This window comes from Herbidospora cretacea, from assembly GCF_001570605.1.
GTDB classification, from domain to species: domain Bacteria; phylum Actinomycetota; class Actinomycetes; order Streptosporangiales; family Streptosporangiaceae; genus Herbidospora; species Herbidospora cretacea.
In genome coordinates, this window is record NZ_BBXG01000002.1 from 143,182 (window position 1) to 199,692 (window position 56,511).

57 protein-coding genes and 1 tRNA gene (2 of these 58 cut by a window edge) are annotated in these 56,511 nt (G+C 69.2%); 23 read left to right on the top strand and 35 right to left on the bottom strand.

Going from position 1 to position 56,511, the window contains the following annotated elements:
• The 4 genes from AW270_RS03160 to AW270_RS03170 all read right to left on the bottom strand — a co-directional run.
• Positions 1-457, bottom strand: partial view of an HAD-IA family hydrolase gene (locus AW270_RS03160; RefSeq protein ID WP_063819103.1) — the 5' portion only. Its footprint begins 236 nt before the window's first position; the window shows 457 of its 693 coding nt (coding positions 1-457); it begins with the start codon at positions 455-457; its stop codon lies beyond the left edge, outside the window.
• A gap of 5 nt (positions 458-462) precedes the next feature.
• Positions 463-582, bottom strand: coding sequence for a DLW-39 family protein (locus tag AW270_RS40430; RefSeq protein WP_218009074.1), 120 nt, complete (start codon positions 580-582; stop codon positions 463-465).
• 931 nt (positions 583-1,513) lie between these two features.
• Positions 1,514-1,888 (bottom strand): ATP-binding protein, encoded by a 375-nt coding sequence (locus AW270_RS03165; RefSeq protein WP_061290432.1) that lies wholly within the window; start codon positions 1,886-1,888, stop codon positions 1,514-1,516.
• Positions 1,889-1,925: 37 nt separating this feature from the next.
• Complete coding sequence (locus AW270_RS03170) at positions 1,926-2,438, bottom strand: DUF305 domain-containing protein (protein WP_061290433.1); 513 nt, start codon at positions 2,436-2,438, stop codon at positions 1,926-1,928.
• A gap of 370 nt (positions 2,439-2,808) precedes the next feature.
• Between AW270_RS03170 and AW270_RS03175 the strand changes: the two genes are divergently transcribed.
• Complete coding sequence (locus AW270_RS03175; RefSeq protein WP_439649037.1) at positions 2,809-6,921, top strand: HAMP domain-containing protein; 4,113 nt, start codon at positions 2,809-2,811, stop codon at positions 6,919-6,921.
• Here AW270_RS03175 and AW270_RS03180 read toward each other — a convergent pair.
• Both AW270_RS03180 and AW270_RS03185 read right to left on the bottom strand, forming a co-directional pair.
• Positions 6,890-8,134, bottom strand: a complete 1,245-nt coding sequence (locus tag AW270_RS03180) for a sensor histidine kinase (protein WP_061290435.1) — start codon at positions 8,132-8,134, stop codon at positions 6,890-6,892. The genes AW270_RS03175 and AW270_RS03180 overlap by 32 nt on opposite strands.
• Entirely contained in the window at positions 8,131-8,799 is a 669-nt protein-coding gene (locus AW270_RS03185; RefSeq protein ID WP_061290438.1) for a response regulator transcription factor, read from the bottom strand. Before AW270_RS03185 ends, AW270_RS03180 begins: the two co-directional genes overlap by 4 nt.
• A gap of 112 nt (positions 8,800-8,911) precedes the next feature.
• On the opposite strand from AW270_RS03185, the gene AW270_RS03190 reads away from it, so the two are divergent.
• Positions 8,912-9,418, top strand: a complete 507-nt coding sequence (locus AW270_RS03190; RefSeq protein ID WP_157521652.1) for a hypothetical protein — start codon at positions 8,912-8,914, stop codon at positions 9,416-9,418.
• Here AW270_RS03190 and AW270_RS03195 read toward each other — a convergent pair.
• The 4 genes from AW270_RS03195 to AW270_RS03210 all read right to left on the bottom strand — a co-directional run bounded on the left by AW270_RS03195 (position 9,366) and on the right by AW270_RS03210 (position 11,747).
• Complete coding sequence (locus tag AW270_RS03195) at positions 9,366-9,992, bottom strand: methyltransferase family protein (RefSeq protein WP_061290441.1); 627 nt, start codon at positions 9,990-9,992, stop codon at positions 9,366-9,368. The two genes, AW270_RS03190 and AW270_RS03195, sit on opposite strands and share 53 nt — an antisense overlap.
• Entirely contained in the window at positions 9,989-10,936 is a 948-nt protein-coding gene (locus tag AW270_RS03200) for a cation diffusion facilitator family transporter (RefSeq protein ID WP_061290443.1), read from the bottom strand. Before AW270_RS03200 ends, AW270_RS03195 begins: the two co-directional genes overlap by 4 nt.
• Positions 10,929-11,303, bottom strand: a complete 375-nt coding sequence (locus AW270_RS03205) for an ArsR/SmtB family transcription factor (RefSeq protein WP_275477742.1) — start codon at positions 11,301-11,303, stop codon at positions 10,929-10,931. The genes AW270_RS03200 and AW270_RS03205 overlap by 8 nt, the downstream gene beginning before the upstream one ends.
• A gap of 93 nt (positions 11,304-11,396) precedes the next feature.
• Positions 11,397-11,747, bottom strand: coding sequence for a hypothetical protein (locus tag AW270_RS03210; protein WP_061290447.1), 351 nt, complete (start codon positions 11,745-11,747; stop codon positions 11,397-11,399).
• 126 nt (positions 11,748-11,873) lie between these two features.
• Between AW270_RS03210 and AW270_RS03215 the strand changes: the two genes are divergently transcribed.
• Positions 11,874-12,185: a DUF5709 domain-containing protein gene (locus AW270_RS03215; RefSeq protein ID WP_061290449.1), complete on the top strand. Its 312-nt coding sequence runs from the start codon at positions 11,874-11,876 to the stop codon at positions 12,183-12,185.
• 103 nt (positions 12,186-12,288) lie between these two features.
• Positions 12,289-13,101: an SAM-dependent methyltransferase gene (locus AW270_RS03220; RefSeq protein WP_061290450.1), complete on the top strand. Its 813-nt coding sequence runs from the start codon at positions 12,289-12,291 to the stop codon at positions 13,099-13,101.
• On the opposite strand, the gene AW270_RS03225 is transcribed toward AW270_RS03220, so the two are convergent.
• On the bottom strand, positions 13,098-13,286 hold the full coding sequence (locus AW270_RS03225; protein ID WP_061291416.1) for a DUF5999 family protein: 189 nt from the start codon (positions 13,284-13,286) through the stop codon (positions 13,098-13,100). The two genes, AW270_RS03220 and AW270_RS03225, sit on opposite strands and share 4 nt — an antisense overlap.
• Positions 13,287-13,615: 329 nt before the next feature.
• Between AW270_RS03225 and AW270_RS37435 the strand changes: the two genes are divergently transcribed.
• Positions 13,616-14,017, top strand: a complete 402-nt coding sequence (locus tag AW270_RS37435; protein WP_218009075.1) for a ribosomal maturation YjgA family protein — start codon at positions 13,616-13,618, stop codon at positions 14,015-14,017.
• Here the strand turns inward: AW270_RS37435 and AW270_RS03230 are convergent.
• Entirely contained in the window at positions 13,968-15,914 is a 1,947-nt protein-coding gene (locus AW270_RS03230; RefSeq protein ID WP_061290452.1) for an MMPL family transporter, read from the bottom strand. The genes AW270_RS37435 and AW270_RS03230 overlap by 50 nt on opposite strands.
• A gap of 81 nt (positions 15,915-15,995) precedes the next feature.
• On the opposite strand from AW270_RS03230, the gene AW270_RS03235 reads away from it, so the two are divergent.
• Genes AW270_RS03235 through AW270_RS03250 form a run of 4 tightly spaced genes read left to right on the top strand, consistent with a single transcriptional unit; the run spans position 15,996 to position 18,027 of the window.
• On the top strand, positions 15,996-16,418 hold the full coding sequence (locus AW270_RS03235) for a MarR family winged helix-turn-helix transcriptional regulator (protein WP_061290454.1): 423 nt from the start codon (positions 15,996-15,998) through the stop codon (positions 16,416-16,418).
• A 42-nt stretch (positions 16,419-16,460) separates the two neighbouring features.
• On the top strand, positions 16,461-16,889 hold the full coding sequence (locus tag AW270_RS03240; protein WP_061290457.1) for a hypothetical protein: 429 nt from the start codon (positions 16,461-16,463) through the stop codon (positions 16,887-16,889).
• Positions 16,883-17,095, top strand: coding sequence for a helix-turn-helix transcriptional regulator (locus AW270_RS03245; protein WP_061290459.1), 213 nt, complete (start codon positions 16,883-16,885; stop codon positions 17,093-17,095). The genes AW270_RS03240 and AW270_RS03245 overlap by 7 nt, the downstream gene beginning before the upstream one ends.
• 44 nt (positions 17,096-17,139) lie before the next feature.
• Positions 17,140-18,027 (top strand): NAD(P)-dependent alcohol dehydrogenase, encoded by an 888-nt coding sequence (locus AW270_RS03250; RefSeq protein ID WP_245674551.1) that lies wholly within the window; start codon positions 17,140-17,142, stop codon positions 18,025-18,027.
• On the opposite strand, the gene AW270_RS41710 is transcribed toward AW270_RS03250, so the two are convergent.
• The 4 genes from AW270_RS41710 to AW270_RS03270 all read right to left on the bottom strand — a co-directional run bounded on the left by AW270_RS41710 (position 18,017) and on the right by AW270_RS03270 (position 21,614).
• Complete coding sequence (locus AW270_RS41710) at positions 18,017-18,340, bottom strand: DivIVA domain-containing protein (protein WP_061290464.1); 324 nt, start codon at positions 18,338-18,340, stop codon at positions 18,017-18,019. The two genes, AW270_RS03250 and AW270_RS41710, sit on opposite strands and share 11 nt — an antisense overlap.
• 6 nt (positions 18,341-18,346) lie before the next feature.
• Positions 18,347-19,426, bottom strand: coding sequence for a ZIP family metal transporter (locus AW270_RS03260; RefSeq protein ID WP_157521654.1), 1,080 nt, complete (start codon positions 19,424-19,426; stop codon positions 18,347-18,349).
• Between the two features lie 149 nt (positions 19,427-19,575).
• Entirely contained in the window at positions 19,576-21,072 is a 1,497-nt protein-coding gene (locus tag AW270_RS03265) for an aldehyde dehydrogenase family protein (RefSeq protein WP_061290467.1), read from the bottom strand.
• Positions 21,073-21,113: 41 nt separating this feature from the next.
• Entirely contained in the window at positions 21,114-21,614 is a 501-nt protein-coding gene (locus AW270_RS03270; RefSeq protein ID WP_061290469.1) for a PadR family transcriptional regulator, read from the bottom strand.
• A gap of 27 nt (positions 21,615-21,641) precedes the next feature.
• Between AW270_RS03270 and AW270_RS39395 the strand changes: the two genes are divergently transcribed.
• Complete coding sequence (locus tag AW270_RS39395) at positions 21,642-21,824, top strand: hypothetical protein (protein ID WP_061290471.1); 183 nt, start codon at positions 21,642-21,644, stop codon at positions 21,822-21,824.
• Here the strand turns inward: AW270_RS39395 and AW270_RS03280 are convergent.
• Positions 21,821-25,849 (bottom strand): nSTAND1 domain-containing NTPase, encoded by a 4,029-nt coding sequence (locus tag AW270_RS03280; protein ID WP_169807247.1) that lies wholly within the window; start codon positions 25,847-25,849, stop codon positions 21,821-21,823. The genes AW270_RS39395 and AW270_RS03280 overlap by 4 nt on opposite strands.
• A gap of 122 nt (positions 25,850-25,971) precedes the next feature.
• Here AW270_RS03280 and AW270_RS03285 point away from each other — a divergent pair, with 122 nt between their 5' ends.
• Complete coding sequence (locus tag AW270_RS03285; protein ID WP_157521656.1) at positions 25,972-28,185, top strand: FUSC family protein; 2,214 nt, start codon at positions 25,972-25,974, stop codon at positions 28,183-28,185.
• Between the two features lie 10 nt (positions 28,186-28,195).
• On the opposite strand, the gene AW270_RS03290 is transcribed toward AW270_RS03285, so the two are convergent.
• From AW270_RS03290 to AW270_RS03305, 4 genes are read right to left on the bottom strand one after another with little or no spacing between them, the layout of a single operon-like run.
• Positions 28,196-28,705: a CAP family protein gene (locus AW270_RS03290; RefSeq protein ID WP_061290477.1), complete on the bottom strand. Its 510-nt coding sequence runs from the start codon at positions 28,703-28,705 to the stop codon at positions 28,196-28,198.
• Between the two features lie 40 nt (positions 28,706-28,745).
• Positions 28,746-29,249 carry a CAP domain-containing protein gene (locus AW270_RS03295; protein WP_061290479.1) on the bottom strand — a complete coding sequence of 168 codons (504 nt, stop codon included), beginning with the start codon at positions 29,247-29,249 and terminating at the stop codon, positions 28,746-28,748.
• 36 nt (positions 29,250-29,285) lie between these two features.
• A complete protein-coding gene (locus tag AW270_RS03300; RefSeq protein ID WP_061290481.1) occupies positions 29,286-30,704 on the bottom strand; it encodes a multicopper oxidase family protein in 1,419 nt (472 codons plus the stop codon).
• Positions 30,701-31,051 (bottom strand): hypothetical protein, encoded by a 351-nt coding sequence (locus AW270_RS03305; RefSeq protein WP_157521657.1) that lies wholly within the window; start codon positions 31,049-31,051, stop codon positions 30,701-30,703. Before AW270_RS03305 ends, AW270_RS03300 begins: the two co-directional genes overlap by 4 nt.
• Positions 31,052-31,163: 112 nt before the next feature.
• On the opposite strand from AW270_RS03305, the gene AW270_RS03310 reads away from it, so the two are divergent.
• Positions 31,164-32,270 (top strand): sensor histidine kinase, encoded by a 1,107-nt coding sequence (locus tag AW270_RS03310; RefSeq protein WP_157521658.1) that lies wholly within the window; start codon positions 31,164-31,166, stop codon positions 32,268-32,270.
• A complete protein-coding gene (locus AW270_RS03315) occupies positions 32,267-32,929 on the top strand; it encodes a response regulator (protein WP_061290484.1) in 663 nt (220 codons plus the stop codon). Before AW270_RS03310 ends, AW270_RS03315 begins: the two co-directional genes overlap by 4 nt.
• Before the next feature lie 9 nt (positions 32,930-32,938).
• Here AW270_RS03315 and AW270_RS03320 read toward each other — a convergent pair whose 3' ends face one another.
• From AW270_RS03320 to AW270_RS03330, 3 genes are all read right to left on the bottom strand, one after another.
• A complete protein-coding gene (locus AW270_RS03320; RefSeq protein WP_061290486.1) occupies positions 32,939-35,092 on the bottom strand; it encodes an MMPL family transporter in 2,154 nt (717 codons plus the stop codon).
• A 12-nt stretch (positions 35,093-35,104) separates the two neighbouring features.
• A complete protein-coding gene (locus AW270_RS03325) occupies positions 35,105-35,650 on the bottom strand; it encodes a TetR/AcrR family transcriptional regulator (RefSeq protein WP_061290488.1) in 546 nt (181 codons plus the stop codon).
• A 304-nt stretch (positions 35,651-35,954) separates the two neighbouring features.
• Entirely contained in the window at positions 35,955-37,088 is a 1,134-nt protein-coding gene (locus AW270_RS03330; protein WP_061291420.1) for a glutathione-independent formaldehyde dehydrogenase, read from the bottom strand.
• Between the two features lie 157 nt (positions 37,089-37,245).
• Between AW270_RS03330 and AW270_RS03335 the strand changes: the two genes are divergently transcribed.
• Positions 37,246-37,659: a hypothetical protein gene (locus AW270_RS03335; RefSeq protein WP_061290490.1), complete on the top strand. Its 414-nt coding sequence runs from the start codon at positions 37,246-37,248 to the stop codon at positions 37,657-37,659.
• Positions 37,660-37,714: 55 nt separating this feature from the next.
• On the opposite strand, the gene AW270_RS03340 is transcribed toward AW270_RS03335, so the two are convergent.
• Positions 37,715-38,140, bottom strand: coding sequence for a hypothetical protein (locus AW270_RS03340; RefSeq protein ID WP_061290492.1), 426 nt, complete (start codon positions 38,138-38,140; stop codon positions 37,715-37,717).
• A gap of 167 nt (positions 38,141-38,307) precedes the next feature.
• Here AW270_RS03340 and AW270_RS03345 point away from each other — a divergent pair, with 167 nt between their 5' ends.
• Both AW270_RS03345 and AW270_RS03350 read left to right on the top strand, forming a co-directional pair.
• Positions 38,308-38,553 (top strand): DUF6343 family protein, encoded by a 246-nt coding sequence (locus tag AW270_RS03345; RefSeq protein WP_061290494.1) that lies wholly within the window; start codon positions 38,308-38,310, stop codon positions 38,551-38,553.
• Positions 38,554-38,565: 12 nt separating this feature from the next.
• Positions 38,566-39,330, top strand: a complete 765-nt coding sequence (locus AW270_RS03350; RefSeq protein WP_061290496.1) for a maleylpyruvate isomerase family mycothiol-dependent enzyme — start codon at positions 38,566-38,568, stop codon at positions 39,328-39,330.
• A 207-nt stretch (positions 39,331-39,537) separates the two neighbouring features.
• On the opposite strand, the gene AW270_RS03355 is transcribed toward AW270_RS03350, so the two are convergent.
• The 10 genes from AW270_RS03355 to dnaA all read right to left on the bottom strand — a co-directional run bounded on the left by AW270_RS03355 (position 39,538) and on the right by dnaA (position 52,492).
• Positions 39,538-40,101: a hypothetical protein gene (locus AW270_RS03355; protein ID WP_157521659.1), complete on the bottom strand. Its 564-nt coding sequence runs from the start codon at positions 40,099-40,101 to the stop codon at positions 39,538-39,540.
• A gap of 358 nt (positions 40,102-40,459) precedes the next feature.
• Positions 40,460-40,533, bottom strand: a tRNA-Ile gene (locus AW270_RS03360).
• Positions 40,534-40,615: 82 nt separating this feature from the next.
• Positions 40,616-41,395 carry a DUF3566 domain-containing protein gene (locus tag AW270_RS42050; RefSeq protein WP_439649038.1) on the bottom strand — a complete coding sequence of 260 codons (780 nt, stop codon included), beginning with the start codon at positions 41,393-41,395 and terminating at the stop codon, positions 40,616-40,618.
• A 128-nt stretch (positions 41,396-41,523) separates the two neighbouring features.
• The gene (gene gyrA / locus AW270_RS03370) at positions 41,524-44,043 is read right to left on the bottom strand and encodes a DNA gyrase subunit A (RefSeq protein ID WP_061290500.1); all 2,520 of its coding nucleotides are present in this window, start codon (positions 44,041-44,043) and stop codon (positions 41,524-41,526) included.
• Between the two features lie 37 nt (positions 44,044-44,080).
• Complete coding sequence (gyrB, locus tag AW270_RS03375; protein WP_082801270.1) at positions 44,081-46,027, bottom strand: DNA topoisomerase (ATP-hydrolyzing) subunit B; 1,947 nt, start codon at positions 46,025-46,027, stop codon at positions 44,081-44,083.
• Between the two features lie 334 nt (positions 46,028-46,361).
• Positions 46,362-46,871: a DciA family protein gene (locus tag AW270_RS03380; protein ID WP_061290505.1), complete on the bottom strand. Its 510-nt coding sequence runs from the start codon at positions 46,869-46,871 to the stop codon at positions 46,362-46,364.
• Entirely contained in the window at positions 46,861-48,033 is a 1,173-nt protein-coding gene (gene recF, locus AW270_RS03385; RefSeq protein ID WP_061290507.1) for a DNA replication/repair protein RecF, read from the bottom strand. Before recF ends, AW270_RS03380 begins: the two co-directional genes overlap by 11 nt.
• 48 nt (positions 48,034-48,081) lie before the next feature.
• On the bottom strand, positions 48,082-49,029 hold the full coding sequence (gnd, locus tag AW270_RS03390) for a phosphogluconate dehydrogenase (NAD(+)-dependent, decarboxylating) (protein WP_061290509.1): 948 nt from the start codon (positions 49,027-49,029) through the stop codon (positions 48,082-48,084).
• A 78-nt stretch (positions 49,030-49,107) separates the two neighbouring features.
• Complete coding sequence (gene dnaN / locus AW270_RS03395) at positions 49,108-50,244, bottom strand: DNA polymerase III subunit beta (RefSeq protein ID WP_061290511.1); 1,137 nt, start codon at positions 50,242-50,244, stop codon at positions 49,108-49,110.
• 598 nt (positions 50,245-50,842) lie between these two features.
• Positions 50,843-52,492, bottom strand: coding sequence for a chromosomal replication initiator protein DnaA (dnaA, locus tag AW270_RS03400; protein ID WP_061290512.1), 1,650 nt, complete (start codon positions 52,490-52,492; stop codon positions 50,843-50,845).
• A gap of 457 nt (positions 52,493-52,949) precedes the next feature.
• On the opposite strand from dnaA, the gene rpmH reads away from it, so the two are divergent.
• From rpmH to AW270_RS03435, 7 genes are all read left to right on the top strand, one after another.
• Positions 52,950-53,087, top strand: coding sequence for a 50S ribosomal protein L34 (rpmH, locus tag AW270_RS03405; RefSeq protein WP_155339926.1), 138 nt, complete (start codon positions 52,950-52,952; stop codon positions 53,085-53,087).
• Between the two features lie 68 nt (positions 53,088-53,155).
• Complete coding sequence (gene rnpA, locus AW270_RS03410; RefSeq protein WP_061290519.1) at positions 53,156-53,512, top strand: ribonuclease P protein component; 357 nt, start codon at positions 53,156-53,158, stop codon at positions 53,510-53,512.
• A complete protein-coding gene (gene yidD / locus AW270_RS03415; protein ID WP_061290521.1) occupies positions 53,509-53,787 on the top strand; it encodes a membrane protein insertion efficiency factor YidD in 279 nt (92 codons plus the stop codon). The genes rnpA and yidD overlap by 4 nt, the downstream gene beginning before the upstream one ends.
• Before the next feature lie 4 nt (positions 53,788-53,791).
• A complete protein-coding gene (gene yidC / locus AW270_RS03420; protein ID WP_061290523.1) occupies positions 53,792-54,742 on the top strand; it encodes a membrane protein insertase YidC in 951 nt (316 codons plus the stop codon).
• Positions 54,743-54,756: 14 nt separating this feature from the next.
• Positions 54,757-55,251 (top strand): Jag family protein, encoded by a 495-nt coding sequence (locus AW270_RS03425; RefSeq protein WP_061290525.1) that lies wholly within the window; start codon positions 54,757-54,759, stop codon positions 55,249-55,251.
• Positions 55,252-55,430: 179 nt separating this feature from the next.
• Complete coding sequence (rsmG, locus tag AW270_RS03430) at positions 55,431-56,108, top strand: 16S rRNA (guanine(527)-N(7))-methyltransferase RsmG (RefSeq protein ID WP_061290527.1); 678 nt, start codon at positions 55,431-55,433, stop codon at positions 56,106-56,108.
• Positions 56,109-56,307: 199 nt separating this feature from the next.
• Positions 56,308-56,511 carry the 5' end (the start) of a ParA family protein gene (locus AW270_RS03435; RefSeq protein WP_061290529.1) on the top strand. It continues 678 nt past the right edge of the window, so only the first 204 of its 882 coding nucleotides appear in the window; the start codon lies at positions 56,308-56,310; its stop codon lies beyond the right edge, outside the window.

Here is a 56,511-nt window from a genome sequence, read left to right on the forward strand (position 1 = left end):
TCATGTCCGGGTAGGGCCGACCGCGGTTGCAGTCCTCGGGCGACAGGGCGAGGTCGACCTTGTCGTACCAGCCCAGCGCGCCCAGCACGCGCCCCATGGTCCCCCGGGAGAACCCGGTGACGAGGGCGATCTTGATCCCGGCGCCGCGCAGCTTCTCCAGTGCCTCGACCGTCCCCGCGAGCGGCGTGACGCCGGCGCGCTCGATCGACCCCTCGAAGGAGTGCTCGAAGGTCAGGTTGGCGGCCTGAGCCTGCGCCTCGTTGTCGGGGAAGATCCCCCGGAAAACGTCGATCTTGGGGCATCCCCGGGACCGGTGCACATGCACCATCGCGCGTGCGTAGGCGCTGGTCCCGGGGACGATCCCCTGTGTCGCGATCGACTCGGCGAACGCCCGTTCGACCAGGGCGACGTCGCCGATCGTGGTGCCCGCCAGGTCGAGGCAGGCCAACTTGATCACGAAGATCAGTTCTCGCTGCCGGTCGCCTCGGTCCACAGGTCGAGCTCGGCCCGATCGGCCTGGACCTTGCGCCAGAACAGCAAGCCGACAACGGCAACGACTGCAAGAAGGAGCAGCTTCTTCATAGTGATGACCCCATTTCCCGGGTGTGACAAACGCCCGGTTCCGCCCCCGGGCCGCGCGCCGAATACAACACTTTATCCCCCTGGGGATTTTCGCCGCGAAAGCCGTACCGAGGAGGGCTCCGCTATCAGCGAAAGAGACGAGACCCCAGGTGAGCAACGAGCTTAGCCCCGCACCAACCCCCGCGTCAGCCGCACTGCACTCCCCCGAAGCCCCACGAATCACCCCGCCACCCACCACGCCTGGCCCGCCGACGCCCACCATGTCTTGTCGGTCAATGCCCTACCGCCCATGGCTCCAGGTCCGTGGCCGCCCTGGCACCCGACGCCTCCGGCATCGCCGCCCGCCCAAGACTTCAGGCCCGTCGCCACCCCGGCACCCCACACCTCCGGCACCGCCACCCGCCCAGAACTCCAGGCCCGTCGCCACCCCGGCACCCCACACCTCCGGCACCGCCACCCGCCCAGAACTCCAGGCCCGTCGCCACCCCGGCACCCCACACCTCCGGCACCGCCACCCGTCCAGAACTCCAGGCCCGTCGCCGCCCCGGGCACCCCACACCTCTACCCGCCCAAGACCTCAGATCCGTCGCCGCCCCACCGCCTGACCGATCTGGGCGTCCGACGCCGCTCGCAACCTCAGTCCGCCGACAGGCGCTGCAGACCCCCGCGCCGCACATCAGGCGCTTTCATTCCTCGTCAGACACCATTCTCTGTACGACATCACCACCAAAACGCCCAGAAATCCCCTCTGGCAACTCGGCCCGATTCCAAGGCCTCGCTCAGGTCCCAGCTATCGGAATGAACGCCCCGGCCCGTGACATCCCCAGCGCCCGCTGTCGGCTTTGGCCTCGCCCACATGCCGGAACACCGGTCAAACAGCCCGCAGCACCTCTCATCAAGCAACCGCAGCCAGGTCAGCACCGCGAGCAGTTCAGAGCTGCGGGACCCCGGCGCTCAGACGCACCGTCGTCCCCCCGGGAGCCGTGCTCACCACGATCGTCGTCAGCCGGTGCATCAGCCACAGCCCGCGCCCGCCCGTAGGCGTCGTCGTCGGCCCGACCGCTATCCCCGGCCCTCCGTCGGACACCTCGCACAGCACCCGTGCCCCTTCGAGCCACAGCCGGAGCACCCGCGGCGACTGCGCGTAGCGCACCGCGTTGGTCACGGCCTCGTGGACGGCGAGCACGTAGTCGTCGAGCCCCAGCCCGGACAGTCCCGCCGCCTGAGCGCAGTCGTGGACGGAGCGCCGAACCTCGGGCACGGTCATCTGGTCGAGTTCGAGGGAGAGCAGGAGGTCGCCGGTCACAGGCTTCGCCTCCCAGGATGTCGACTGACACCTAACCCTAGGCCAGCTGACGCTCGATCTCGGCGACCATTTCCTCCTGATCACGGACCAGGCGACGGGCGAGGTCCGCCGTCGGCGAGTGGTCGCCCACGGCCAGAACCACCCGGGACGTCGTCATTCCGGCGCCCAAATGGCGTGACATCAGGCCGAACCAGGTTCGGTCGAACGCCTCGCCGGTGAGGTCGCGCAGTTTGGCGAATTCCGCGTCGGTGATGTTCCCCGGCCCGATGGGGCGGGCGCCGGGGGGAGGCGCGGCCACCTCCCACATCGACAGCCAGTTCGTCATCGCCTGCAGGTCCGCGCGGCCCTGCGACCTGATCTCGACCGAGGTCGCTTTGACCCAGTCGCTGTACGCCCTTCCCTGCGCCATCTCGGCCAACTGCACCGTCTGCCGATACTGGGGAATCATCTCCAGGGAAAAACGCACGTCGGGATCTGCCGGATCCCCACCGGAACAGGCAACGACCAGCGTCAGCACGAGACTGGTCGCGAACAGCCGAATCGCGCTCATCAGCCGGAGGTACGCAGGATGACCCGGCTAGGTTCAGGTTCTACGGTGGAAAACACCATCAGGGCAGAACAATGGAGTTGGCGTGGACACGATCAAGCGTGAACGGGAACTCGATCTCCGTCAGCTTCTCGCCGGTCTGACAGCGGTCCGCGACGGCGACTTCGGCACCCGCCTCCCCAATGACGGCGACGACGGCCTGCTCAAGGAGATCGCGACCGTCTTCAACGGCATGGTCGACCAGCTCTCCCTGTTCACCAGCGAGGTGACCCGGGTCGCCCGCGAGGTCGGCACCGAGGGCCAGCTGGGCGGTCAGGCCGACGTGCCGGGCGTCTCGGGCACGTGGAAGGACCTCACCGACTCCGTCAACGCGATGGCCGGCAACTTGACCGACCAGGTGCGTGACATCGCCCAGGTGGCCACGGCGGTGGCGAAGGGCGACCTGAGCCGGAAGATCACTGTGGACGTCCGGGGCGAGATCCTGGAGCTGAAGAACACCCTGAACACGATGGTCGACCAGCTCTCCAGCTTCGCCGACGAAGTCACCCGAGTCGCCCGCGAGGTCGGCACCGACGGACGGCTGGGCGGCCAGGCCGACGTGAAGGGCGTGTCGGGCACCTGGCGCGACCTCACCGACTCGGTCAACTTCATGGCCGGCAACCTCACCGACCAGGTGCGCTCCATCGCCCAGGTCACCACGGCGGTCGCCAAGGGCGACCTGTCGCAGAAGATCACTGTGGACGCCCGGGGCGAGATCCTGGAACTGAAGAACACCATCAACACGATGGTCGACCAGCTCTCCAGCTTCGCCGACGAAGTCACCCGAGTCGCCCGCGAGGTCGGCACCGACGGACGGCTGGGCGGCCAGGCCGACGTGAAGGGCGTCTCCGGCACCTGGCGCGACCTCACCGACTCGGTCAACTACATGGCCGGCAACCTCACCGACCAGGTCCGCAACATCTCCCAGGTGGCCACCGCCGTCGCCCGGGGCGACCTCTCCCAGAAGATCACCGTGAGTGCGCGCGGCGAGATCCTGGAACTCAAGAACACCCTGAACACGATGGTCGACCAGCTCTCCAGCTTCGCCGACGAGGTCACCCGCGTGGCCCGGGAAGTGGGCACCGAGGGTCGGCTCGGCGGCCAGGCCGACGTGAAGGGCGTCTCCGGCACCTGGAAGGCGCTCACCGAGTCGGTCAACGTCATGGCCGACAACCTGACCGCCCAGGTCCGCTCCATCGCCGAGGTCACCACGGCGGTCGCCAAGGGCGACCTGACGCAGAAGATCCGGGTGGACGCCCGCGGCGAGATCATGGAGCTGAAGGAGACCATCAACACGATGGTCGACCAGCTCAGCGCCTTCGCCGACGAGGTGACCCGAGTCGCCCGAGAGGTGGGCACCGAGGGGAACCTGGGCGGCCAGGCCACCGTGCGGGGCGTGTCGGGCACCTGGAAGGACCTCACCGACAACGTCAACGTCATGGCCTCCAACCTGACCAGCCAGGTCCGCTCGATCGCCCAGGTCTCGACGGCGGTGGCCCGCGGCGACCTCAGCCAGAAGATCACCATCGACGCCAAGGGCGAGGTCGCCGCGCTGGCCTCGACGCTGAACACGATGGTCGACACGCTGAGCGCGTTCGCCGACGAGGTGACCCGGGTCGCCCGCGAGGTCGGCACCGAGGGCCAGCTCGGCGGCCAGGCCCGGGTGCCCAACGTGGCCGGGACCTGGAAGGACCTCACTGACAACGTCAACTCGATGGCCAACAACCTGACCAACCAGGTGCGGAACATCGCCCAGGTCACCACGGCGGTGGCCCAGGGCGATCTGACCAGGAAGATCGACGTCGACGCGCGCGGCGAGATCCTGGAGCTGAAGACCACCATCAACACGATGGTCGACCAGCTCTCCAGCTTCGCCGCCGAGGTCACCCGAGTCGCCCGCGAGGTCGGTTCGGAAGGCCGGCTCGGCGGCCAGGCCGAGGTCGAGGGCGTGTCCGGCACGTGGAAGCGCCTCACCGAGAACGTCAACGAGCTGGCCGGGAACCTGACCCGCCAGGTGCGGGCCATCGCCGAGGTGACCAGCGCGGTGACCTCGGGAGACTTGGCCCGGTCGATCACCGTCGACGCCTCCGGCGAGGTCGCCGAGCTGAAGGACAACATCAACTCGATGGTGAAGTCGCTCCGCGAGACGACCCTGGCCAACAAGCAGCAGGACTGGCTGAAGACCAACCTGGCCGGCATCTCCGGCCTCACCCAGGGCCACCGCGACGTGGCCGTGGTCGCCGAGCTGGTCATGAACGAACTGGCCCCGCTGGTCAACGCCCAATACGGCACCTTCCTCCTGGTCGAGGAGACCGGCACCCTCCAGGTGGTCGGCAGCTACGGCCACCGCGACCACGACCGCCGCTACGAGTTCGGCGAGTCGCTCGTCGGCCAGGCCGCCGCGGCGAGGGAGACGATCCTGGTCGAGGACATCGCCCCCGGCTACCTGACGATCTCCTCCAGCCTCGGCGCGGCCGGGCCGGTCAACCTGATCGTGCTGCCCATCGTGGTCGAAGACCAGGTCCTCGGTGTGATCGAGCTGGCCAGCCTCAACCGCTTCACCCAGATCCACCGCACCTTCCTGAGCCAGCTCGTCGAGACCATCGGCGTGAACGTCAACACGATCGTCGCCAACGCCAGAACCGACGCCCTGCTGGTCGAGTCGCAGCGATTGGCCACCGAGCTCCAGGTCCGGCAGGAGGAGCTCCAGGACTCCAACGCCGAGCTGGAGGAGAAGGCCGAGCTGCTGGCCCAGCAGAACCGCGACATCGAGACGAAGAACAGCGAGATCGAGCAGGCCCGCCAGGAACTCGAAGACCGCGCCCAGCAGCTCGCGCTGGCGTCCAAGTACAAGAGCGAGTTCCTCGCCAACATGAGCCACGAGCTGCGCACACCCCTGAACTCGCTGCTCATCCTGGCTCAGCTGCTGGCGCAGAACCCGGCCCGCAACCTCACTGCCAAGCAGGTCGAGTACGCCAACGTCATCCACTCGGCCGGCACCGACCTGCTCCAGCTCATCAACGACATCCTCGACCTGTCGAAGATCGAGGCCGGCAAGATGAACATCACGCTGGAGTCGATGCCGCTGCGGCAGCTCCTCGACTACGTCGAGGCGACCTTCCGGCCGCTGACCACGGAGAAGGGGCTGCGCTTCGACGTGGTCGTGGCGCCCGACGTGCCGCTGCAGCTCCTCATGGACGAGCAGCGCCTCCGCCAGGTGCTCAGGAACCTGCTGTCGAACGCGGTCAAGTTCACCGAACGCGGCTCGGTGGAGCTCCGGATCGAGCGGCCGCAGGACGACGTGCTCGCCTTCCACGTCGTCGACACCGGCATCGGGATCGCCGAGGGCAACCTGTCGCAGATCTTCGACGCCTTCCAGCAGGCCGACGGCACCACGAGCCGGCGCTACGGCGGCACCGGCCTCGGCCTGTCGATCAGCCGGGAGATCGCGGCGCTGCTCGACGGCGAGATCAGGGCGGTCAGCAGGCTGGGCGAGGGGTCCACGTTCAGCCTGTACATCCCGCTGGCGGAGGCGCTCCCGATGAGCCAGCCGCCGCGCCTCGACCCGCCGCGCCGGATCGTGCAGATCCCGCTGACCCGCGAGGGCCGCCACCTGCTGGTGGTCGAGTCGCGGCCGAACGGGCTGCTGGCCCAGCTCGCCGAGTCGGTGGTCGCCGACCTGGGCGAGTCCCACGGCCCGGTCTGGGTGTCCACCGCCAACGACCCCGACTCGGCGATGACCGCGCTGATGCAGGGCGGCTACCAGTGCATCGTGCTCGACCTGGGCATGCCGCAGGACGCCGCCGCCGAGTTCCTGCGCCGCCTCGACGAACACCACGCCCTGCGGGAGATCCCGATCCTGGCCCACCACACCCGCACGCTCACCCGCCCGCAGGAGAACCTGCTCCAGGGCCGGTCGAACACCCAGCCGCTGGAGCGCCTGCCCAGCCTCGACGAACTGCGCGAACGCATCACTCTCCACCTGACCGCGCAGGACCCGGGCGCGGTGCTGCCGCTCGTGGAGGCGAGCCCCGACGAGCGTCCACAGGCTGTGGACAACGTCGACACCGGCCTGGTCGGCCGGAAGGTGCTGGTGATCGACGACGACGTCCGCAACGTCTTCGCGCTGACCAACATCCTGGAACTCCACGGGATGCAGGTCCTGTACGCGGAGAACGGCCGCAAGGGCATCGAGGTGCTGAGCCGCCACGAGGACGTCGACCTCGTCCTGATGGACATCATGATGCCCGAGATGGACGGCTACGCCGCCACGGCGGCCATCCGCAAGATGCCGCGCTTCGCGCACCTGCCGATCATCGCCGTCACCGCCAAGGCCATGCACGGCGACCGCGAGAAGACGCTGTCGGCGGGCGCGAGCGACTACGTCACCAAGCCCGTCGACGCCGAGGAGCTGATCACCCGCATGCAGCAGTGGCTGGAGTACTAGGAAGGGTCAGCCGGAACAGCGCGCCGCGCGGGCTGTCCTCGATCGTGAGCGTCCCGCCGTGGGCGGTCACGATCTCGCGGGCGATGGCCAGCCCGAGCCCGGCCCCGCCCGCGTCGCGGTCGCGGGCCTCGTCGAGGCGGGTGAACCGGTGGAAGACGGTCTCCCGGTGTTCGGCCGGGATGCCCGGCCCGTCGTCGAGCACTTCGAGGAGGGGGCCTGGCGCGACCCGTACAGAGACGGCCTTTTCGCAGTGCCGGGCCGCGTTGACCAGCAGGTTCGTGATGACCCGGGTGAGCTGCGCGGGGGAGCCGCGCACCACCACGCCGGGGGCGATGTCCAGATTCGTCGGCACGGGAACGCGCAGCGCCTCCTCCGTCGCGAGCTGCCCCAGGTCGACCTCCTGGAGGCGCAGCGGCTCCCCGGCGTCGAGCCGGGCCAGAACCAGCAGGTCGGCGGCGAGCGACTGCAGCCGGGTGACGTCGGTCAGCGACTCCCCGGCCAGCGCCGGGGCCGCGCGCTGCCCGAGTTCGAGGCGGGTGCGCAGCGTCGCGATCGGGCTGCGCAGTTCGTGGGCGGCGTCGGCGACGAAGCGTTTGTGCAGGTCGACGGCGGTTTCCAGGCGGTCGAGGGTGCCGTTGACGGTCTTGGCCAGCGCCGCGATCTCGTCGCGGGCGTGCGGTTCGGGGACCCGCTGGTGCAGGTCGCGGGCGGTGATGTCGGCCAGCTTGGCGCGGATCGCCGACACCGGCGCGAGCGCCCGGCCGACCGAGAACCAGGTCAGCCCCGCCACCATGGCCAGCAGCAGCGGAATCCCGACGATCAGCACCCAGGTCAGCGTCTGGAGCGCGAGCTGGGTCGGCGCGAGCGAGGCCCGGACCGCCACCGTGGTGCCGGCGTCGAGCGCCCGGGTGGCGGTGACATAGCCGTCGCCGGTGCTGACCATTCCGGCGGGCAGCGCGGGGTCGGCCTTCGTCACCAGCACGTCGGGATCGCTGATGGTGAAGGAGCGGCCCGTCTCGCCGCGCAGGGGCGCACCGGGCGCGGCGATCAGCGTGGTGATCTGGTCGGCCCGCCGCCCCGCCTCGTCGGCGGTCCCGTCGACCAGGCTGGTGCGCAGCACCCCGATCAGCACGGCCGACGCCACGCCCAGGGCGACCGCGACGATGAGGGTGACGGTCACGGTGGCGCGCAGGCGCACCGACCAGCGGCTCACGGTTCCAGCCGGTAACCGGCGCCCCGGACGGTGACCAGCGACGTGCGGCCGAAGGGCGCGTCGATCTTGCGGCGCAGCGCGCTGATGTAGACCTCGATGATGCTCGGGTCGCCGTCGTAGGCGAAGTCCCACGCCTGGGCCAGCAGGTCGGCCTTGGAGACGACCTCCCCCGGACGTCTGGCCAGCGCGTGCAGCACGGCGAACTCCTTGGGCGTGAGGGCGATCTCCGCCTCGCCCCGGCGGCAGCGCAAGCCCGCCGGGTCGACCACCAGGTCCCCCACGGTCAGCGCGACCGGCCGGGCCGAACCGCCGCGCCGGACCAGCGCGCGGAGCCGGGCCAGCAGGACCACGTAGGAGAACGGCTTGGACAGGAAGTCGTCGGCGCCGGTGTCGAGCGCCTCGGCTTCGTCGTACTCGCCGTCCTTGGCGGTCAGGATCATGATCGGGGTCCAGTTGCCGTCGTCCCTGAGGCGGCGGCAGACGGCGTAGCCGCTCAGCCGGGGGAGCATCACGTCGAGCACGATCGCGTCGTAGTCGTGCTCCCCCGCCAGCCACAGCCCTTCGGCGCCGTCGTGCGCCACGTCGACCGCGAACCCCTCGTCGGCCAGGCCCGACTTCACCAGGTCGGCCAGACGTCGTTCGTCCTCCACCAGCAGCACGCGCATGGGGCCAGCCTGGCAAAAGGCACCTAAAGCGAACCTGAAGACGGGTGCTTCAGGCTGGCTTCAGGTACGCCGGGCCAAGGTGGCGATCATCCGAACGAAGGAGATGTTCCACATGAAACATCGACGCCTGGCCGCAGCCGGCCTGCTGGCCCTGGCCGTGATCTTCGGCGCGACGGGGGCGGCCAACGCCACCGACGACGCCCCCGACCCGGGCGGCACGGTCAGTTGCACCGTCGACGGCAAGGAGGTCACCCTCACGAAGGCGATCCCGGCGCTGCCCGCCAAACCCGGGGAAGCGGGGGATCCGGCCAAGCCCGGACTGACCATCACCACGGCCCCGGAGTTCGGCGAGACGGGCAAGCTGGCCGGATCGGCGACCATCGTCGTCCCGGCCCCCGGTGAAGCCGGCGGTCCGGTCGAGCTCGGCGAGGCGACGGCGGCGGTGCCCGCTGTGCCCGCGGTGCCCGTGGCGGCGCTGCCTTCGGGGGAGACGGACATCGCGATGGCCCAGCCCAGCGGCCCCTCGTTCTCCGTCGAAGGCCACGAGTCGCCGACCGGCGTCAAGATCACCTGTGTGCACTCGGCGGCTCCGGAGAGCCCCGTCGCGCCGTCGGAGTGACCTTCGGCACGAACCGACCCGTCCGGGCCGTATAAGAGGTGAACGCCGTTCCGTGGACGCGGGCCAGATAGGGCTCCTCGACCACCCGCACCTGGATCTCGACCGCGGCAACCAAGGAGACCAGCGCCGCGACCGACACCCAGGTCGGCACCAGCAACGGCAGCCCGGCCAGGGCCACGACCATCGCCGAGAAGACCGGGTTCCGCACCCGCCCGAAGATCCCGGTGGTCACCAGGTCGGTGCGCTCCCCGGCGTCGACGCCGACGCGCCATGAGGCGCCCATGGCGGTCTGCGCGGCCAGGGTGAGGATCAGCCCGGCGACCGCGAGCACGAGCCCCACGGCCATGGGCGAAAGCGCCGCCGGGGTGATCCCGGTCAGCTCCAGCACGGGGGCGGCGACGGTGAGGGCGATGCTCAGGATGAACAGCACCCCGCCCCACCAGCCCAGACGCAGCACCGGCTCTCGGATGCCGACGAAGCCGGTGCTGCCCGTGGCCCACCACTGGGCCCAGCTCCGATAGCCGAACGCCAGCGCCAGCCCCAGGCCGTAGACGAGTAAGGCGGCGAGGCTCATGCGTCCTTCCGGTGCACGGGCCCGTGGGGATCGGCGCAGTGGTCGTCGCCGATGGTCAGCACGTCGGGGTGGGCGTGGTCGACCTGGAGGGTGGTGTGCTCGATCCCGTACGCCTCGCGGACCAGTCTCTCGGCCGCGAGGCGGGCCGCGTGGCAGTCGGCGCCGGGGTTGACCAGGATGTGCGCCGAGAGGGCGGCGTAGCCGGAGGTGACCTCCCAGATGTGCAGGTCGTGCACCTCGACCACGTCGGCGATCTCGGCCAGCCGGCGCCCGGTCTCGGCGGGGTTGAGGCCCACGGGGGCGGCCTCCATGAACACCCGCCCGGCGTCGCGCACGAGCCCCCACCCGGCCTTGACCATGAGCAGCGCGACGACCAGGGCGGCCACGGCGTCGGCGCGGGCCCAGCCGGTGAGGTAGACGACCAGACCGGCGATCGTGGTCGCGACGAACGCGAACAGGTCGTTGAGGATGTGCTGGTAGGCGCCCTCGACGTTGAGCCGTGACCGGTCGGCCCGGCGCAACAGCCAGGTCGCGATCAGGTTGACGACGATGCCCGCGAGGCCGGTGAAGACGACGAAGAGCCCTTCGACCTCGGGCGGGACGATCAGGCGGCGCACACCTTCGTACAGGAAGAAGGCCGCCAGGAGCAGCAGCGTGATGCCGTTGAGCTGCGCCGAGATGATCTCGGCGCGTTTCAGGCCGTAGGTGAAGCCGCCGCGCGGCGGCCGGGCGGCGATCCGCATGGCCACGAGGGCGAAGAAGATGGCGAACGCGTCGGTCAGCATGTGACCGGCGTCGGTGATCAGCGCCAGCGACCCGGCGACGAAACCGATGACCACCTCGACGGCCATGAAGGCGAGGATGAGCGCCAGCGCCGCGCTCAGATAGCGCCGGTCGGCGTCCTGCGAGACGGCGTGGCCATGCCCGTGTCCATGGTCACTCACCGGCCCGCCCCTCCTTGCCGTCGTGGGTCATGTGGGTGATGGCCAGGTCGAACAGCAGGCGCACATGCGAGTCGGCCAGTTGGTAGTAGGCCATCCGGCCCGCCCGGCGCACCTTCACCACCCGGTGGGTGCGCAGCAGCCGCAACGCGTGGGAGGCGGCCGACATGCTCTGGCCGGTCGCCGCCGCCAGATCGCACACGCACATCTCGCCGCCCTCCAGGAGAGCGGCCATCAACCGGAGCCGGCCGGGGTCGGCCAGCAGCCCGAACACCTCGGTCAGATCGCCGACCAGCTCGTCGCCGGGCATGACCGAGCGCACATGGGCCACGCGTTCGGCGTCGACGCACGCGTCCGGCGCAAGTGCCACTTCCACATTTGAACGATTATTCATACGTTAACTGTAAAACAACGGGCCGCCCCCCGGAAGGGGGACGGCCCGCGGTTGGTTGTGGATTACCCGTCAGAAGCGGTTGTAGTAACCGCCCAGCTGATCGCGGTACATCGGGTCCTTGAAGGTCGTCTCGTCGTACTCGGGAGCGTCCTTGATCTCTTCCTTCGTACGCGCGATGAAGACCTTCTGCTCCTGCGGGTCGATCTCGGTGACCGTCCCGGCGGGGAGCACGACCTTCTTACCGAAGATCCACGGGCCCGTGTCGACCACCAGGTAGCTCTCGCCGACCTCGTAGTTCGACTCGTCCACGGAGCCGATCTTTCCGTCTGTCGCCTCGACCGTGAAGCCGGTCACGTCCAGGGTCGTGGTGGGATCCTGTACGCCCTGACGGTAGGTCCAGAGGTTGTCGTTCGGCTGCATTGCCTTCGCTCTCCTTTGTGGGGTTTGCGGTTGTGGCACCACACCAACTGCCCGGCCGACCGGGGCTAAACATGCCGTTTCGCCGCGATTGTCCCGGGCAACCCCTGGGTGAAGGGGGCGAGAGCCATGACGGAACCCGATGACCAGCGCATTCAGGATGTCGATCTCGACGCTGAAGACGAAGTAGAGGACGCCGACCACCCGATCGGCCTGGACGGCACCGACGAGGACTCCCTCGACCGGCGGCTGGCCGCCGAGCAACCTGAGGCCCATCTGCACCACGCCCGCGACGAGCGCGTGGGGGCCGGCCGCCTGGTCGACCCCGACGAGGGCGCCCGCGAAGACGTGGACGACGAGCTCGTGGGTGAGGACGCCGGGGACGACGACGGCCGCTACTCCGCCGAGGAAGCGGCGATGCGGGTGGAACGAGATATGTGATCTAAGCCACATATCCGGAAATGTCGAGTCATGATCCTCGCACTGGGGCCTCGTCCCATAACATCCGTTAAAAACCGAGGCTCCAGCCGCGAAGGAGAAGGACGTGACGTCCGAGGAGCAGGCGCCCGCCGGAATCGATCCGTCGGTGCCCAGCGTGGCGCGGATCTACGACTACTGGTTAGGCGGGAAGGACAACTTCGCGTCCGACCGCGCGGCGGCCGACAAGTTGCTGGAGTTCGTGCCCGACGCCCGCGAGATGTGCCGGGAGAACCGGGCCTTCCTGACGCGGGCGGTCTCGCTGCTCGCCAAAGAGGGCGTCACCCAGTTCGTCGACATCGGCAGCGGGCTGCCCACCCAGGACAACACCCACCAGGTGGCCCACCGGGTGAACCCCGAGGCCCGGGTCGTGTACGTGGACAACGACCCCATCGTGCTGGTGCACGGCCGGGCTCTGCTCGAGGACAACAGGCACACCCGGGTCGTCGTCGGAGACGTGCGCAAGCCCGCGGCGCTGATGGCCGACCCTGAGGTGACGGAGCTGATCGACTACAGCAGGCCGGTGGCGGTGCTGCTGCTGGCGATCCTCCACTTCGTCAGTGACGACGAAGAGGCCGCGGCGATCATGACGGCGATTCGGTCGGAGCTCGCGCCAGGAAGCTACGTGGTGATGACACACGGCTTTCCCGGCGAGCTGCAGAACGACACGCTCGAATCGGTGCAGGAGGTCTACGCCAAGACCGCTTCCGGCGGTGTCGTAGGCCGTTCCCGCGCGCAGATCGCGAGTTTCTTCGAGGGTATGGAGATCATCGAGCCCGGGATCGTGCCCAGCGAGGCCTGGCGCCCCGACGTTCCGTGGGACGTTCCGGTCGACTTCACCAAACACGGCGTGCTCGGAGTGGTCGCTCGGGTGCGCTAGGCCATCGCCGGCGCGCGAAGCGGAGTGGAGACGGTGCAGTCGGGCATCAGCAGCCCGGTGTCGTCGAAGAGGACGACGCCGTTGCACAGGAGGCTCCAGCCCTGCTCGGGGTGGGCCGCCACGACGTGGGCGGACGCGCGGTCGGAAGCGTAAGCGGACGGGCAGTGCGGGTTGTGCTGGCACATGATGGGCACCTCTTTCAGGTGGTGCGTTCGAAGGTGGTCGTCGATCAGTAGGGCAGGAGCCGACCTGACGGAGTGCGGAGGTCGAGGGTCGGCCTGGGCGCCTTCGGCTGCTTGGGCCGGATCTTTATCAGCTTCATCCTCATCACGATCCTTTAGCTGTAGGTCGGACCGACTCGGACGTGCACCCCTCCATCATCTCAACCGGGACCGACAGATTCCTGGTCTTTTTACGGCTTCGGGGTCCTTCTCCGGGCTGACAGCCGGCCCATGAACTATTTCGCTTCAATCGTGCTAACGGATGACCTTCAGGTCTTAAAGGTTCAACTCTCTTGTCGATCAAAGCCAGGCGACGCGCGGCGGTGGCCGCGTCCCTCGTGATCGTCGCTACCGGCCTAGCCGTTCGTGCGGTCTTCGAGGGTGGTTTCGCCAAATACTGCGGCACTTCGTTGTACTCATCCTTTATAACCACTTTTGCCGTTGCATGGTTCCCCAGGACGCGACCTTTTCTCGCGGCAGGGGCGTCAGTGATCTTCTGCTGGGCGGTTGAGTTCGCCCAGCTCACGCCCCTGCCGGCGGACCTGGCGGCCCGAATCCCCGTGTCCGCAGTGGTTTTCGGCACCACCTTCAATTTCCCTGATCTTTTCTGGTACGTCGTGGGCGCGCTCGCCGCGGCCGGATTTTTTACCTTGCTGGACCAGAGGAATTCGAGGGCTGCAGATTGCGATTCGTGACGATCTTTGACCTGAGGCGCGAAGGCCACCAGATCCGGTCGCCCGCGTCGATCGTCAGCGCCGTCAGAAGCACCGACCTGACCACGAACGTGTCGAGCAGGACGCCGAAGGCGACGATGAATCCGATCTCGGCCAGCACCACCAGCGGCAGCACGCCGAGCACCGCGAAGGTCGCGGCGAGCACCACGCCGGCCGAGGTGATGACCCCGCCGGTGGCCGACAGCGCGATCAGGGCGGCCTTCCTGGTGCCGTGTTCGGCCGTCTCCTCGCGGACCCGGGTGATCAGGAAGATGTTGTAGTCGACTCCCACGGCCACCAGGAACACGAACGCCAGCAGGGGCACGCCTGTTTCCATGGCGGCGAACCCGAAGACGTGCGTGAAGAGCAGGCCCGAGACCCCCAGCGTGGCCGCGAACGAGAGCACGACCGTGGCGATGACCAGCAGCGGCGCGACCACGGCCCGGAGCAGGACGCCGAGGATGACCACGATCACGGCCAGGATCAGCGGGATGATGAGCCGGGCGTCGTGCTCGGAGGCGATCTCGGCGTCGAGGGCCTCGGCCACGGTGCCGCCGACCTGCGCGCCGGGGATCTCGCGGAGGCGCTCCACGGTCGCGGGGTCCTTGACCGAGCCGTTGATGAGGGCGTTCGGCCCGGCGACGACCGGTTCGCCGACCGACAGCACGCCGGGGTCGGCGTCCAGAGCGGTCCTGACCTGCGCCGCCTGACCGGCGGGGGCGATGACGACGAGCGAGCCGTCCTGGGTGGCGGGGAAGTTCTTCTCCAGCAGTTCGGCGCCGATGACGGAGTCGGGGCGGCCCCGGTAGGTGTCGGCGTCGGCGAGCGGGCCGATGGTGATGACGCTCAGCGTGGCGGCCATCCCGGCCAGGACCAGCGTCGTGATGATCCACGTCCGGCGCGGGCGGCGGTCGACGGCCGTGCCGATGCGGGTCCAGACCTTGCCCGAGGTCAGCGGGACGCCGTACCGGGGGATCTGCGGCCAGAAGACGCCCCGCGGGACCAGCACCAGCAGGGCGGGCAGCAGCGTCAGCATCGCGACGAGCGCGCAGACCACACCGGCGGCGCAGACCGGGCCGAGGCCGCGGGTGGCGCTCTGGTCGGCGGCGAGCAGGCAGAGCAGTGCCGCGACGACCGTCGCCGCGCTGGCCACGATGGCAGGGGCGGCGCGCTTCCAGGCCACGGTCATGGCCGCGACGCGGTTCTCGTGGCGGGTGAGCTCCTCGCGGTAGCGGGCCACGAGCAGCAGCGCGTAGTCGGTGGCGATGCCGAAGACCAGCACGAGCAGGATGCCGCCGCTCTGGCCGCTGACGGTGAAGTCGGCGTACTTCGCCAGCAGGTAGGCCCCCGCCTGCGCGCTGACCAGGGCGGCTCCGGCCGAGAAGAACGGGATGAGCCAGAGCAGCGGACCCCGGTAGGTCAGCAGCAGCACGACGATCACCACGATCGAGGTCGCGATGAGCAGGGTGAGGTCGATGGAGCCGAAGACCTCGATGGCGTCGGCGCTCTGCCCGGCCGGGCCGGTCACGTAGGCGCCGGGCCCGGCGAGCTCGCGGAGCCGGTCGACCTCGGCGGTCAGCGACTCCAGGTCACCGCCCTCCAGGGGCACCACAGCCCGCACGACGTTGCCGGAGGCCTCCGCCTGCGGGAACAGCTCGCGGACCTCCTCGACCGCCTTGTTCTCGAAGACGATGATCGCCGGGATCTGGCCACCCTGTGAGAAGGCCCGTCTGGCCTGCTCGACCTGGGTCGACTCGGCGCTGGCCGGCAGGTAGGCCGAGGGGTCGTTGTTCCGCACCTCGTCGAGCTTCCCGCTCAGCATTCCGGCTCCGGCCAGCAACACCAGCCAGACCGCCAACGTCAGCCATGCCCGCTTCATTCGTCTCTCCTTTAAAAGCTAAGGGACCTTAGCATCAACTTCGCGGGATGGACCGCCGCGGTTGCATCGGAGAATCGATGTATGGAGGACCTGCCCGAATGGCCCACCGGACGCCTGCTGCTGGTCGCCGCCCGGTTGGTGGAGCGCGAGTGGAACCACGTCCTGGCCGGTCACGGCCTCACCCATGCCGGTTTCCTGGTGCTCCACACCCTGGCCGAAGGCCCTCTGGCCCAGCGGGAACTCGCCGCCCGCACCTATGTCGAGGAGCAGACCATCGGCCCGGTGCTCGAACGCCTCGCGCGCGCCGGACACGTCTCCCGCGAGCGCGACCCGGCCGACCGCCGCCGGATCGTGGTCACCATGACGAGCGCGGGCGCGGAGGTCTACGAGTTCCTCATGGCCACCGACGCCGCGGAGTCGATCATCTCGGTCCGGGATCTCGCGGCGTTCCGTGAGGACCTGGTCAGGATCATCACGAACATCCGCCCTACGCAGGGGATGTAAAGAAAACTAGACACGATGTACAAGATGCTTTACCTTCAAGGCATGACAATGCTGGAGAAACGGGCCTGGGTCTACCTGCTCGTCACCGTCGTCATCTACGCCGGTTACGTCGTGGTGATCCTCGGCCGGAAGGGCTCCGGGCCGCTGACCGACGTCGACTACGTGCCCGTCCTGCTGTGGTCGCTCGGGCTCTCCATCGGCTCCTCGATCGTGGTCGGCATCGTGGCCGGCATGATCGGCGAGCGGAGCACCCGGACCGACGTCCGCGACCGCGAGATCGACCAGATGGGCGAGCGGGTCGGCCAGGCGTTCACCGTCATCGGCGCGCTCGGCGCGTTCGTGCTGGCCCTCCTGGAGGCGCCCTACTTCTGGATCGCGAACGCGATCTACCTCGGCTTCGCGCTGACGATGATCGTCGGTTCGCTGGCCAAGGTCGTCGCCTACCGCCGGGGCGGGTTCCAGCAGTGGTGAAACCCACGAAGGTCACCAACTCCATCCGCGCCCTGCGGTTCGCCAACGGTGAGATGACCCAGGCCGACCTCGCCGACCGGCTCGGCGTCACCCGGCAGACCGTCATCGCCATCGAGCAGGGTCGCTACTCGCCGTCGCTGGAGATGGCGTTCCAGATCGCCCGTGTTTTCAACGTCTCCTTGGAAGAGGTGTTCCAGTACCCGTGAAAGCCATGGTGCACAGAACCTACGGCCGCTTAGAAGCGGTCGAAATGCCCGTCCCCGCCGTCAAGGACGACGAGGTGCTCATCCGCGTCAAGGCCGCCGGGGTCGACCCCGGCGCATTCCACCGGATGGCCGGGACCCCCTACCTCGTGCGGCTGATGGGCTTCGGGTTCACCCGGCCCAACCAGCCCGTCGCGGGCGGCGACGTCGCCGGGGTGGTCGAGAAGATCGGCGCGAACGTCACCCGCCTGAAGGTCGGCGACGAGGTCTTCGGCGCCGCCGAGGGAAGTTTCGCCGAGTTCGTCGTCGCCAAGGAGGGCATGCTGGCCCGCAAGCCGGCCAATGTCAGCTGGGAGCAGGCCGCGGCCGTGCCCACCTCGGCGGTCACCGCGCTGCGCGGCGTCAAGGTGGCGGGCCCGGCGAAGAAGGCGCTGGTCATCGGCGCCGCCGGGGGCGTGGGAACGTTCCTGGTCCAGCTCCACGAGGGCGAGGTCACCGCCGTCTGCAGCGGCGGGAAGGCCGATCTCGTCCGCGGAATCGGCGCCGCCCATGTCGTCGACTACACCAAGGACGACCTCGGCACCGGCCGCTACGACGTCGTCTACGACACCTACGGCAACCGCGACCTCAAGGTGCTGCGCCGGCGGCTCACCCCGAACGGAACGCTGGTCCTCCTCGGCGGCAGGCCGACGGGCCGGTTCGTCGGCATCGGCCGCACGGTCCGCGCGCTGCTGCTGGGCCCGTTCGTCCGCCACCAGATCAAGGCCCTGTTCGTCTTCCCGACCACGCAGGAGTTCGACGACCTGGGCGAACGCCTCGCGAACGGCACTCTGGTCCCCGTGCTCGACCGGACCTTCCCGCTGTCCGAGGCGAAGCAGGCCATCGACCACGTGATGGCCGGCCGAGCGAAGGGGAAGTCCGTCATCACCCTGTGAAAGTCGCCACCTCCCTGATCAGTTCGTTGACGCGGGAGGCCTGATGGTCCAGGCCCGCCCCCACCTCTCCCAGCAGTTCCGCCGCGGCCCGCAGCAGCTCCTCGGCCCGCCGCTCCCGGCTCTCCGCCGCCGCCATCACCTTGGCGGGATCGACCGTCACCATCGCGGACAGCCGCTCGTTCTCCTGGTGCAGCCAGCGCAGGCTGCTCTCCACCTCGTTGAGGAACACGTCGACCTCGGCCAGGTCGTATCCCTCGCGTAGTCGTCCGGTCGTGAACACCTTCGTACGCACGTCCTCCGGCGTCAGCACCATGCCGGGTTACCCCTTTCTCGCTACGGCGTCGACGAGATAGCTGCGTTGCGGCCCGGTCAGGTCGCCGACCGTGGACGACTCCCCGATGCCGTGAGCGGTCAGATCCCGCCCGTTCAGCCGGCCCCGCAGCAACCACCAGATCGAGGTGTGCTTGGTCAGCCGGTCGGTGCGGGCGAGGATCTCGGCCAGGCTGAGCCGCCCGGTGGTCAGCGCCCAGCGCAACTGGGTGCGGTCTTTGGGGGTGAAGTCGGGCGACGGCTCGGGGAGCGGCATCGGGACGGTGATCGGCCGCCGGATCATGGCCGCCACCTGCGCGGTCGCCTCACCGGCGGGGGCCGGCAACCACTGGGCGACGGCGAGAGTGGCGGCCAGCGCCGCCGCGACGCCACCGGCGGCCAGCGCCGCCCGCCGGGGCAGCCGCCCGCTCTCGCCACCCGCCAGGCGGAACCCGACGATGGCGGTGCGCAGCAGCACTCCGGCGACCGTGCCCAGCAGGATCGGCGTGGCCTGCGGCGGGACCGGGCTGGTCTCGGCGACGAGGATGCCGGCCGCCGGGCTGAGGCAGGCCAGGAACATCCAGAAGCCGACCTTCTTCCCCGCCAGATCGAGCATCGCGGTCAGCGCCAGCCCCTCACTGACCGAATGGACCAGCAACGCCAGCAGCACGACCGCCGAGGCGCCGGTCAGGGTCAGCGTCGCCCCCTCGATCGCCCGGTGGACGGCCAGCGCGACCGCCGTGCCGGTGCCGCCGAACAGCGCCGCCGTGGCGACCGCCTTCACCCGGCGGTGCACCCCGGCGGCGTGCCGGGCCGACTCCTTCGTGTGGTCGTGGGCGCACCCCTCCCGCGTGAAATAAGTGATCACCACGAATCCGAAGACGATCGACAGACCGATCACCCACAGGGGCACGTTCTGCTCGATCGCGTCATCGACAGCGTCAGGGACGATCTCACCCAGGGCGGTGACGAGCATCAACGCCGACGCGATCGCCAGCCCGACGCTCACCTTCATGGAACTCCGCCGGGCCAGCCACGACCCGGCAAGTGTGGCCACCGCGACGAGCACCGCCGCGAGCCATACGGACATGACCATTCAACACCTCTCCGCAGCACATATGACCTGCGATGATTACGGAGAGTAGATAGCCTCAACACGATCCGTTTACACATTTGATCATGTGTTCACACGCGAAACGGCCGCAGCGCGGCGAGCACTGCGGCCGTTTCGAGGGGGTCCTACGGGTGAAGCTGGGTGCACACCGCCTTGACCTCGGTGTAGGCCTCCAGGACCTCGTGGCCCATCTCGCGTCCCCAGCCCGACTGCTTGTAGCCGCCGAACGGCAGGGCCGCGTCGAACACGTTGTAGCAGTTGATCCAGACCGTGCCGGCCCGCAGGCGCTTGGCCAGCGCGTGGGCCTTGTTCACGTCGCGGGTCCAGATGCCGGCCCCGAGACCGTAGGCCGTGTCGTTGGCCTGGGCGGCGATCTCGTCGAGCGAGGAGAACGGCGAGGCGACCACGACCGGGCCGAAGATCTCCTCGCGGACGATCGCCATGTCGGAGGTGGTGTCGGTGATCACGGTGGGCTGGACGAAGTAGCCCTTGTCACCGTGGCGCTGACCGCCCGCGACGGTCCTGGCGCCCTCGGCGCGGCCCGACTCCAGGTAGCCCGTCACCCGGCGGAACTGCTCGTCGGAGACGAGCGGGCCCATCTGGGTGTCGGGGTCGAGGCCGGAGCCGAGCTTGATGCCGCGCGCGATGTCCGCGACGCCGGAGACGACCTCGTCGAACCGGCTCTCGTGGACGAACAGCCGCGACCCGGCGACGCAGCACTGGCCGTGGTTGAAGAAGATCGCGTTGGCCGCGCCGGGGATGGCCAGGGCCGGGTCGACGTCGTCGAAGACGACGTTGGGGCTCTTGCCGCCGAGTTCGAGGCTGACCTTCTTCAGGTTGCCGGCGGCGGCCTGCACGATCAGCTTGCCGACCTCGGTCGAGCCGGTGAAGGCGACCTTGTCGACCCCGTCGTGGGCGGCCAGCGCGGCCCCGGCGGTCTCGCCGTAACCGGGCAGCACGTTGACGACGCCCTCGGGCAGGCCCGCCTCGGCCATGATCTCGGCCAGCCGGAGAGCGGACAGCGGCGTCTGCTCGGCGGGCTTGAGGATGACCGTGTTGCCGGTGGTCAGCGCGGGCCCGAGCTTCCACGCCGCCATGAGCAGCGGGAAGTTCCACGGGATGATCTGCGCGACCACGCCGATCGGCTCTCGGAGGGTGTACGCGTGGAACTCCGACCCCGGCATGTAGGGCACGGAGAGGCTGATCGTGTTGCCCTCGATCTTGGTGGCCCACCCGGCCATGTAGCGGAACAGCTCGGCCGCGAGCGGGATGTCGGCGGCGCGGGCGACCGCGTAGGGCTTGCCGTTGTCGAGCGATTCGAGCTGGGCGAGCTCGTCGCCGTACTGCTCGATCAGGTCGCCGATGCGCCAGATGATCCTGCCTCGCTCGGAGGCGGTCATCCGGGACCAGGGGCCCTCCTCGAAGGCGGCCCGGGCGGCGCGCACGGCCCGGTCGACGTCCTCCCTGTCGGCTTCGGCGATGTGGGCGAGCGTCTCGCCCGTGGCGGGGTTGGGTGTCGCGAAGGTGCGTCCGGAGGCGGCGTCGACCCACTGGCCGCCGATGAACAACTGGCGGGGAGTCGAGATGAAGTCCTGAACGCTCTTTTCCAGGGTGACCGTCATCAGCGTCGGTTCCCTTCCTGCTAGACGTAGTCACCATCTGACTACTCGCTAGTGGACTCCGCAAGTTTCAGGGCTGCTACGGCCGTCTCATATCGCCATGAAGCGACGGCCTGATCCAGGCCCTGGGTGGATTCCCGCAGGCCGAGGAGGTGTGCCACGATGGGCCGCAATGTTTCGGCCTGGGCGTCGAGCAGGTTCCGGGGGTCCGTTCCGGCCCATTGGAGCAACGCGAGCTTCACCAGGAACTCCGTGCGGATGTCCCTGATCCGGCTCACCGGCGTGACCAGCCACTCGTCGGCGCGGGCGCGTCCGGAAGGGGTGGCGCGCAGGAGCCGCCGGGCCGGGCCGCGGCCGGGTTCGATGCCGACCGGCTCGGCCAGGCCCCGGGCCGTCAGCCCGTCGAGGGCGCGGTAGACCAGGGGCCGCGGGATGTGCCAGACCTGGCCGATGGGACCCGCGGGCGCGGTGAGGCGGGCGAGGGCGAAGCCGTGGGCCGGTTCGTGCACGAGGAGGCAGAGGACCACCCACTCGGAGTTGTTCACAGGGGACAGCGTAGTCTCATTGTGACTATGAAGCCCCAGCCCAACGCGATCTGCATCGGCGGCCCGAGCCACGGGTTGCTGCTGACGATCACGCAGGAGATCGGGATCCTCGACGTCGAGGAGTCGCGATACCGGGTGACCACCCGCCGCCTCCATCATCCCTCGTGCCGTGAACCGTTCGTCGTCCTGGCCTGGGCCGAGGAGAACTAACCGCAGGTGGGCCGGTAGTCCAGCGACGGGATGTACCTGGCCCACTCCTCCCGGGTGAGGTCACGGCCGATCTCCGCGCACATCTCGGCGGCCAGCGCCTCGGAGCGCAGCGACCAGCGGATGATCCGCCCGTCCTCTCCCCCGGAGACCAGCTCTCCGGCGGACGTGAAGGCCAGGCCTCTGATGGGCGCGGTGTGGCCGGTCAACCGGGCGGTCACCTGCCGGGAGGGCAGGTCCCACACCACCACCGTGTGGTCGTCGCCGGCCGAGGCGAGGGTCCGGCCGTCCCGGCCGAAGGCCAGGACCTGCACCGGCGCGGTGTGACCGGCCAGCGGGGCGCCCGTCTCCCGGCCGGTCCGGCTGTCCCACGTCCTGATCGTGTGGTCGGCGCCCGCCGTGGCGACGGTCGTGCCGTCGGGGCTGAAGGCCACGTCCAGGATCGAGCCCTGGTGGGTGCGGAGCGAGAGCGTCTCCTGCTCCCGCGCGAAGTCCCACACGAGCAGGTCACCCGACGGGCCGGTGGAGGCCAGCAGGGACCCCCGGGGACTGAAGGCCAGGGCCGAGGCGAGCTGGAACGGGAGCGGGGCCTCCTCCAGGCCGGGCAGCGACCAGCGGAAGCGGCCCAGCGCGGCGGCGGCCACGTGTCGGCCGCCGGGCTGGAAGGCGACGTCGGTGGAGGCGCCCAGGCCGGGGTAGGTGGTGCTGCCGATCTTGCGCCGGGTCGTCAGGTCCCACAGGGTCAGTGTGTGGCTGCGGGTGACCGAGGCGAGCGTCCGGCCGTCGGGGCTGAAGGCGACCGCGCGCACGTGGTCGGGGTGGTCGGGGAGGGTGCCCAGCGGGGTCCCCGACGCGTCCCATAATCGGACCGTTCTGTCGCTGCTGGCGGAGGCCAGCGTGCGGCCGTCGGGGGACGCGTCGATGTCGTTGACCGCCAGGCTGTGGCCGGTGAACGGGGGAACCGGGTTCTCCCTGACGACGATCGTGCGGCCCAGCCCGGCCGAGGCGAGCATCGTGCCGTCGGCGCTCATGGCCATCGAGAGGGCCTCGGTGCGGCTGCGGTCGGGGTAGGTGGCGACGGCCTCGTGGCGGGCGAGGTCCCAGACGGTGATGAGGCCGTCTTCGTCGGCCACGGCGATCCTGCCCCGCGCGGGGGCGGACATGTCCCAGGTGTAGGGGGAGCGGCGGGGCAGGCTCGCCAGGGGGGTGATCTCGGTGGGGGTGACGCGCCAGAGACGCACCCCCGTGTGGGACGAGCCGGTCGCGAGGGTGTCCCCGTCGAAGCCGAGGCGGTGCACGTTCTCGACGTCGAGTTCCCCGGTCCTCTCGCCGGAGGACACGTCCCAGACGACGGGGTGTTCGTGTCCGCTCGCCGAGCTGACCAGGACCTTCGCGTCGGGGCTGAACGCGAGGGCGGCGATCTCGGCCTGGTGGCCCTTCAGCAGTCCGGCTGCCCCGGCTTGAGTCGCGCTCTCGGCCTGGCTTCCCGGGCCGAGCAGCTCGACAGCGTTCCCGTCGGCGAAGGCGATCCGGTCGCCGTCGAAGGCCAGCGCGTCGGTGAGGTGGGCGCGCTCCTCGCGGAGGAGCTCCGCGCCGGTGGTCAGGTCGCGCACCACGACCACGCCCTTGGACGCCGCGAGGTCGGGGGAGCGCACGACGTAGGCCAGCTTCCGGCCGTCTCGGCTGAAAGCGACCGCCCGGCCGTGGCCGCGGCCGGGCTCGGCGAACCGGGCCACGCGCTCCTCGGTGTGCGGGTTCCACAGGGTGATCGACCCGTCCTCGCCCGCCGCCGCCAGCCGGGAGCCGTCGGGGCTGAAGGCCACACTGAAGATCGCCGGGCCTTCGGCGTTGAGCTCGATGCTGCGCCGGCCCGCCGCCGACACGCTCTCCAGGCCTCCCCTGGTCTCCGCCTCGGGATTCAGCCGGTACGCCGCCACCGCCAGCAGCCCCGCCAGGTCGGGATCGGTGCCCAGCAGCGAGCGGGCCAGCAGCGAGACCTGGCGGGCGGTCGCGGCGAGCTGCTGGAACCCGGCCTCGTCGGCCTCGCGCAGCGCCACCACGCCGCCGGTCACCGCGAGCAGGAAGAGCGCCGCCGTCCCGGCCAGCAGGCGTTGCAGCAGCCGGGCCTTGCGCCGGGCACTGTCGCGTTCGGCCCGCTCCTGCTCGTCGCTGGCCGCCAGGAACGCCGTCTCGACGTCGTTGAGCTCGTAGGAGTGGCCGCGCGACCAGGTGCGGGCGGCGTCCAGGCGGACGCCCCGATAGAGCGCGCCCGGGTCGCGGCCCAGGTCCTCCCAGGTCTGGGCGGCCTCGGTGAGGCGGCGGTGGACGAACAAATTCTCCCGGTCGTCGGTGAGCCAGCCGTGTAATCGGGGCCAGGCGCGGATCAGCGCCTCGTGGGCGACGTCGACGGTGTCCTCGGCCAGCACGACCAGCCGGGCGGCGGCCAGCCGGTCGAGCACCTTGGCGACCACTTCGGCCGCCGCGACGCCGGCCAGCTCCTGGCGGAGGATCGGCCGCCGGGTGTCCTCGGTGCCCTCGCCGAGCGCCGTCAGCCGCAGGAAGATCCGCCGCGCGGCGCGCTGCTCGACGGGGGAGAGCTCGCCATGGACGCGTTCGGCGCTCTGGGCGATGGCTCCCCTGACGCCGCCCGCCGCCTGATATCCGGCCAGCGTGAGCCGGGCGCCCTCGCGGTTGCGCCAGGTCTCCATCAGGGCGTGCGAGACCAGGGGGAGGCTGCCGGGCTCGCCCGCCGCGTCGGCGACCAGCGTGGCCGGGAGGTCGGGGTCGACGGCCAGCCCGGCGAGCTCGGCCGGTCCGGTGACGATCTCGCGGAGCCCGGTCGCCGACAGCGGCCCGACGAGGAGCTGGGCCGTGCCGACTGCTTCGGCCAGGCCGGGCAGAGCGGCGAAGTGGGCGAGGAAGTCGGCCCGTACCCCCAGGACCACATGGGCGTCGAGGGCGAGCAGGCCCGCGACGAACTCGCGGCGCTGGTCGTCGTCGGCGCAGAGGGTGAAGACCTCCTCGAACTGGTCGACCACGACCAGCGGTTCGCCGGTGACCTTGTCGAGGCCGTCCATCGGGAAGGCGCCCGGCGTCATCACCACGCCCGCCCTGCCGCCGAGCAGCCCGGCCCGCAGCAGCGACGACTTGCCGCTGCCCGAGGCCCCGGCCACCACGACGACCCGGTGCTGCTCGACCAGCTCCGCGAGCCGGGCGACCAGGTCGGACCGCCCGAAGAACCACTCCTGGTCCTCCGGCTGGAAGGCCGTCAGTCCTCGGTACGGGCACACGTCCGACACCGCGCGGCGGGATCCTGCCATCGGCAGCAGATCGTCGTCGCCCCGGAGCATGGCCTCGTGGAGCCGCTGGAGCGCGGGCCCCGGCTCGATGCCGAGCTGCGCGTCGAGCTCCTCCCAGGTCTCGCGGAAGACCTCCAGCGCCTCGGCCTGCCGGCCGGACCGGTAGAGGGCCAGCATGAGCTGCCCGCGCAAGGTCTCCCGGAACGGGTGTTCCCTGGTCAGCACGGCCAGCTCGGCGGCGACCCCGATGTGGCGGCCCAGCCCGAGCTCGGCCTCGGCCAGCCGTTCGGCCACCGTCAGCCGGGCCTCCTCCAGCCGCCGGGCCTCCTCGGCGATCGGCGGCGAGTCGAGGAACTCGGCGAACGCGGGCCCGCGCCACAGGTCGAGCGCCTGCCGCAGCCGCTCCCGGGCGGTCTCCAGATCGCCCGCGTCGAGCGCCTCGGACCCCTGCGCGGCCAGCCCCCGGAACTGGGCGGCGTCGAGGCCGTCCGGGATGATCGCGTAGCCGCCGGGCCGCCCCGCGACGAGGTCGGCGCCGAACGCGCGCCGCAGCTGGTGCACATAGAGGTGGACGTTGCGCCGGGCCGAGGCCGGCGGCCGGTCCCCCCAGACGATCGCGATGAGCCAGTCGATCGTGACCGGCTGGCCCGCCTTCGCGAGGAGGGCGGCGAGGAGGAGCTGGTATTTCGGCGCCCCGGTAACCGGCGTGACGGCACCGTCACGCGTCACCGAGAGAGGCCCGAGAACCCTGAATCCCACGCGGCATGCATCCTTGTCCGGCCGACGATGATCTGTCTATTCCAAGGTAAAGGTCCGTTATGAACCGTCCCCGACGTCGCAGAATGCCCGTTATGAGGTCGTTGAGGGACCGGGATCCGGATTTCACCACGGTCCGCCGGGCCGCCCGCGCCGCGGTGATCATGCCGGCCGTGTTCGCGTTCGCCGATCTGGTCATCGGCAACCAGGGCATGTCGATGTTCGCCTCGTTCGGCTCGTTCGCCATGCTGCTCTACGTCGACTTCGGCGGTTCGCGCCGCGACCGGGTGACCGCGCAGTTCTGGCTGGTGCTGGCCGGGAGCGTGCTGATCATCGTGGGCACCCTGGCCTCCCAGACGGTGGCGACGGCGGTGCTGACGACGCTCGCGGTGGTGTTCCTGATCCTCTTCTCGGGGGTGGTCAGCTCGGTGCTGGCGGGGGCGTCGACCGCCCTGCTGGTCTCGTACGTGCTGCCGGTGACCATCCCGATGCCGCTGTCGGCCCTCGACGACCGGCTCTACGGGTGGTGGCTGGCGGGGGCCGTGTCGATGGTGGCGATCCTGCTGCTGTGGCCCGCGCCCGTCCGCGACCCCCTGCGGCCGAAGATCGCCCGAGCCCTCACGCTGCTGGCCGAACGGATCAGGCTGGAGGTCGCGTGCGTCTCGGGCGGGCTGCCGCTCAGTGAGAACCCGCCGCTGCGGGCGCTCGCCGAGGAGAGCGACGAGGCGGTGCGGGACCTGAAGGACACCTTCTGGAGCACGCCCTACCGCCCGGCCGGGCTGACCACGACGGGCCGGGCCGAGGTGCGGCTGGCCGGTCAGGTGACCTGGCTGCACTCGCTGCTGGAGCGGGAACCCTTCCAGGGCGGTCCCGGCCCGATCGACCCGGCGGTCTGCGAGGTCGAGACCGCCGCCGCGCAGGTCCTCGAACGGGCCGCCGCCCTGCTCGATTCCACTGGCGACGCCGACCGGCTCGACAGCGAGGCGCGGCGCCTCCACCAGGCCAGGCAGGCGATGGAACACGAGGTCACCGCCGCGCGGGTGCCCGGCGACGCGGCCGCCTTCGTGGCCGCGCTCGAACCGTCGTTCCGGGCCCAGGAGATCAGTTTCGCCATCTCCGAGATCGCCGCCAACGTCGAGATCGCGGTGGCCGCCGAGGCCCGGTCGTGGCGCGACCGGCTGCTCGGCCACCAGGCGGGCGGGCTGCCCACCCGGCTGACCTCGGCCCGCGCCCGCGTCACCGCCCACGCCGACCGCCACTCCGTCTGGCTGCGCAACAGCATCAGGGGGGCCATCGCGCTCAGCATCTCGGTGCTGGTCGCGAACGTGCTGGGGGTGGACCACTCGTTCTGGGTGGTGCTGGGGGCCATGGCCGTGCTGCGCTCGAACGCGGTCACCACCGGGCAGAGCGCGCTGAAGGCGCTGGCCGGGACGGCCATCGGGTTCGGGATCGGCGCCTTCCTCCTGTGGGCCGTCCAGGGCAACACGACCGTCCTGTGGATCCTGCTGCCGATCTCGATCCTGATCGCCGGGCTCGCGCCGACCGTGATCACCTTCATGGCCGGTCAGGCGGGGTTCACGGTCCTCCTGGTGATCCTGTACGAGATCATCGCGCCGGCAGGCTGGAGAACCGGCCTCATCCGGCTGGAGGACCTCGCGGTCGGCTGCCTGGTCAGCCTGCTCGCCGGGGCGCTGTTCTGGCCACGCGGCGCCCGCGCCGCCCTGGGCCGGGCCTTCGACGAGGCGTTCTGCGACAACGCGCGCTACTTCCGGGGGGCCGTCGAGTTCGGCGTGACCCGGTGTGACCTGACGCGGCGCTCGGTGTACCCGGCCGGCGACCGCGCCCAGGCGCTGGGGGCGATGCAGCGGCTCGACGACGCGTTCCGCGGCTACCTGGCCGAGCGGGGCACCAAACGCCTGCACCTGTCGGAGGCGTCGCGGCTGGTCAACAGCGTGACCGTGCTCCAGTACAGCGCGGAGGCCATCGTCGGCCTGTGGAGACGTCAGGGGGACGTGTCCGACCGGGACCGTGAGGCGGCCCGGACCGAGATCTCCACCGTCGCCGACCCGGTGGCGGCCTGGTTCGAACAGGCCGGAGAGTGCCTCGGGCGGGAGGGCCCGCGCCCCGGCCCGCTCCCCTACGACCAGGCCGCCGAGGCCCGCCTGATCGCCGCCGTCAGCCGCGACCTCAGCGACGGCGACGGCAGGGCGACGGCGACCGGGGTCAGGATCGTGTGGACCGCCCACCACGTCGACGCCGCCCGCCGGCTGGCGGACGGGGTCGCCGAGGTGATCGCCGAGATCCGTTAGACGAGATCAGTTAAACGGGGCGGCCGACGTTCTGCGGGAACTGGCCGAGCCAGTTGCCCGGCGGGGTGTAGCGGGCGACGACGAACTTCGCGGCCCTGGAGAAGATCGTGCCGGCCGGGCACGACCCGACCGCGACGGCCAGGTTCGTGGTGCTCTTCCAGACGACCTGGGTGAAGTGGCCCGTCGCGCCCGAGAAGCCGGGGTTGTTGTAGTCGTAGTACCTGGCCTCGTCCATCCAGGCCTTCACGGCGTCCCGGACGATGGTGGCGTCGTCGGCGACCTTGGTGGAGGCGTAGAGGTTCTCGCCGTAAGCGCCGTTCGGCTGGGAGTGCTGGAACCTGCACTGGTTCGCCCACGTCTGGGTGGCGGGCAGCAGCGCCGGGTTCCAGACCAGCGGGCGGGCGCCGTACTGGGCGCGGGCCACGTTGTGGCTGGCCAGGGCGGCGTCGGAGATCGCGTCGGCGCTGGCCGGGGCCGGGACGACGGCCAGGGCCGCCGCGACCACGAGGTATTTGATCATGGGATCAAGTCGTAGTCGCGGGGCCCCGGACGTTCAATCATCAAAGGGCGGCTTTGACCGCGTCCTGGCCCGGGATGTACCGCGCGACCACGAACTTGGTCGGCGAACCGAAGATCGAGCCGGCCGGGCAGTCGGCGATCGCGACGGCCATCCGATCGGTGTTCGCGCCGATCGTCTGGGTGTAGTGGCTGACGTCCCGGCTGTGCCGGTGGTTCGCCTTGTCGAACTTCATGGCCTCGGTCGCCCACGCCACCACGGCGTCCCGCAGGACGGTGGCGTCGTCGTCCTGGGCGGTCGTGACGTAGAGGTTCTCTCCGTAGCGGTCACCGTGGGCGGAGGGCTCGAACCGGCAGATCCGGGCGTACGCCCTGGTCTCCTCGCGGAGGGCACCGTCCCACTGGACCGGGCCGACGCCGTAGAAGGCGCGGGCCTCGTTGTGGAGGGCGGTCGCGGTGGCGGGGATGACGTCGGCGGAGGCCGGGAGGGCAGAGACCAGGACCGGGGCCAGGGCGGCCGCGGCGGCGATGACGAGGTGTTTGATCACGCCTCCATGAGATCGATGTGACTGTCCGTGATCAACCTAGACAACGTCAAAGTCCGTCATCATGGCCATGTCCTCGTGTTCGAGGTTGTGACAGTGCAGCATGTAACGCCCTCGGTACCCGTCGAACCGCACCGCGACCTCGACGGTCTCGTAGGGCCGGACGTCCACCGTGTCCTTCCAGCCCTGCTCCTCCCGGCCGAGCACCCTGAACCGGCCCAGGTGGACGTGGACGGGATGGTGGAAGTCGCTCACGAACCGCCAGATCTCGGTCGTGCCCAGGCGGGGCGCGGCGACGGACCGTCCGGGGAGGTAGGGACTGCCGTTGATCGCCCAGACGCCGTCTCTGACCCGGAAGTCGAAGGTCCGGCGGGCGACGGGGTTGTCTACAGGCTGTGGATTCGTGAGCCTGGCCGGGACCCGGCTGTCGTCGCGGCCCCTGCGGGTCACCGTGAAGCGCATGACGTCGCCACTGAGCAGGTCGGTCAGCGTGACGTGGGAGCCCACCGGATAGCGGGCGAAGTCGACGATCACGTCATAACGCTCACCCGGGGCGATGGTGATCGTGTCCCGGGTCAGCGGCCGTTCCAGAAGCCCCTGGTCGCTGCCGATCTGGGTGAAGGCGCCGCCGGGCCGCAGGGCCAGCCGGTAACGGCGGGCGTTCGAGGCGTTCAGCAGCCGGAGCCGATATCTGACCGCCTCCACCTCGTGGTGCGGCCACGGCACCCCGTTGACCAGCACGACCTCTCCTACGACGCCCTCCATGAACTCCGGCCGGACCCCATGGCGGAGCAGGAGCGTGGGGTCGAGCGCCGGATACCGGAACGACCCGTCGGGCTCGAACGACCGGTCGCAGATCATGAGCGGCAGCTCCCGGTCCCCCGACGGCAAGCCGAGCTTCTCCTCCTCGTCGTCCCTGATCAGGAAGAACCCGGCCAGCCCCTTGTAGACCTGCGGCCCGGTGAAGTCCATGCGGTGGTCGTGGTACCAGAGCGTGGCGGCCCGCTGGTCGAGCGGGTAGACGTAGTCCTTGGTCCGCTCGTGCAAGGTGGCTCCGGCGTGGTGCGGCCGGACGGTGCCCACGACCAGGTCCATCGGGTGGCCGTCGGAGTCGGCCGGGGTGACGCCGCCGTGCAGGTGGGTGGAGGTGGGCACGGTCAGGTCGTTGCGGATCGTCACCACGGCCTGCTCGCCGCGCCTGAGGTCGAAGGTCGGGCCGGGGAAGGTGCCGTCGTAGCCCCAGATCTCCGTGGTCGTCCCCGGGATGATCTCCATGCGGGCGGGGCGCTGGGTGACGACGTACCGGCCGGGGCTCGTGGGCCGCGCCGTCTTCGGCAGGGTCAAAGGCCGGGCGAACTTCGGAGGCAGTGGAAGCCCGCTGGTCAGCCGCTCGCCGGAGACCTCGACGCCGCAACCGGAGGCCAGCAGGAGGGCGAGGAACCCGCGACGGGAGATCATCGGGTCACCCGCCAGAGCAGCAGCGTCATGACCGCCGACGCGCCGAAGATCGCCATGCCGAGCGGGAAGTGCACGGCCAGAGCCCGCGACATGCCCACCCAGATCTGCCCGGATTCGGCCAGGGTCAGCGCACCCGTCGCCCATAACGGCCACACCACCCCGCGCCGCCGCCAGAAGAGGAACGAGACGGCCAGCTGGACCAGCAGCAGCGAATAGCTGATTCCGGCGTTGCTCTCGTGCCAGCTCAGCAGGTCGACGTCGCCGGTCACGAACAGCCCGGCCAGCAGCGCCTGGGCGAGTACCCCAGCCAGGTGCAGCACCGAGGTCACTCGGAGAGTCCATCTCATGGGCGCCCATTATGGCCAGCCCGAAATACCGTCACGTCAGGCCGTAGGGGGTTATGTGATGTACATCCGGAGATGTACGCCCGAGGCAGGGTTCTGACCTACCGTGACACACGTGTTGCCCTGGAAGAACGACACCGTGCTCGCCCTGCTCGTGCTCACTGTCGGCGTGGGCGGGACCTACGGCCGGATGTCCAGCTCGGGGATGGTCGAGCGGCCGATCGACATGGCGGGCCTGGCGCTGATCGTGGTCACGTCGGCGGCGCTGATCTGGCGTCGGCGCGCTCCCCTGGCGGCCGGTGTCGTGGCCGTGGCGGGCGCGGTCGTCTACTACGGCTTCCAGTATCCGGGGGTGTTCGCCGCCGCCCCCGCCCTGATCGCCGTCTACACCGCCGCGAGCCTCGGCCGTCGCCGGCTCGCTCTGCTGCTGGCGGTGGCCCTGGCCGCCGGGATCGGCGTGATCGTCGCGCTGTCGGCGACCGACCCCGAACCGGGCGGCCTGAGCCTGCTGAGCGGCTGGCTCGTCGCGGTCTTCGTGCTCGGCGAGGTCACCCGCGGTCGCCGCGCCTACCTGCACGAGGTCGAGCGGCGGGCGGCCGAGGCCGAACGCACCAAGGAGGAGGCCGCGCTGCGCCGGGCCGGTGAGGAGCGCCTGTGGATCGCGCAGGAACTCCACGACGCGCTGACCCACACGATCTCGGTGATCAACGTGCAGACCTCCGTGGCCCTGGAACTGCTCGACCGCGACCCCGCCCGGACCCGGTCGTCTTTGCTGGCGATCAAGGAGTCGGGCCAGGAGGCCATGCGGGAACTCCGCTCGACCCTCGGGGTGCTGCGCCAGCCGGAGGGCCCGTCGGCCGGTCTCGCCCGGCTGCCCGCGCTGATCGACCGTGCCGAGGCCGTCGGCCTGTCGGTGACGTCGTCGGTGCGGGGGACACCGGCCGACCTTCCGCCGGAGACCGACCGGGCGGCCTACCGGATCGCGCAGGAGGCCTTCACCAACGTGCTGCGGCACGCCGGTCCAGCCACGATCACGCTGACTGTTTCACATGAAACCACCAAGGTGGTGCTGACCATCGCCGACGACGGCACCCCCGGCGACGCCGAACCCGGCATGGGGCTGATCGGCATGCGGGAGCGCGCCGTGGCCGTCGGCGGCTCGCTGGAGGCGGGTCCCCGCCCGTCGGGAGGCTTTCTGGTACGAGCGGAGCTCCCCCGATGATCCGGGTCCTGCTGGCCGACGACCAGCCGCTGATCAGAGCCGGTTTCCGCGCTCTGCTGGAACTGGCCGACGACATCACCGTCGTGGGGGAGGCCGGCAACGGCGGCGAGGCGGTGGAGCTGTGCCGGTCGCTGCGACCCGACGTGGCGCTCCTCGACGTGCGGATGCCCCTGATTGACGGCATCCAGGCCACCCGCCGGATCGGCGCCGACGCGGAGCTGGACGAGGTCAAGGTCGTGATCCTGACCAACTACGCCCTCGACGAATACGTCTTCGCCGCGCTGAGAGCGGGAGCCAGCGGCTTCCTGGTCAAGGACATCGAACCGGCCGACCTGCTCCAGTCGGTCAGGGTGGCCGCCAGGGGAGACGCCCTGCTGTCCCCCGCCGTGACCAGACGCCTCATCGAGGAGTACGTCGCCACCCCGCCCCGCCCGGCCCCCGCCCCCGGCCTGGACCGGCTGACCGACCGGGAACGGGAGGTGCTGGGACTGGTGGCGGGCGGTCTGTCCAACGAGGAGATCGCCCGCCACCTGGTGATCAGCCACGCCACCGTCAAGACCCACGTGAGCCGGGTCATGGCCAAGCTGCTGGCCAGGGACCGGGCCCAGCTGGTCGTCCAGGCCTATGAATCAGGCCTGGTCATCCCCGGGGCGCGCTGAGCACGGTGGTCAGCCGACGCGCTCGGGCGTCGGCTCCGCCGAGACCGTCAGGTGGTGGCGCAGCTTCTCCCCCTCGACGTCGAGGTCGGGCAGGATCCGGTCGAGCCAGCGGGGCAGCCACCAGGCCGACCGGCCCAGCATCGCCATCACGGCCGGGACCAGCGTCATCCGCACCACGAACGCGTCGATCAGCACGCCGATCGCGAGCGCGAAGCCCATCGACTTGATGATCGGGTCGTCCATGAACACGAACCCGCCGAACACCGAGGTCATGATCAGAGCGGCGGCGGTGACGACGCGGGCGTTGTGGCCCATGCCGTTGATCGTCGCCTGGCGCGGGGTGTCGCCGTGCACGAAGTCCTCGCGCATCCGGGAGACCAGGAACACCTCGTAGTCCATGGCCAGGCCGAACAGGATGCCGATCAGCAGGATCGGCAGGAAGCTGACCAGCGGCCCCGGCTGGTCGACGCCGAGCAGACCCGCCAGGTGGCCCTCCTGGAAGATCGCCACGGTGATGCCGAACGTCGACCCGACCGTCAGCAGGAAGCCGAGCGCCGCCTTGAGCGGCACCAGGATCGAGCGGAAGACCAGCATCAGCAGCAGCACCGACAGGCCCACGACGAGCAGCAGGTAGACGGGCATCGCCTCGGCGAGCTTGTCGGAGACGTCGATGCCGAGAGCGGTCGCGCCGGTCACCGCGATCTCGGCGCCCGAGAGGGTGGCCAGCTTGGCGCGGATGTCATGGACGGCCTGCTCGGTCTCGGCCGAGGTCGGGCCGTTCTTGGGGATGATCGCGACCAGGGCGGTGGTGCCGGTGGCGTTCGGCTGCGGCGGGGCGGCGGCCAGCACGCCGGGCACCTGCATGATCATCTGGGCGGCCTGTCCGGCCAGCGCGGTCGTGGTCGCCGGGTCCTTGGTCGTGACGACGGCGATCAGCCGCGAGTTGAAGCCCTCGCCGAAGCCCTCGCTGGTCAGGTCGTAGGCGGCGCGGGCCGGGCTGCCGGGCGCGGCCGAACCGGTGTCGGGCAGCGCCAGCCGAAGGTCCTGGGCGGGCAGCGCCAGCGCGCCGAGCCCGGCGATGCCGATGACCAGGATCGGGATGCCCAGCTTGGTGACCAGACGGCCCCAGGTGTAGCCGAAGCCCTCCTTGGTCGTGGTCTCGGTGCCGCCGCGCTGCTTGCGCGGCAGCACCTTCTCCCCGGCGAAGGCCAGGATCGCGGGCAGCAGGGTGATCGCGACGAACACGGCCACCGCGACGGTCCCGGCGGCGGCCAGGCCCATGACGGTCAGGAACGGGATGCCGGCCACGAACAGCCCGGCCAGCGCGATGACCACGGTCGCGCCGGCGAACACGACGGCCGAACCGGCGGTGCCGGTGGCCCGCCCCGCGGCCTCCTCGCGGTCGAGCCCCTCGGTGAGGAACTGGCGGTAGCGGGAGGTGATGAAGAGCGAGTAGTCGATGCCGACGGCCAGGCCCAGCATCAGGGCCAGGACGGGGGTGACCGAGGTGAGCTCGACGACGCCGCTGAGGGCGTACAGACCCCCCATGCCGACGGCCACTCCGGCCAGCGCGTTGAGCAGCGTCATCCCGGCCGCGACCAGCGAGCCCAGCGTGATGATCAGCACCACGGCGGCGATCAGCACACCGATGGCCTCCGAGCCGCCGACCTCGGGCGCGGCCCGCAGCACGTCACCGCCGTGCTCGACCTGCATGCCCGTCACCTGGGAACCGACGCGGAGGTAGGCCTCCCGGGTCCCGTCGGCGAGGTCCTCGGCGGTGCCGGCGAACTGGACGGTGATCAGCGCGTAGCGGCCGTCGGGGGAGACCGCCCGCGCCTGGAACGGGTCGACCGCGGCGACCACGCCGGGAACCGCCGCGGCCTCCTTGACCAGCGGCGCGACGGCGGCCGGGTCGAGCTTGCCGCCCTCGGGGGCCGCCACCACGATCGTGCCGGTGGCCCCGCTGGCCTGCGGGAAGTCGCGGGCGAGCGCGTCGAGGGCGCGCTGCGACTCGGTGCCGGGCATGCTGAACTTGTCGCTCGACGGCCCCATGAACAGGGCCGCGCCCACACCCATCAGCGCGAGCAGCAGCACCCAGACGGCCACCACCCGCCCCCGGTTGCGGAAGGAGGACCGGCCGAGCCGGTAGAGCAAGGTCGCCATGAAAGCTCTCTTCTAGGAGGACAGGCCGAGCGTGCGGAACGCTCCACTGGTCAGTTCCGAACGCATGGTCTCGTCGGGGATCGAGACCCCCCGGGCCGTCGTCAGGAAGATCCCCAGCAACGCCATCCAGCCCGCCACCCTGGGCTCCTGCTCGGGCACCCGCCCGACGAGCGCGTCGACGAGCGACTCGGTCACGTCGTCGACGCAGGGCAGATCGGGGTGGTCGAGCATGGTGTCGACGTCGAGCAGCAGGATCTTGACCTGATTTCGGAAGCGCAGCGACATGTCCACGACCCCGGCGACCGCGGCCCGCGCGGCCTCCTCGCCGGACAGTGGCGCCAGCCGCTGGAGCAGCGTCTCGAACTCCTGCCCGATGGGGGCGAAGAGCTCGCTGAGGATCGCGTCCTTGTTCGTGAAGTGATAGAGCAAGGACGCCTTCGAGCAGCCCACATCCGACGCGATGTCCTGCAGCGACGTCCCCCGGAACCCGTGCGCGGCGAACAGGCGCACGGCCGAGTCGAGGATGTCGGCACGCATCGAGGTGGCGGATCGGGTCACGCCCCAACGATAACTGACCGATCGGACAGTTCTGTCCGATCGGTCAGCCGGTGCCCGAAACGCTGCACAAAGTTCAAAGCGGTGTTACACACCTCACGCCGGCCGGCGCCCACGGTGAGGAGTCTTCAACGCTTTCCGGCACGGTGGTCGACGACGGCACCGCGTTCAGTCGCCACGTGCTCGACCTCACTCGTGACGGCGCGCGGCCGGGAGCGGCCGGTGGGCGCCGGGTGGCGGGCGGGCCGGAGGCGGCGGGCGGGGCCGGGCAGGCGGAGCCGTAACGGAAAGAAAGGCTTTTCCCTGATCAGGGATGCAGGACGACCTTGGTCCAGCCCTCGTCGCGGGCGTCGAAGTGGCGGTAGCCCTGCGGGCCCTCGCTGAGCGGCAGTTCGTGGGAGACGATGAACGACGGCGTCGCCCTGCCGGTGTGGATGAGGTTGCGCAGCTGCCGGTTGTACGCCTTCACGTTGGCCTGCCCGGTCCCCATCGACTGGCCCTTGAACCAGAAGTGGCCCATGTCGAACGGGATCTTCCCGGCCCGCGCGGCCTCGTCGGGGTTGCCGGGGTCGTCGGGCAGGAACAGGCCGATCACGCCGATGCCGCCGGTGGGCCGGACCGACATGACGACGCTGTTCAGCGCCGCGGCGGAGTGCTCGTCGCCCTGCGGGTCGTGCGCCTGGTAGCCGACGCACTCACAGCCCCGGTCAGCGCCCTCACCTGCGGTGAGATCGAGGATCTGCTCGATCGCCGACCCCTCGGAGTCGTCGATCGGGATGCAGCCGATCGACTCGGCGACCCTGAGCCGGTCGGGCTGCCGATCGACGATCATGACCTTGCTCGCGCCCTTGAGCAGCGCGGAGTAGGCGGCCATCTGGCCGACCGGCCCGGCGCCGTAGACGACGCACGACTCGCCCGGACGCAACCCCGCCAGCTCGGTGGCGTGCCACCCGGTGGGGAAGATGTCCGACAGCATCACGTAGTCGTTCTCCTTCTGCCGCGCGTCATCGGGCAGCCGCAGGCAGTTGAAGTCGCCGTACGGCACCCGCAGCAGCTCGGCCTGCCCTCCCTGGAAGGGCCCCATGCCGGCATAGCCGTAGGCGGCCCCGGCCACGCCCGGGTTGACGGTCAGGCAGAAGCCGGTGAGCCCGGTCTCGCAGTTCTTGCAGTGCCCGCAGGCGATGTTGAACGGCAGGCACACCATGTCGCCCACCTTGATCCGGTCGACCGCCGAGCCGACCTCGATGACCTCGCCGAGGTTCTCGTGCCCGAGCACCCGCCCGGTCTCCATGCTGGTGCGGCCCTCGTACATGTGCAGGTCGGAGCCGCAGATGTTGGCGGCGGTCACCCGTACCAGGACGTCGGTCGGGCGTTCGATGCGTGCGTCCGGCACGTCCCGGACGACGACTTCCCCCGGTCCCTCGTACACCAGTGCCTGCATGATCACACCTCCGAATTGTCGATGATCAGCCCAACTGGGCGTCTTGCCCCATTGCGCCATATTGCCCAGAGCTGATGGACAAGCACCCCCACCGACAGCAAAGGTCCTTTTAGCACCCCTGGGGAGAACGCAGCAAAAATAATCGGGAGGATTCCTCATGCCCAAAGTGACTTGGCGCACGGGAGCAGTCATCGTCGCCGCCTTCACGGCAATCCCCATAATCACCGTCTCCAGCCCCGCCGCGGCCGACACCAACTGCGGGAGCTGGCCCGGGAACGGCATCGCCCACCACGACATCGCCAGCCGGTCGGCCACCGTCAGCGGCCGAACCGTCAAGGTCGCCCTGGTCAACCACCGCATCAGCGACCACTCGTTCGCCGCGATCCGCTCGGGCTACCGCTCCGGCGACCAGACCTGGATCGACCGCTCGAAGGACAAGGCGAGCTGGACCCAGTGCGGCCCGTTCAGTTCCCAGTTCTCCAACGACCAGTTGCACAAGGGATACTGGATGCGCGCCTGCGCCCGATTCAACGGCTACAGTTTCTGCACCGACTGGAAACAGGACAGCTGATCTGACCCAATGAGAAAGGCCCGGACCTTTTCAGGTCCGGGCCTTTCTCAGGGAATTAACGGAAGTGCCAGCCGCCCCAGCCGAACGAGTTGCCGTAGCCGTACCCGCCGCGGACGCGGAAGTCGTCGACGTGCTTGCCGAAGACGATGTGCTTGCTCAGGAAGCTCTTGGAGCTGTAGCGCTTGTAGAAGAACCACTTGCCGTCACGCTTGTAGTAGACGTCGAAGAAGCTGTAGTCACGGTCGTGGTGGTCCCGGTCCCAGATCTTGAAGTCGAGCCAGTAGCGCCCGTCCTTCTTGCCCCACCGGTAGTCGAAGCGGCCGTCGCCACGCTCGAACCGGTCCCAACTGGAGCCCTGCGACGCCGACGCCGACGCGGACACCGTGGCCGCCGACGCGGACGCGGTGGGAGCAACGGCAACCCCCGTGGCCACCACACCGGCCAGAACGGTCCCGAGCAGCAGCTTGCCAACCTTACGCACGATCTTCCTCCGTATGAGTCGCTGTCCGGATCCCCTGTTGGTGTTCGTGTTCCGGACGACGCTCAAGTTAGGCCGGGGACAACCCCTCCTTCTGCGCACAACTACGCATAAGCCGCTGAGCACGTATTACTGCACATAAGCCAGCGAGACCGGGAAAGGGGAAGCACATGAGAAACGTTCGAGACAAGTTCTGGGACACCGTCTCGCCCACGTCGGAGCGCCCGGAAAGCCCGCTGACCCTGCGGATCGCCCTGGCCGTCTTCGGCCTGGTCGTCTGCGCCGCCCTGGCCGTCGTGGCCTTCGTCGCCGGAGTCCTGGCCCTGGGCATCATCCTGGCCGTCCTGGCCCTCATCGCGGTCGTCGACCTGGTCGCCGTGATCCGCCGCCGTCACAAGCGACGCCTGACCGGCTGATAGACAACAGGGGTGACAAGCCCCCTGGAGTTCGCCGATCTGCCGCGCCTGATCGAGGAACGGTCGACCGCCTTCCGAGCCGCCGTCGCAGCGGCCCCCGACCTCGACGCGCAGGTCCCGACCTGCCCCGATTGGACCCTGTTCGACCTGGCCCGGCACCTGGGCGGCGTCCAGGGCTCATGGGCCGCCACCGTGGCGGCGGGCCCGTCCGCCACGTCCAAGTCGGCCTTCACAGGCGCTCCCGCACCCAAGCAGCAGGATGCCCTGCTGACCTGGCTGACCGAATCCACCCAGCAGCTCCTGGACGCCCTGCGTGAGGCAGGCCCGGACCGCGGCTGCTGGACGTGGTGGGCCGCCTCGCAGTCCCCCAGCACCAGCGGCGCCGTGGCCCGCCACCAGCTCCAGGAGGCCACCGTCCACACCTACGACGCCCAGCTCACCACAAGCGCCCCGCAGCCCCTGCCCGACGAGATCGCCCTGGACGGCGTCGAGGAGTTCCTCTCCACCTGCTGCGCCACCCCGAGCCCCTGGCCACACCAGCCCGCCACCTTCGACTTCCACGCCCAGGGGCCGCATTCCTGGCGCCTCACCACCGACAGCACCGGCGCCCGCTTCACCCGTCTCACAGGGAGCGCCCCTGATGCCGCAGTGTCCGTCCACGGCACGGCCGGCGACCTGGTGCTGTTCATGTACGACCGCATCCCGGCGACTTCCTTGCGCATCGAGGGAGACGCGGGCCTCATCGACCTGCTCCGCGCCTGGGACCCGGAGGAGTAGGACGCAGACGATCGCCTTGCACGGCGACACCACCGAGAGCGGACCTCGCGGCGACGGCCACGATTCGACGGTGGATCAGGCGCACCACGACGTGGGGATCATGACCCGCTCTGAGCTCGCGCAGTCAACCACGTGGTAGGCGGTCAGTCGCCAGGACATGGCTATATCACCGAATTCGGTTCGAGGTATCGGAGCGCCGGCGCTCGGTCAGCGCCAGACCGCGTTCGTGAGCACCTTGGACAGGCCAGCAGTGCTGAACTTGTCGACAATAAGGATCTTGGACTTCGGCAGCAGCCACTCACGCTGGATGAAGGTCGCCTTCACCTTGGAGAAGTCGTTCCCGACGCACTTGATCTTCCAGGCGCGGTACTGCGCCTTGTGCCCCTTGCCGACCTCGCGAAAGCCGGACTCGAGAAGCTTGACACCACCGCCGTAACTCCACTTCGCGTTCAGCGGGCACGGCTGCACGTCGGTGGCAGGGTAGTAGGGCGACTTGCCCGTGTAGGGATTGAACAGTTCGTTCCCTACTGCGATGCCCTTAGGGCCATAGATCGAGAACTGGTGACAGCCGGGCTCGTTGAGCTTCTTGCACTTACCGGTGACCACGTAGACGAAGTCACCTTTGCCGTGCGCCTTCCACGCGTGCGGCAGGGTGATCGTCAGCCCCTTACGCAGCTTGAGCACCTGCCCGGCTGACGCCTGTGCCGTAGCGGGCGCCAAGGCGCCTAAGAGCGTGACGACGGCGGCGAGAGAAAGAATCCGCTTAATCATGACTCGTGAGACGAGCCACCACCGGAAAAGGTTCGGGGGCGAACTCGTTTGGTTACCTTCGTCCCACTCTCAAAGGCCGTCTCCCGCCTCGAATCGGATGGACAGAGCTGGTCGAGTGGCCGCCCAGGCGGAGCCGTAACAAAGAAAGAAGTTCAACCCGAGCGAAGCGAGGCTCTCCAGGGAGCGAGAGCGACCCGGAGCGACAGCGACGCAGGGACGCGAAGCGGCCAGGGGAAGCGCGAGGGGGCGCAGCCCTCTCGCATCGGGGGGTTCGGGGGGTCGTCCCCCCGTATAAACGAGGAAGGAGACCCGCGGAAAGCGGCACAGCCGCTGACCACAGATCTCCCATCTCCGAACGTGGGGCTACCAGGACTTGAACCTGGGACCTCTTCCTTATCAGGGAAGCGCTCTAACCGTCTGAGCTATAGCCCCTCGTCAGCCCGCTAGTGCGTGGCGACGGGGTAAAGCTTACCGTGTTCCGCGGTGTGGTCGCACCGCGGAATCACGACTACTGCTACTCGGCTTCGGAGAAGGTCACTTCGACGCCGCCGACCAGGTCAGCGCTCAGGTTGTAGATCACAGCCCCCAGGGTGGAGAGCGCCGTGATCAGGACCACGTTCACCGCCCCCAACAGGGCCGTGTACCCGAGGATCCGCACCGGCTCGAACCAGGAGGCGATGTCGAACGAGGCCGCGGCCCCGCCCTCGCCCTGGGTGAGCTGGTTGACGGCCTGGACGAACGCGTCGAACACGCCCATGGCCGACAGCACCCCGTAGAGCACCGCCACGGCCACGAACAGCACGACGAAGCACACCAGCGACACCACGAAGCTGAACTTCATGGCCGACCACGGCTCGACGCGCCGCAGCACCAGGTGGGCCTTGCGGGGCGCGCGGCCGGAGGAGTCCTTCGGCGCGGACGTGGACAGGACCGGACGGTCGGTCGTGAGCGGCTCGGCCGACGGGCGGGAGGCCGTCACGATCGGCTCGGGGGCCGAGACCGGCGTGGGCAGGCGGGGCGCCTTGAAGGCGGCCGTCGGCTCGTCGCCGGCGCGGTTCTGGTCGCCGTTGGGCGACTGGGGCCGCGACCACGGCTTGTTGTCGCCGCCGGACGGGCGGATGCGAAGGGTGGAGTCGTCGGCCTTGGAGTCGTCCTTGGGAGTGTCACGAGCGCTCTGGGGCGCTCTGGGCGTCTCCTTCTTGGGAGGCTGCCCCGGCGCCTGGGCCGGTCCCTGCGCGGGCCCCTGGGCCGGGCCGGCGGGCTTGGGGCCCGGCGGCGGCGTGGGGCCGGCCACCTTGGGGGTCTCGGCCGTGTTGTCGTCGCCGTCGATCCGGGCGGATACCCCGTCGCGCATCGACGACGAGGCAGCCGAGGTAGACGCGGGTTTCTTGGCCGCCCCGGTGTTCGTCTTGCCCGAGTTGGTCATTGCTCGTCTCCTGCCCCGTTCTCAGTCTCCGCCGCTTCGGCAGTCTCCAACGCTTCGGCGTTCCGGGCTAGGGCCACGACACTGTCGCCTTCCGCGAGATTCATCAGCCTGACCCCCATTGTCTGGCGGCCCGACTGCTTGATCTCGACGGCGCTGGTCCGGATCACTCCACCGGCGGAGGTGATCGCGAAGACTTCGTCTTCGGGTCCCACCATGACGGCTCCGACCAGCTTGCCACGGGCACTGACTATTTTGGCCGTCAGTACGCCCTTTCCTCCCCGGCCTTGCAGCGGATACTGCTCAACCGGTGTGCGCTTCGCATACCCGCCCTCAGTGGCGATAAGCACGTCGTCACCATGGCTCATGACATTCATGGCGAGAAGTTCATCTCCGTCGATGAAACGCATACCGATCACGCCGCTGGTGGCCCGGCCCATCGGACGGAGCGCCTCGTCGGAGGCGGTGAAGCGGATCGCCTGGGCGTTCTTGGAGACGAGCAGCAGGTCTTCCTCCTCGGAGACCAGCCGGGCCGCGATCACCTCGTCGTCGTCGCGGAGGTTGATCGCGATGAGGCCGCCGGACCTCGGGGAGTCGTATTCCGAGAGGCGGGTCTTCTTGACCAGGCCGCTGCGGGTGGCCAGCACCAGGTAGGGGGCCACCTCGTAGTCGCGCAGGTCGAGGACCTCCATGACGCGCTCGTCGGGCTGCATGGCCAGCAGGTTGGCCAGGTGCTGCCCGCGCGCGTCACGGCCCGAGTCGGGCAGTTCGTACGCCTTGACCCGGTAGACGCGGCCCTTGTTGGTGAAGAACAGGAGCCAGTGGTGGGTTGTGGTGACGAAGAAGTGCTCGACGATGTCGTCCTGGCGGAGCTGGGCGCCCCGGACGCCCTTGCCGCCGCGCTTCTGCGCCCGGTAGAGGTCGGTGTTGGTGCGCTTGGCGTAGCCGCCGCGGGTGATCGTGACGACCATCTCGTCTTCGGCGATCAGGTCCTCGATGGACATGTCGCCCTCGTACGCGATGATCTCGGTCTTCCGCTCGTCGCCGAAGCGGGTGATGATCTCACCGAGCTCGTCGCCGACGATCTGACGCTGCCGCTGCGGGCTGGCCAGGATGTCGTTGTACTCGGTGATCAGCGCCATCAGGTTGTCGAACTCGTCCTGGATCTGCTGACGCTCCAGGGCGGCGAGCTTGCGGAGCTGCATGTCCAGGATCGCCTGGGCCTGCGTCTCGTCGATCTCCAGCATGTCCATCAGGCCCTGCTGGGCGGCCGAGGCCGACGACGACGAGCGGATCAGCGCGATCACGTCGTCGAGGCGCTCCAGGGCCTTGAGCAGGCCGCGCAGGATATGGGCCCGCTCCTCGGCCTTGCGCAGCAGGTAGCGGGTCCGGCGGACCACGACCTCGATCTGGTGGCCGATGTAGAACTTGACGAACTGGTCGAGGCGCAGCGTGCGGGGCACGCCGTCGACCAGGGCGAGCATGTTGGCGCCGAAGGTGGTCTGCAGCTGGGTGTGCTTGTAGAGGTTGTTCAGCACGACCTTGGCGACCGCGTCGCGCTTGAGGACGACCACCAGGCGCTGGCCGACCCGCGACGACGACTCGTCGCGCACGTCGGCGATGCCGTTGATCTTGCCTTCCTTGACCAGCTCGGCGATCGACAGCGCCAGGTTGTCGGGGTTGACCTGGTAGGGCAGCTCGGTGATCACCAGGCACTGGCGGCCCTTGTTGTCTTCCTCGACCTCGACGACCGCGCGCATCGTGATCGAGCCACGGCCGGTGCGGTAGGCGTCGTCGATGCCCCGCTTGCCGACGATCAGCGCGCCGGTGGGGAAGTCGGGGCCCTTGACCCGGGCGATCAGACCTTCGAGGAGTTCCTCGTCGGTCGCCTCGTAGTTGTCCAGCGCCCACTTGACGGCTTCGCCGATCTCCCGCAGGTTGTGCGGCGGGATGTTGGTCGCCATGCCGACCGCGATGCCGGCCGCGCCGTTGACCAGCAGGTTCGGGAACCGCGACGGCAGGACCATCGGCTCCTGGGAGCGGCCGTCGTAGTTGGGCTGGAAGTCGACGGTCTCCTTGTCGATGTCCCGCAGCATCTCCATGGCGATGGGCGCGAGCTTGCACTCGGTGTAGCGCATCGCGGCGGGCATGTCGTTGCCCGGGGAGCCGAAGTTGCCCTGGCCGTCGACCAGCGGGTAGCGCAGCGACCACGGCTGCGCCAGCCGCACGAGGGTGTCGTAGATCGAGCTGTCGCCGTGGGGGTGGTAGGAGCCCATGACGTCACCGACGACGCGTGAGCACTTGAAATAGCCGCGGTCGGGGCGGTAGCCGCCGTCGAACATCGCGTAGAGCACCCGGCGGTGCACCGGCTTGAGGCCGTCGCGCACGTCGGGGAGGGCACGCGAGACGATGACCGACATCGCGTAGTCCATGTAGCTGCGCTGCATCTCGGACTGGATGTCCACCGGTTCGATGCGGTCAGCCGGCGGCGGGCCCGGAGGCAGGTTAACTTCCGTCACGTCAATCCTTCACAGGGTGGGGTTCGGCTGCCGCGGTCTAGACGTCGAGGAACCGCACGTCACGGGCGTTCCTGATGATGAACTCCCGGCGCGGGGCGACGTCTTCGCCCATGAGGACGGTGAACATCTCGTCGGCCTGGGCCGCGTCGTCGAGGGTGACCTGGAGGAGCAGCCGCGTGTCCGGGTTCATCGTGGTCTCCCAGAGCTGGTTGGCGTTCATCTCGCCGAGGCCCTTGAAGCGCTGCACGTTGTCACGCGGACGGGGGTCGGGCTTGCCGGCCTCGATGCCCGCCTGGATCACGGCGTCGCGCTCGCGGTCGGAGTAGGCGTAGGAGGCGTCCTCGCCCTTCCGGTCCCACTTGATCTTGTAGAGCGGCGGCTGTGAGAGGTAGACGTGACCGGCCTCGATCAGCGGCCGCATGAAGCGGAACAGCAGGGTGAGCAGCAGCGTCGTGATGTGCTGGCCGTCGACGTCGGCGTCGGCCATCAGGATCAGCTTGTGATAGCGCAGCTTGGAGATGTCGAACTCGTCGTGGACGCCGGTGCCGAGCGCCGTGATCAGCGACTGGACCTCGGTGTTCTTCAGCACGCGGTCGATGCGCGCCTTCTCGACGTTGAGGATCTTGCCGCGGATGGGCAGGATCGCCTGGAAGCGCGAGTCGCGGCCGCCCTTGGCCGAACCGCCGGCCGAGTTGCCCTCGACGATGAACAGCTCACACTTCTCGGGCTCGCTCCACTGGCAGTCGGCCAGCTTGCCCGGCAGCCCCGAGCCGCTCTCCAGCAGCGACTTGCGGCGGGTCAGGTCACGGGCCTGACGGGCCGCGATGCGGGCGCGGGAGGCCTGCAGAGACTTGCTGATGATCTCCTTGGCCTCGCCGGGGTTGCGCTCGAACCAGTCGCGCAGGTGGTCGTTGCAGGCCTTCTGGACGAACGACTTGGCCTCGGTGTTGCCCAGCTTGGTCTTGGTCTGGCCCTCGAACTGGGGCTCGGCGAGCTTGACCGAGATGATCGCGGTCAGGCCCTCGCGGACGTCGTCACCGGTGAGGTTGTCGTCCTTGCCCTCCTTGAGGAACTTCTGCTCGCGCGCGTACCGGTTGACGATGGTCGTCAGCGCGGCGCGGAAGCCCTCTTCGTGGGTGCCGCCCTCAGCCGTGTTGATCGTGTTGGCGAAGGTGTAGACCGACTCGGAGTAGGAGGCGTTCCACTGCATGGCGATCTCGACCGAGATGCCCTCGCTGTGCTCCTCGAAGTCGATCACGGAGTTGTGGACCGACTCCTTCTTGGAGTTCAGGTGGGTGACGAAGTCGGACAGGCCGCCCTCGTAGTGGTAGGTGATCTCGGTCGGCTCCTCGCCGACGCCGTGGTCGGGGCGCTCGTCGCGGATGACGATCGTCAGGCCCTTGTTGAGGAAGGCCATCTCCTGGAAGCGGCGCGAGAGCGTCTCGAAGTTCCAGGTGGTCGTCTCGAAGATGTCGCCGTCGGCCCAGAAGGTGATCGAGGTGCCGGTCTCCTCGGTGGGCTCGCCCTGGATCAGCTCGGTGACGGGCTTGGAAGCGACATAGGACTGGCGCCATTCGAAGCCGTCACGCTTGATCACGGCCTCCAGACGGCCGGCGAGCGCGTTCACGACCGAGAGGCCCACGCCGTGCAGACCGCCGGAGACGGCATAGGACTTGCTGTCGAACTTGCCGCCCGCGTGGAGCACGGTCAGGACGACCTCAAGGGTGGGCTTGTTCTCCGTGGGGTGGAGCGCGACCGGGATGCCACGGCCGTTGTCCACCACCCGCACGCCGTTGTCGGCGAGCAGGGTGACCTCGATGGTGTCGCAGAAGCCGGCCAGTGCCTCGTCGACGGAGTTGTCCACAACCTCGTACACAAGGTGGTGGAGACCACGCTCTCCGGTCGAGCCGATGTACATACCCGGGCGCTTGCGAACCGCCTCAAGACCTTCGAGAACGGTGATTGAGCCTGCGTCGTAGGACAAGTGCGAAATCCTCCTGCCGCGGACACGCGGCAGGAAACATAGGATGGCTGCCTGCCGTGCCCGTCACCGTCGTGAGTGCCCCGATGCGCTCACCCTGGGGAATCGGCTCGCCACGGCCGGGGTGACACGCAAACGGACGTGTCCTTAAGTCCACTTTCATTCTACCGGCTCCGGGAGCCTCAAGTGGCATTGACGGGGGCTGTGATGCCCTCTAATACGATGATCTTGGTTTTGGTGTGACACCCCGGCCACAGGGGTTCAGCGCGTCAGGCGCGATTTCGGGCCGGTGCAAGACTTTTCCACAAGCGATCACATGATCTTGTGGAAGCCCGCGTCAGCCGTAAATGTCACCGGGCCCACGGCTGCCCTTCACGCGGATGTGGCCGGCCTGTCGCGGGGGTGCGAGGTTGGGCCCGCGCACCTTCACAGCGGTCACCGTCCCTTCTCCCAGTTCCTCGTTCAGCCTTCTGACCAGGGTCGGGGCGAGCAAACGCACCTGAGTGGCCCAGGCCGTCGAGTCGGCGGAGACGATGACCTCGCCGTCTTCGAACGCCTCGGGGCGGGTGTGCAGCCCGAGTTCGGCCCCGACGATCTCCCGCCAGCGCCCGAAGACGCCGCCGATCGCGACCGGTTCCTCCCACCCCCGGGCGGCCAGCAGATCGGCGATCGCGGCCCCGAAAGAGAGCGGATCACCGGAATCCCGCTTCGGGCCGCCCTTCTTCTTCCTGGGCTCGGTGCGTGGCAGCTGCCCCCGCCGCTGGGCGTCGGCCTTGGCCTGGGCGAGCTTCTCGCGGGCCAGCGAGGCCCCCTTGGCCGCCGATTCCTTCGGATCGTCACCCGACACGGGTCACACTCCCCTCCGTGACGTCGAACCGGGCGCCGCTCAGTTCCCCCGGCACGTCCTCCGCCACCGCCGCGGTGATCAGCACCTGCTCGGCCGGGGCGACGATCTCCGCCAGCCGCCGCCTCCGCTGCGAGTCGAGCTCGGCGAACACGTCGTCGAGGATCAGCACCGGGTCGCCCCCTTCCGCGCGCAGCAGGTCGTAGGCGGCCAGCCGCAGCGCCAGCGCGAACGACCACGACTCGCCGTGGCTGGCGTAACCGCGCGCCGGCAGCTCCCCGAGCCGCAGCAGCAGATCGTCCCGATGGGGACCCACGAGGGTGACCCCCCGCTCGATCTCCTGCGCCCGCGCCTCGGCCAGCGCCTGTCCCAACCGTACGGCGAGATCCGCGCGGTCCGTCCCCAGGTCGGCGTCGTCTGTGGAAAACCATCGGTAGTCGATCTGGGCCGGGACCGAGCCGGGGGCCAGCTCGGCATACGCCTTGGCCACCAGCGGCCGCAGGTTCTCCACAAGGTCCAGCCGGGCCGCGAGCAGCTCGGCGCCGTGGCGGATCAGGTGGGCGTCCCAGACCTCGAGTGTGGACAACGCGTCGCCCGCTCCGGCCTGGGCGAAGGCGGCGTCGTCCAGCTGGCGGCGGGGGCTCCGGCGGCGGGTCTGCGAGGCCGTGCGGAGCAGGGCGTTGCGCTGCTTCAGGGCGCGCTCGTAGTCGGCCCGGACGCCGGCGAACCGGGGGTGGCGGGCGACGAGCAGGTCGTCCATGAACTTGCGGCGCTCGGAGGGGTCGCCCTTCGACAGGGCTAGGTCCTCGGGGGCGAACAGCACGGTCCGCAGCACGCCGAGGGCGTCTCTGGCCCGGGAGACGGGCGCGCGGTTCACCCGGGCGCGGTTGGCCTTGCCCGGGTTGATCTCCAGTTCGACCAGCGCGCGCCGCTGGTCACGCTCGATCTGCGCGCGGATGACGGCCCGGGGGGCGCCGTGGCGTACGAGAGGAGCGTCGGTCGCCACCCGGTGCGACGCGTGGGAGGCGACGTAACCGATGGCCTCGACCAGATTGGTCTTGCCCTGCCCGTTGGGCCCGACGAAGGCGGTGACCCCGGGTTCGAGCGCCAGCTCGGCGGTGGGGTAGGACCGGAAGTCCGTCAGCGACAGGTGGGCGGTGAACATGCCGGTAACGGTAACGGGCTCCCGCCGCGAAGCGGGAGCCCGGCCGGATCAGGAGCCGTTGGCCTCGGGCATCGTGGCGTCGGCCGCGCCCGGGGCGTCGGCCCCCTTCTCGTAGGAGCCCTCGGCGGAGGTGACGGCGTGGCCGCCGAACTGGTTGCGCAGCGCGGCGACCATCTTCATCGCCGGGGAGTCCTCCTGCCGCGAGGCGAACCGGGCATAGAGCGCCGCCGTGATGACCGGCAGCGGCACCGCGTGGTCGACCGCCGCCTGGACGGTCCAGCGGCCCTCCCCGGAGTCCTGGGCGTAGCCCTTGAGGTCTTCCAGGCCCGGGTCCTCGTCGAGCGCCCGGGTGAGCAGGTCGAGCAGCCAGGAGCGGATGACCGTTCCATGACGCCAGCTCTTGAACGCTCCAGGGACGTCGGTGACGATGTCGGTGGCCTCGAGCAGCTCCCAGCCTTCGGCGAAGGCCTGCATCATGCCGTATTCGATGCCGTTGTGGACCATCTTGGCGAAGTGGCCCGCCCCGATCGACCCGGCGTGGACGAACCCGTCTTCGCCTTCGGGCTTGAGGGTGTCGAAGATCGGCTGGAGCCGGGCGATGTCCTCGGTCGTGCCGCCCGCCATCAGGGCGTAGCCGTTCTCTAGGCCCCAGACGCCGCCGGAGACGCCGACATCGACGAACCGCAGGCCCTTCTCGGCGAGCTCCTTGCCGTGCTTCTGGTCGTCGACGTAGTGGGAGTTGCCGCCGTCAATGATCACGTCGTCGGCGGAGAGCGCGTCGCTCAGGGACGCGATGGTCGCCCGGGTGGGCTCACCGGCCGGGACCATCACCCAGACGGCGCGGGGCGCCTCCAGGCGGTCGACCAGCTCTTTCAGGCTTCCGACGTCGCTGACGTTCGGATCGCGGTCGTAGCCGACGACCTCATGGCCACCGCGGCGCAGCCGCTCGGCCATGTTGCCGCCCATCTTGCCCAGGCCGATCATGCCGATCTGCATGAGAGCACCCCCTCAGGGTTCCATCTACGGTCACGCCGACTCGCCTACCCGACCCGAGGGTTGATCATACGGTTCTGATCAGCTTGAGAGGCGAATGGGCATGATCAGGTAGCGGTAGTCAGGTATGCCCCCATCTTCCACAGGTTTTCCACCGGTGAGGATGGCGGGCTTCGTCGAGGTGGTGAACTGCAGGCGAGCAACGTCGGAATCGATGGCGCTCAGGCCCTCGAGCAGGAACTGGTGGTTGAAGGCGATGTTGATCTCGTCGCCGGTGAACTCGACCGGCAGGACTTCCACAGCCTGTGCCTCGTCGCCGCTGCCCGCTTCGAGCACGACCTCGTCGCCCCGGAAGGCCAGCCGGACCGGGGTGTTGCGCTCGGCGACCAGGGCCACGCGCTTGACGGCCTCGACGAAGGCGCTGGTGACCAGATCGGCATGGCAGGAGAACTGGGTCGGCAGCAGCGAGCGGTATTTGGGGAACTCGGGGTCGAGCAGGCGGGTGGTCGTGCGCCGGCCGGAGCTGCTGAAACCGATCATGCCTTCGCCGGTGCCGCCCACGGAGCTCAGGGCGATCTCGACCTCGGCGCCGGTGACCAGCGACTTGGCGGTGTCGGCGAGGGTCCGGCCCGGGATCATCGCGATCGCCTGGAAGTCGGGCTGGTCGGGCTGCCACTTGAGCTCACGGACGGCCAGCCGGTAGCGGTCGGTCGCGGCCAGCGTGACCGTGTCGCCGTCGATCTCCATGCGGACGCCGGTCAGCATCGGCAGCGTGTCGTCCTTGCCCGCGGCGGTGGCCACCTGGGCGACGGCCGAGGCGAACACGTCGCTGCCGACCCGGCCCGCGGCCGGGGGCATGGCCGGGAGCGAGGGATAGTCCTCCACCGGCATGGTCAGCAGGGTGAATCGGGCGCTTCCACAGGTCACGACCGCCTTGGCGCCGTCCACCACGAAATCCACAGGCTGTGCGGGAAGGGCGCGGGTGATCTCGGCGAGCAGACGGCCCGACACCAGCACCACACCGGCCTCGCCGGTCTGCAGATCGAGAGTCACCTCGGCGGAGACCTCGTAGTCGAACCCGGAGAGCTTGAGCTGCTGCTCCTCGGTGACCTCGAGGCGCATGCCGGCGAGGACGGGCACCGAGGGTCTGGCGGGGAGGCTGCGTGCCGTCCACGCGACGGCTTCGGCGAGCACGTCTCGGTCGACCCGGAACATCACGTGGATCAGCCTCCTGCGGTGGGTAGGGACGGCGTCGGGGCGGTGATGACTGGGGAGCGGCGACGCTGGGCTCGGGGTGTGACTGCCCATCTTCGTCGCTTGCCGGGAGGTGTCAACTCCGGGATTTTTTGCTCCGGAGCTCAGCCCGAAGGTTGCTCTTGACTTTCCTCTAGGTGAGATATCAGCCGTCTTAATAGGGGCTGTGGAAACTGTGGACAACACCTATAAACCCAGGTCAGGGCCTGTTTATTTTCCACAGGCCCTGTGGAAGCTTTGTGGATTACTCAGAGCTCACTGGGGATAACTTTTAGTTACCCACAGCCCGTCCACAGGTTTGCACCCAGTTATCCACCGGTTACCCACAGCTTATCCACAGGTTGTCCACACGAGACACGCCCGACACGGAGTGTGTTTTTTCCACTACCCACAGGCCATCCACAGCGTGTCCACAAGTTATCCACCGCTGGAGGGGGGTTTACCCACAGGTTGTCCACAGACTTGTCCACAGCCCGTCGAGGCATGTTGATCTAAGAGAGACGTGTGCTCAGCAGGTCAGAGAAGTGTTCCGTGATCCACAGGGTTATCCACAGGCTGTGAATCAAGCGGTGCGCGCACGCTGCTTGATGCGGGTGGTCAGCTCGTTGACCTGGTTGTACATCGACCGGCGCTCGGCCATCAGGGAGCGGATCTTGCGCTCGCTGTGCATAACAGTGGTGTGGTCACGGCCGCCGAACTGGGCGCCGATCTTCGGCAGCGAGAGATCGGTGAGCTCCCGGGCCAGGTACATGGCGATCTGACGGGCCACCACGAGGGCCCGCGACCGCGATCCGCCGCACAGGTCGTCGAGCGAGACGCCGAAGTACTCGGCGGTGGTCGACATGATCAGCGCGATGGTGATCTCGGTGCTGGAGCCTTCTTCGGTGATGAGGTCCTTCAGCACGACCTCGGTCAGCCCGATGTCCACGGACTGCCGCTGGAGCGACGCGAACGCCGTCACCCTTATTAGTGCGCCTTCGAGCTCGCGGATGTTGGTGGCGATCCGGCTGGCGATGTACTCCAGCACGTCGGGCGGCGCGGCCAGGCCCTCCTGGATCGCCTTCTTGCGCAGGATCGCGATGCGGGTCTCCAGCTCGGGCGGCTGGACGTCGGTGATCAGCCCCCACTCGAAGCGGTTGCGCAGCCGGTCTTCGAGCGTGACCAACTGCTTCGGGGCCCGGTCGCTGGAGATGACGATCTGCTTGCTGCTGTTGTGGAGGGTGTTGAAGGTGTGGAAGAACTCCTCCTGCGTCTGCTCCTTGCCCTCAAGGAACTGGATGTCGTCCACGAGGAGGATGTCCACAGCCCGGAACCGCGCCCTGAATCCGTCGGCCTTGTGGTCGCGGATGCTGTTGATGAAGTCGTTGGTGAACTCCTCGGAGCTCACGTAGCGCACCCGCGCACCTTCATAGAGGCTCTGCGCGTAGTGACCGATCGCATGGAGAAGGTGTGTCTTCCCCAGCCCGGAGTCGCCGTAGATGAAGAGCGGGTTGTACGCCTTCGCCGGCGCCTCGGCCACCGCGACCGCCGCCGCGTGGGCGAACCGGTTGCTGGCGCCGATGACGAACGTCTCAAAGGTGTACTTCGTGTTCAGCCGCGCGGGCTCCCCCGGCGTCTTGCCACCCGAGGGGCGAGGAGGCGCCTTGTCGTTGCTCGGCGGGTTCTCCGCAGCCTGTGGATATTGGGTGTACGGCTGCTCGACGGGGGGCGGCGCACCTGGGACACCCTGTGGGCGCGACTGTGGAAAGTCAGGCTGCTGCTCCGGCGGGTCCTTGTGAAACCCCTGGCCGAAGCCCTGCGGAGATTGCACAGGCTGTTGAAAACCACGATCCCCAGCCTGGGGAAAACCGCCGCCTTGGGGAAAACCGGAGGAACCTCCGGCTGGGGAGAACCCGCCACCCTGGGGAAAACCGCCGGGACGGCCGTAGTTCTGCTGGGGCGGCTCGGCCTGCGTGGCCGTCGGATCGACCATCACCGCGATGCGGACCGGACGGCCGAACTCCTGCGACAGCGCCTGGGCGATGAGGGGCCGCAGCCGCACCTCGATGACTTCCTTGGCGAAGTCGTTGGGCGCCGCCAGCAGAATCGTGTCGTTGATCAGCCCGGACGGCTGCGTCATCTGCAGGAACGCGCGCTGCTGGCCCGAGACTCCCTGGTCCAGAAGAGTGGTGAGCGCTCGTGCCCACAACTGGTTGAGGTCGACGCCGTCCACCGTTCGGCACTCCTCCCTGACGCGGCCCGTTCGATAGCTCTTGCCGCGTGTCGTTTTCCACACCCGCCCCGCCCGGTCTGGTCCCGGTGGCGCCGGCCCCCGCTGTGAGTTTCCACAAATGATCCACAGGAGATCCACAGGTGCTCTGGGTGTGGAGGAAGGCCAGGACGCCTGACAGTAGCGGTGTGCGCGACCTGCGTTCAAGACGTTGTCCACAGCCTAGTGGCACTCGTTGCCCACAGGGTGTGGATGACCAAGGGGAGTGTGGATAACCTCACAGCCTGTGGAAAACCATGCGCCATTCGGGGCGTTCAGTTTGACCATTGGGGTGTGTGCCCCGTAACGTGACCCGGTCGGCTAATCTCGGGACGGCTCTTTCGCATGCCCAGTGCCCGGTGAGCCGTAAACTTTGGTCTAATCGCCCTAACGACAGGGCACTTCTAGCCTGGAGCCCATCGTGAGCAAGCGTACTTTCCAGCCGAACAACCGCCGTCGCGCGAAGACCCACGGCTTCCGGCTGCGCATGCGCACCCGCGCCGGCCGCGCCATCCTGGCCGCCCGCCGTCGCAAGGGCCGTCACGACCTCACCGTCTGACCGGCACCTCGTAGCAGCCCCGCCCGCCGTCAGCTCTGACGGCGGGCTACTTGTTAAGGAAGTATCCGGTGCTCCCGCCCGCTTCCCGCATGCGCCGAGGCGAGGAGTTCGCCGAGGCCATCCGGCGTGGGCGACGTGCCGGCAGGCCCTCCCTGGTCGTCCACTTCACGGCTTCGGAGGGCGACGAGACCCCGATCGTGGGGTTCGTCGTCAGCAAGGCCGTGGGCGACGCCGTCACCAGGAACAGGGTCAAACGGAGACTCAGACACCTGATGCGGGCACGTCTGCATCTCCTTCCGAGAGGTAGCCTGCTGGTGGTACGCGCCAATCCACCGGCTGCGTCCGCGCGCAGCGAGCTCCTGGCCGCCGATCTCGATGTCGCGCTCCAGCGACTGATGCGGCGGCCGCGGGATGGACGGTCATGACAACCGAGCAGCCCCAGCCGGTCACGCCGGTCTCGACGGCTGCCCGCGTATTGATCGTCCCGATCAGGTTCTACCGGGCGTTCATCAGTCCCCTCCTGGGGCCTCGATGCCGCTTCTTCCCCTCTTGCAGCGCGTACGGTGTCGAGGCGATCGCCGTGCACGGGGCGCTGCGCGGGGTGTGGTTGACCATCCGTCGCATCGGCCGATGCCATCCCTTCCACCCCGGCGGGTTCGATCCCGTGCCCCCTCGACCCCACGACAAGCAAGGGAGCTAGCTCGGTGGAGCTGTCCTGGCTGAACTGGCTTTATACGGCCATCGCCTGGGTGATCACCCATATTCACAACTTCTACAGTCTCGTCCTCAGCCCCGACAACGGGCTGAACTGGGCTCTGACGATCATCACACTGACCGTGCTGATGCGCGTCCTGATCTTCCCGCTCTTCCTGAAGCAGATGCGCTCCTCGAAGAAGATGCAGGAGCTCGCGCCCAAGGTCCAGGACCTGCGGAAGAAGTACAAGAACGACAAGCAGCGCATGAACCAGGAGGTCATGCGCGTCTACCAGGAGGCGGGCGCCAACCCCCTCGGTGGCTGTCTGCCGGTCGTCGCGCAGTTCCCGATCTTCATCTCGATGTTCACCGTGCTGAACGCGATGGCCCACGGCCAGCCCAAGTTCGGCATGACGCAGCAGCTCGTCGACAGCGCCCGCGCCGCCCACATCTTCGGCGCCCCGCTCCCCGCGACGTTCTTCACCAGCAGCGCCGACATCGAGGGCTACGGCGCCGACCCCGTCGTCGCCAAGATCGTCCTGGTCATCTTCGTCGCGATCTCGTCGCTGACGACGTTCCTGACCGTCCGGCAGAGCGTGACGCGCTCGATGGCGCAGATGCCGGACAACCCCATGGCGCAGCAGCAGAAGATCCTGATGTACATCTCGCCGCTGTTCGCCATCTTCTCGCTGAACTTCCCCCTGGGCCTGATCCTCTACTGGGTCACCACCAACGTGTGGACCCTCGGCCAGCAGCACTGGTTCTACAGCCGCAACCCGATGCCGCAGTTCGACGCCAAGGGCAACCTGATCCCGTTCGAGCCCAAGCCCGGCTTCTTCGCGCGCTTCCGCAAGACCCCTCCGCCGGCCGCCGAGCAGCCGGCCGAACCTGAGCCTAAGATCGTCCGTCAGCAGCCGACCCGGCAACCACGTAGCAAGCGGACCGGCAGCAAGAAGTCGTGAGAAGGAGTTCCCACGTGACCGAAGCCGAGGAGACCGTCAAGGCGGCTCCCAGCGTCGCCGCCTTGGAGGCCGAGGGCGAGATCGCCGCCGACTATGTCGAGGGACTTCTCGACATAGCCGACCTCGACGGCGACATCGACATGGATGTCGAGGGCGACCGAGCCCTCGTCTCCGTGATCGGGCTCAAGGGCGGCGATCTGGTCGGCCCCGGGGGTGAGGTCCTGGAGGCGCTCCAGGAGCTGACCCGCCTGGCCGTCCACCGGCAGACCGGCGAGCGCTCCCGGCTGATGCTCGACGTCGCCGGATATCGCGAGCGCCGCCGCGCGGAACTCACCAAAATCGGCATGGCCGCCGTCGACGACGTCAAGGCGTCGGGCGAGCCGAAGGCCCTCAAGCCGATGACGCCGTTCGAGCGCAAGGTCATCCACGACGCGGTCGCCACCGCCGGCCTGCGCAGCGAGTCAGAGGGGGAGGAGCCCCGGCGTTTCGTCGTGGTCCTGCCCGCCTGACACTCCAGCCTGTGGAAACCGCCGCCCCGTCCCGGGTCGGCGGTTTTCTTTGTCTGTACGGCTTACGCCTGCACTTTTGGCCGGCCGCGCACAGTTGTCCACAGGACACACACCGCTGTATCCACAGGTTTATCCACAGGCTTCCTGGCTGTCGTCCACCGCCCGATACCCTACGAGGGATGACCGAAGACATGAGCAACCAGCAGCCCCCCGAAGCCGCCCTCGCGGTCTTCGCGGGTGACGCCTTGGCCCAGGCGGAAACCTTCGCTTCCCTGCTGGCCGGGCCGGGGGTGGTGCGCGGGCTGCTCGGCCCAAGAGAGGTCCCCCGCATCTGGGATCGCCACCTGTTGAACTGTGCCGTGATCGCCGAGGTGGTGCCGCCGGAGGTGAAACTCGTCGACATCGGCTCGGGTGCGGGGCTGCCGGGCATCGTCCTGGCGATCGTCCGCCCCGATGTGACGGTGACCCTCCTCGAACCGCTGCTCCGGAGAACCGTCTTCCTGGAAGAGTGCGTCGAGACCCTCAAGCTCCCTAACGTCGAGGTGCTCCGCGGCCGGGCCGAGGAACTGAAGGGCAAACGGCAGTTCGACGTCGCGACGGCCCGCGCCGTCGCGCCTCTCGACCGCCTGCTCAGCTGGTCGCTCCCCCTTCTCCACGAGGGCGGAGAGCTGCTGGCGATGAAGGGTGAACGGGCCGCAGAGGAATTGGCGGGAGCCGAGGCCCAATTGTCGGCCCACGGGGCAAAGACGGCCGAGCTTGTCACGGTCGGGCGCGGTAAAGTCGACCCGCCTGCAACTCTTGTCCGCGTCATCGCCGGCGCCGGTTCACGAGCTGCACAGCGCCGACGTAAGAGGTAATCAGGTCGGGCCGGGAACGATCGAATCGACCCGGGCCGACCCGAGAGCTCGCGGCGACGCGACGAGGGCGGCCTGAAGGGGGTGGGGCCGCACTTCCGCTCCGAACCACCGGCTCAGGCCGGTCGAAAGGACGACCAAGGTGTCCCAGCCCCCACTAAGCCCCGGTGATTCCCCGCTGGTTCGAGAGGCACTGAGTTCTGTGGTTTCACGTGAAACAGCCGCGCCCGGCAAGCCGGCCGCCGACGGCCCCGTCGGATACTCCGCCCGCCGCGACGGAGACTGGCCGCGCCCGCCCAAGACCCGGGTGATCTGCGTGTGCAACCAGAAGGGCGGGGTGGGCAAGACGACGAGCGCCGTCAACTTGGCCGCGGCCCTCTCGATGCACGGGCAGCGGGTCCTCGTG

What these genes read in the sequence shown, in the direction of transcription:
- AW270_RS40430 (WP_218009074.1), bottom strand. Translation starts at nt 582, where the DNA reads ATGAAGAAGCTGCTCCTTCTTGCAGTCGTTGCCGTTGTCGGCTTGCTG.
- AW270_RS03170 (WP_061290433.1), bottom strand. Translation starts at nt 2,438, where the DNA reads ATGAGCGCGATTCGGCTGTTCGCGACCAGTCTCGTGCTGACGCTGGTC.
- AW270_RS03175 (WP_439649037.1), top strand. Translation starts at nt 2,809, where the DNA reads ATGGCCGGCAACTTGACCGACCAGGTGCGTGACATCGCCCAGGTGGCC.
- AW270_RS03185 (WP_061290438.1), bottom strand. Translation starts at nt 8,799, where the DNA reads ATGCGCGTGCTGCTGGTGGAGGACGAACGACGTCTGGCCGACCTGGTG.
- AW270_RS03190 (WP_157521652.1), top strand. Translation starts at nt 8,912, where the DNA reads ATGAAACATCGACGCCTGGCCGCAGCCGGCCTGCTGGCCCTGGCCGTG.
- AW270_RS03195 (WP_061290441.1), bottom strand. Translation starts at nt 9,992, where the DNA reads ATGAGCCTCGCCGCCTTACTCGTCTACGGCCTGGGGCTGGCGCTGGCG.
- AW270_RS03210 (WP_061290447.1), bottom strand. Translation starts at nt 11,747, where the DNA reads ATGCAGCCGAACGACAACCTCTGGACCTACCGTCAGGGCGTACAGGAT.
- AW270_RS03215 (WP_061290449.1), top strand. Translation starts at nt 11,874, where the DNA reads ATGACGGAACCCGATGACCAGCGCATTCAGGATGTCGATCTCGACGCT.
- AW270_RS03225 (WP_061291416.1), bottom strand. Translation starts at nt 13,286, where the DNA reads ATGTGCCAGCACAACCCGCACTGCCCGTCCGCTTACGCTTCCGACCGC.
- AW270_RS03230 (WP_061290452.1), bottom strand. Translation starts at nt 15,914, where the DNA reads ATGAAGCGGGCATGGCTGACGTTGGCGGTCTGGCTGGTGTTGCTGGCC.
- AW270_RS03235 (WP_061290454.1), top strand. Translation starts at nt 15,996, where the DNA reads ATGGAGGACCTGCCCGAATGGCCCACCGGACGCCTGCTGCTGGTCGCC.
- AW270_RS03240 (WP_061290457.1), top strand. Translation starts at nt 16,461, where the DNA reads ATGACAATGCTGGAGAAACGGGCCTGGGTCTACCTGCTCGTCACCGTC.
- AW270_RS03250 (WP_245674551.1), top strand. Translation starts at nt 17,140, where the DNA reads ATGCCCGTCCCCGCCGTCAAGGACGACGAGGTGCTCATCCGCGTCAAG.
- AW270_RS41710 (WP_061290464.1), bottom strand. Translation starts at nt 18,340, where the DNA reads ATGGTGCTGACGCCGGAGGACGTGCGTACGAAGGTGTTCACGACCGGA.
- AW270_RS03260 (WP_157521654.1), bottom strand. Translation starts at nt 19,426, where the DNA reads ATGTCCGTATGGCTCGCGGCGGTGCTCGTCGCGGTGGCCACACTTGCC.
- AW270_RS03265 (WP_061290467.1), bottom strand. Translation starts at nt 21,072, where the DNA reads ATGACGGTCACCCTGGAAAAGAGCGTTCAGGACTTCATCTCGACTCCC.
- AW270_RS39395 (WP_061290471.1), top strand. Translation starts at nt 21,642, where the DNA reads ATGAAGCCCCAGCCCAACGCGATCTGCATCGGCGGCCCGAGCCACGGG.
- AW270_RS03285 (WP_157521656.1), top strand. Translation starts at nt 25,972, where the DNA reads ATGAGGTCGTTGAGGGACCGGGATCCGGATTTCACCACGGTCCGCCGG.
- AW270_RS03290 (WP_061290477.1), bottom strand. Translation starts at nt 28,705, where the DNA reads ATGATCAAATACCTCGTGGTCGCGGCGGCCCTGGCCGTCGTCCCGGCC.
- AW270_RS03300 (WP_061290481.1), bottom strand. Translation starts at nt 30,704, where the DNA reads ATGATCTCCCGTCGCGGGTTCCTCGCCCTCCTGCTGGCCTCCGGTTGC.
- AW270_RS03305 (WP_157521657.1), bottom strand. Translation starts at nt 31,051, where the DNA reads ATGAGATGGACTCTCCGAGTGACCTCGGTGCTGCACCTGGCTGGGGTA.
- AW270_RS03315 (WP_061290484.1), top strand. Translation starts at nt 32,267, where the DNA reads ATGATCCGGGTCCTGCTGGCCGACGACCAGCCGCTGATCAGAGCCGGT.
- AW270_RS03320 (WP_061290486.1), bottom strand. Translation starts at nt 35,092, where the DNA reads ATGGCGACCTTGCTCTACCGGCTCGGCCGGTCCTCCTTCCGCAACCGG.
- AW270_RS03330 (WP_061291420.1), bottom strand. Translation starts at nt 37,088, where the DNA reads ATGCAGGCACTGGTGTACGAGGGACCGGGGGAAGTCGTCGTCCGGGAC.
- AW270_RS03335 (WP_061290490.1), top strand. Translation starts at nt 37,246, where the DNA reads ATGCCCAAAGTGACTTGGCGCACGGGAGCAGTCATCGTCGCCGCCTTC.
- AW270_RS03345 (WP_061290494.1), top strand. Translation starts at nt 38,308, where the DNA reads ATGAGAAACGTTCGAGACAAGTTCTGGGACACCGTCTCGCCCACGTCG.
- AW270_RS03355 (WP_157521659.1), bottom strand. Translation starts at nt 40,101, where the DNA reads ATGATTAAGCGGATTCTTTCTCTCGCCGCCGTCGTCACGCTCTTAGGC.
- recF (WP_061290507.1), bottom strand. Translation starts at nt 48,033, where the DNA reads ATGTTCACCGCCCACCTGTCGCTGACGGACTTCCGGTCCTACCCCACC.
- gnd (WP_061290509.1), bottom strand. Translation starts at nt 49,029, where the DNA reads ATGCAGATCGGCATGATCGGCCTGGGCAAGATGGGCGGCAACATGGCC.
- yidD (WP_061290521.1), top strand. Translation starts at nt 53,509, where the DNA reads ATGACAACCGAGCAGCCCCAGCCGGTCACGCCGGTCTCGACGGCTGCC.
- rsmG (WP_061290527.1), top strand. Translation starts at nt 55,431, where the DNA reads ATGACCGAAGACATGAGCAACCAGCAGCCCCCCGAAGCCGCCCTCGCG.